This is a genomic window from Shewanella sp. MF05956 (assembly GCF_059758055.1).
Genome location: NZ_JCAYNV010000005.1, coordinates 115,344 through 173,014 on the forward strand (window position 1 = coordinate 115,344; position 57,671 = coordinate 173,014).

46 protein-coding genes and 8 tRNA genes (2 of these 54 cut by a window edge) are annotated in these 57,671 nt (G+C 42.0%); 26 read left to right on the forward strand and 28 right to left on the reverse strand.

The annotated features are described in order from the left end of the window. The 3 genes from AC19MX_RS07355 to msrA all read right to left on the reverse strand — a co-directional run. Positions 1-136, reverse strand: partial view of a GGDEF domain-containing protein gene (locus tag AC19MX_RS07355; protein WP_498297374.1) — the beginning only. It extends 701 nt beyond the left edge of the window; only the first 136 of its 837 coding nucleotides appear in the window; its start codon is at positions 134-136; the stop codon falls past the left edge of the window. A gap of 284 nt (positions 137-420) precedes the next feature. Then, positions 421-1,374 (reverse strand): thioredoxin-disulfide reductase, encoded by a 954-nt coding sequence (trxB, locus tag AC19MX_RS07360; protein WP_432402057.1) that lies wholly within the window; start codon positions 1,372-1,374, stop codon positions 421-423. Between the two features lie 201 nt (positions 1,375-1,575). Then, entirely contained in the window at positions 1,576-2,055 is a 480-nt protein-coding gene (gene msrA / locus AC19MX_RS07365) for a peptide-methionine (S)-S-oxide reductase MsrA (protein ID WP_432402055.1), read from the reverse strand. Positions 2,056-2,276: 221 nt separating this feature from the next. Here msrA and astE point away from each other — a divergent pair, with 221 nt between their 5' ends. The 5 genes from astE to nadA all read left to right on the forward strand — a co-directional run bounded on the left by astE (position 2,277) and on the right by nadA (position 8,428). Further along, positions 2,277-3,305, forward strand: a complete 1,029-nt coding sequence (gene astE, locus AC19MX_RS07370) for a succinylglutamate desuccinylase (RefSeq protein ID WP_498297376.1) — start codon at positions 2,277-2,279, stop codon at positions 3,303-3,305. Positions 3,306-3,472: 167 nt separating this feature from the next. After that, positions 3,473-4,651, forward strand: a complete 1,179-nt coding sequence (locus AC19MX_RS07375; protein WP_432402051.1) for a thiamine pyrophosphate-dependent dehydrogenase E1 component subunit alpha — start codon at positions 3,473-3,475, stop codon at positions 4,649-4,651. A 2-nt stretch (positions 4,652-4,653) separates the two neighbouring features. Next, on the forward strand, positions 4,654-5,631 hold the full coding sequence (locus AC19MX_RS07380) for an alpha-ketoacid dehydrogenase subunit beta (protein ID WP_432402049.1): 978 nt from the start codon (positions 4,654-4,656) through the stop codon (positions 5,629-5,631). A gap of 9 nt (positions 5,632-5,640) precedes the next feature. Next, a complete protein-coding gene (locus tag AC19MX_RS07385) occupies positions 5,641-7,236 on the forward strand; it encodes a dihydrolipoyllysine-residue acetyltransferase (RefSeq protein WP_498297378.1) in 1,596 nt (531 codons plus the stop codon). Positions 7,237-7,360: 124 nt separating this feature from the next. Further along, positions 7,361-8,428, forward strand: coding sequence for a quinolinate synthase NadA (nadA, locus tag AC19MX_RS07390; protein WP_498297380.1), 1,068 nt, complete (start codon positions 7,361-7,363; stop codon positions 8,426-8,428). 246 nt (positions 8,429-8,674) lie between these two features. Here nadA and gap read toward each other — a convergent pair whose 3' ends face one another. Then, on the reverse strand, positions 8,675-9,685 hold the full coding sequence (gene gap, locus AC19MX_RS07395; RefSeq protein ID WP_432402043.1) for a type I glyceraldehyde-3-phosphate dehydrogenase: 1,011 nt from the start codon (positions 9,683-9,685) through the stop codon (positions 8,675-8,677). A 230-nt stretch (positions 9,686-9,915) separates the two neighbouring features. Further along, positions 9,916-10,746, reverse strand: a complete 831-nt coding sequence (locus AC19MX_RS07400) for a DUF2989 domain-containing protein (protein ID WP_498297382.1) — start codon at positions 10,744-10,746, stop codon at positions 9,916-9,918. 202 nt (positions 10,747-10,948) lie between these two features. On the opposite strand from AC19MX_RS07400, the gene AC19MX_RS07405 reads away from it, so the two are divergent. The 4 genes from AC19MX_RS07405 (at position 10,949) to AC19MX_RS07420 (ending at position 13,096) form a co-directional block, all read left to right on the forward strand. Next, positions 10,949-12,385 carry a glyceraldehyde-3-phosphate dehydrogenase gene (locus tag AC19MX_RS07405; RefSeq protein ID WP_498297383.1) on the forward strand — a complete coding sequence of 479 codons (1,437 nt, stop codon included), beginning with the start codon at positions 10,949-10,951 and terminating at the stop codon, positions 12,383-12,385. Positions 12,386-12,771: 386 nt separating this feature from the next. Then, positions 12,772-12,847 (forward strand) — tRNA-Gly (locus tag AC19MX_RS07410). A 39-nt stretch (positions 12,848-12,886) separates the two neighbouring features. Beyond that, positions 12,887-12,960: transfer RNA gene (locus AC19MX_RS07415), tRNA-Cys, on the forward strand. A gap of 50 nt (positions 12,961-13,010) precedes the next feature. After that, a tRNA-Leu gene (locus AC19MX_RS07420) sits at positions 13,011-13,096 on the forward strand. Positions 13,097-13,963: 867 nt separating this feature from the next. Here AC19MX_RS07420 and AC19MX_RS07425 read toward each other — a convergent pair. Beyond that, on the reverse strand, positions 13,964-16,939 hold the full coding sequence (locus AC19MX_RS07425) for a tetratricopeptide repeat protein (RefSeq protein WP_498297385.1): 2,976 nt from the start codon (positions 16,937-16,939) through the stop codon (positions 13,964-13,966). Between the two features lie 1,048 nt (positions 16,940-17,987). Continuing rightward, on the reverse strand, positions 17,988-18,854 hold the full coding sequence (locus tag AC19MX_RS07430; protein ID WP_498297387.1) for a PA4780 family RIO1-like protein kinase: 867 nt from the start codon (positions 18,852-18,854) through the stop codon (positions 17,988-17,990). A gap of 229 nt (positions 18,855-19,083) precedes the next feature. Between AC19MX_RS07430 and AC19MX_RS07435 the strand changes: the two genes are divergently transcribed. Both AC19MX_RS07435 and AC19MX_RS07440 read left to right on the forward strand, forming a co-directional pair. Then, positions 19,084-19,557, forward strand: coding sequence for a YciI family protein (locus tag AC19MX_RS07435; RefSeq protein ID WP_498297389.1), 474 nt, complete (start codon positions 19,084-19,086; stop codon positions 19,555-19,557). A gap of 211 nt (positions 19,558-19,768) precedes the next feature. After that, positions 19,769-20,068 carry a 2OG-Fe(II) oxygenase gene (locus tag AC19MX_RS07440; RefSeq protein WP_498297521.1) on the forward strand — a complete coding sequence of 100 codons (300 nt, stop codon included), beginning with the start codon at positions 19,769-19,771 and terminating at the stop codon, positions 20,066-20,068. Positions 20,069-20,156: 88 nt separating this feature from the next. Here AC19MX_RS07440 and yfaE read toward each other — a convergent pair whose 3' ends face one another. The 5 genes from yfaE to ubiG all read right to left on the reverse strand — a co-directional run bounded on the left by yfaE (position 20,157) and on the right by ubiG (position 26,090). Then, positions 20,157-20,525: a class I ribonucleotide reductase maintenance protein YfaE gene (yfaE, locus tag AC19MX_RS07445; protein WP_498297391.1), complete on the reverse strand. Its 369-nt coding sequence runs from the start codon at positions 20,523-20,525 to the stop codon at positions 20,157-20,159. Then, positions 20,515-21,645 carry a class Ia ribonucleoside-diphosphate reductase subunit beta gene (gene nrdB / locus AC19MX_RS07450; RefSeq protein WP_498297392.1) on the reverse strand — a complete coding sequence of 377 codons (1,131 nt, stop codon included), beginning with the start codon at positions 21,643-21,645 and terminating at the stop codon, positions 20,515-20,517. The genes yfaE and nrdB overlap by 11 nt, the downstream gene beginning before the upstream one ends. 91 nt (positions 21,646-21,736) lie before the next feature. Further along, on the reverse strand, positions 21,737-24,025 hold the full coding sequence (gene nrdA, locus AC19MX_RS07455; RefSeq protein WP_432402023.1) for a class 1a ribonucleoside-diphosphate reductase subunit alpha: 2,289 nt from the start codon (positions 24,023-24,025) through the stop codon (positions 21,737-21,739). Between the two features lie 566 nt (positions 24,026-24,591). Further along, complete coding sequence (locus AC19MX_RS07460) at positions 24,592-25,254, reverse strand: HAD family hydrolase (protein WP_498297394.1); 663 nt, start codon at positions 25,252-25,254, stop codon at positions 24,592-24,594. 113 nt (positions 25,255-25,367) lie between these two features. Continuing rightward, positions 25,368-26,090 (reverse strand): bifunctional 2-polyprenyl-6-hydroxyphenol methylase/3-demethylubiquinol 3-O-methyltransferase UbiG, encoded by a 723-nt coding sequence (gene ubiG / locus AC19MX_RS07465; protein ID WP_432402019.1) that lies wholly within the window; start codon positions 26,088-26,090, stop codon positions 25,368-25,370. Positions 26,091-26,478: 388 nt separating this feature from the next. Here ubiG and gyrA point away from each other — a divergent pair, with 388 nt between their 5' ends. From gyrA to AC19MX_RS07485, 4 genes are all read left to right on the forward strand, one after another. Next, entirely contained in the window at positions 26,479-29,202 is a 2,724-nt protein-coding gene (gyrA, locus tag AC19MX_RS07470) for a DNA gyrase subunit A (RefSeq protein WP_498297396.1), read from the forward strand. Between the two features lie 223 nt (positions 29,203-29,425). After that, positions 29,426-30,517 (forward strand): 3-phosphoserine/phosphohydroxythreonine transaminase, encoded by a 1,092-nt coding sequence (gene serC / locus AC19MX_RS07475; RefSeq protein ID WP_498297398.1) that lies wholly within the window; start codon positions 29,426-29,428, stop codon positions 30,515-30,517. Between the two features lie 229 nt (positions 30,518-30,746). Continuing rightward, on the forward strand, positions 30,747-30,869 hold the full coding sequence (locus tag AC19MX_RS07480) for a hypothetical protein (protein WP_498297400.1): 123 nt from the start codon (positions 30,747-30,749) through the stop codon (positions 30,867-30,869). 39 nt (positions 30,870-30,908) lie between these two features. Next, the gene (locus AC19MX_RS07485) at positions 30,909-31,832 is read left to right on the forward strand and encodes a hypothetical protein (protein ID WP_498297402.1); all 924 of its coding nucleotides are present in this window, start codon (positions 30,909-30,911) and stop codon (positions 31,830-31,832) included. A gap of 96 nt (positions 31,833-31,928) precedes the next feature. Here AC19MX_RS07485 and AC19MX_RS07490 read toward each other — a convergent pair whose 3' ends face one another. Continuing rightward, positions 31,929-33,122: an amino acid aminotransferase gene (locus AC19MX_RS07490; RefSeq protein ID WP_498297404.1), complete on the reverse strand. Its 1,194-nt coding sequence runs from the start codon at positions 33,120-33,122 to the stop codon at positions 31,929-31,931. Positions 33,123-33,548: 426 nt separating this feature from the next. Here AC19MX_RS07490 and aroA point away from each other — a divergent pair, with 426 nt between their 5' ends. From aroA to AC19MX_RS07535, 9 genes are all read left to right on the forward strand, one after another. Next, a complete protein-coding gene (aroA, locus tag AC19MX_RS07495; RefSeq protein WP_432402007.1) occupies positions 33,549-34,829 on the forward strand; it encodes a 3-phosphoshikimate 1-carboxyvinyltransferase in 1,281 nt (426 codons plus the stop codon). 183 nt (positions 34,830-35,012) lie between these two features. Then, the gene (cmk, locus tag AC19MX_RS07500; protein ID WP_432402005.1) at positions 35,013-35,702 is read left to right on the forward strand and encodes a (d)CMP kinase; all 690 of its coding nucleotides are present in this window, start codon (positions 35,013-35,015) and stop codon (positions 35,700-35,702) included. Between the two features lie 116 nt (positions 35,703-35,818). Next, positions 35,819-37,486, forward strand: coding sequence for a 30S ribosomal protein S1 (rpsA, locus tag AC19MX_RS07505; protein ID WP_432402003.1), 1,668 nt, complete (start codon positions 35,819-35,821; stop codon positions 37,484-37,486). A gap of 77 nt (positions 37,487-37,563) precedes the next feature. Continuing rightward, positions 37,564-37,851 carry an integration host factor subunit beta gene (ihfB, locus tag AC19MX_RS07510; protein WP_432402001.1) on the forward strand — a complete coding sequence of 96 codons (288 nt, stop codon included), beginning with the start codon at positions 37,564-37,566 and terminating at the stop codon, positions 37,849-37,851. Between the two features lie 121 nt (positions 37,852-37,972). Further along, the gene (locus tag AC19MX_RS07515; protein ID WP_432401999.1) at positions 37,973-38,269 is read left to right on the forward strand and encodes a LapA family protein; all 297 of its coding nucleotides are present in this window, start codon (positions 37,973-37,975) and stop codon (positions 38,267-38,269) included. Position 38,270: 1 nt separating this feature from the next. Further along, positions 38,271-39,431 (forward strand): lipopolysaccharide assembly protein LapB, encoded by a 1,161-nt coding sequence (lapB, locus tag AC19MX_RS07520; protein ID WP_432401997.1) that lies wholly within the window; start codon positions 38,271-38,273, stop codon positions 39,429-39,431. Positions 39,432-39,486: 55 nt separating this feature from the next. Next, positions 39,487-40,185, forward strand: a complete 699-nt coding sequence (gene pyrF / locus AC19MX_RS07525) for an orotidine-5'-phosphate decarboxylase (protein WP_498297406.1) — start codon at positions 39,487-39,489, stop codon at positions 40,183-40,185. Between the two features lie 41 nt (positions 40,186-40,226). After that, complete coding sequence (locus AC19MX_RS07530; RefSeq protein ID WP_498297407.1) at positions 40,227-41,069, forward strand: SDR family oxidoreductase; 843 nt, start codon at positions 40,227-40,229, stop codon at positions 41,067-41,069. Between the two features lie 26 nt (positions 41,070-41,095). Continuing rightward, positions 41,096-41,647, forward strand: a complete 552-nt coding sequence (locus AC19MX_RS07535) for a DUF2058 domain-containing protein (protein WP_498297409.1) — start codon at positions 41,096-41,098, stop codon at positions 41,645-41,647. 117 nt (positions 41,648-41,764) lie between these two features. Here the strand turns inward: AC19MX_RS07535 and AC19MX_RS07540 are convergent, their stop codons facing one another. The 15 genes from AC19MX_RS07540 to AC19MX_RS07610 all read right to left on the reverse strand — a co-directional run bounded on the left by AC19MX_RS07540 (position 41,765) and on the right by AC19MX_RS07610 (position 53,554). Beyond that, positions 41,765-42,007, reverse strand: a complete 243-nt coding sequence (locus AC19MX_RS07540; RefSeq protein ID WP_498297411.1) for a transposase domain-containing protein — start codon at positions 42,005-42,007, stop codon at positions 41,765-41,767. A 767-nt stretch (positions 42,008-42,774) separates the two neighbouring features. Continuing rightward, the gene (gloA, locus tag AC19MX_RS07545; protein WP_432401987.1) at positions 42,775-43,185 is read right to left on the reverse strand and encodes a lactoylglutathione lyase; all 411 of its coding nucleotides are present in this window, start codon (positions 43,183-43,185) and stop codon (positions 42,775-42,777) included. 569 nt (positions 43,186-43,754) lie between these two features. Then, a complete protein-coding gene (gene nth / locus AC19MX_RS07550; RefSeq protein ID WP_498297413.1) occupies positions 43,755-44,396 on the reverse strand; it encodes an endonuclease III in 642 nt (213 codons plus the stop codon). A 10-nt stretch (positions 44,397-44,406) separates the two neighbouring features. Then, positions 44,407-45,102, reverse strand: a complete 696-nt coding sequence (locus AC19MX_RS07555) for an electron transport complex subunit E (protein ID WP_498297415.1) — start codon at positions 45,100-45,102, stop codon at positions 44,407-44,409. Continuing rightward, on the reverse strand, positions 45,095-45,739 hold the full coding sequence (rsxG, locus tag AC19MX_RS07560; protein WP_498297416.1) for an electron transport complex subunit RsxG: 645 nt from the start codon (positions 45,737-45,739) through the stop codon (positions 45,095-45,097). Before rsxG ends, AC19MX_RS07555 begins: the two co-directional genes overlap by 8 nt. Positions 45,740-45,741: 2 nt before the next feature. Then, complete coding sequence (rsxD, locus tag AC19MX_RS07565) at positions 45,742-46,794, reverse strand: electron transport complex subunit RsxD (RefSeq protein ID WP_498297418.1); 1,053 nt, start codon at positions 46,792-46,794, stop codon at positions 45,742-45,744. A gap of 2 nt (positions 46,795-46,796) precedes the next feature. Beyond that, positions 46,797-49,523 (reverse strand): electron transport complex subunit RsxC, encoded by a 2,727-nt coding sequence (rsxC, locus tag AC19MX_RS07570; RefSeq protein WP_498297420.1) that lies wholly within the window; start codon positions 49,521-49,523, stop codon positions 46,797-46,799. Beyond that, positions 49,517-50,095, reverse strand: coding sequence for an electron transport complex subunit RsxB (gene rsxB / locus AC19MX_RS07575; RefSeq protein WP_498297421.1), 579 nt, complete (start codon positions 50,093-50,095; stop codon positions 49,517-49,519). Before rsxB ends, rsxC begins: the two co-directional genes overlap by 7 nt. Position 50,096: 1 nt before the next feature. Further along, complete coding sequence (gene rsxA, locus AC19MX_RS07580; RefSeq protein ID WP_188916400.1) at positions 50,097-50,675, reverse strand: electron transport complex subunit RsxA; 579 nt, start codon at positions 50,673-50,675, stop codon at positions 50,097-50,099. A gap of 139 nt (positions 50,676-50,814) precedes the next feature. After that, positions 50,815-52,713: an EAL domain-containing protein gene (locus AC19MX_RS07585; protein WP_498297423.1), complete on the reverse strand. Its 1,899-nt coding sequence runs from the start codon at positions 52,711-52,713 to the stop codon at positions 50,815-50,817. 325 nt (positions 52,714-53,038) lie between these two features. Beyond that, positions 53,039-53,114 (reverse strand) — tRNA-Asn (locus AC19MX_RS07590). A gap of 51 nt (positions 53,115-53,165) precedes the next feature. Beyond that, a tRNA-Asn gene (locus tag AC19MX_RS07595) sits at positions 53,166-53,241 on the reverse strand. A gap of 29 nt (positions 53,242-53,270) precedes the next feature. Next, a tRNA-Asn gene (locus AC19MX_RS07600) sits at positions 53,271-53,346 on the reverse strand. Positions 53,347-53,369: 23 nt separating this feature from the next. Next, positions 53,370-53,445 (reverse strand) — tRNA-Asn (locus AC19MX_RS07605). A gap of 33 nt (positions 53,446-53,478) precedes the next feature. After that, positions 53,479-53,554: transfer RNA gene (locus AC19MX_RS07610), tRNA-Asn, on the reverse strand. A gap of 1,495 nt (positions 53,555-55,049) precedes the next feature. Between AC19MX_RS07610 and uvrB the strand changes: the two genes are divergently transcribed. Both uvrB and AC19MX_RS07620 read left to right on the forward strand, forming a co-directional pair. Further along, entirely contained in the window at positions 55,050-57,071 is a 2,022-nt protein-coding gene (gene uvrB, locus AC19MX_RS07615; RefSeq protein WP_498297425.1) for an excinuclease ABC subunit UvrB, read from the forward strand. Between the two features lie 95 nt (positions 57,072-57,166). Further along, on the forward strand, positions 57,167-57,671 hold the 5' portion of the coding sequence (locus tag AC19MX_RS07620) for an EAL domain-containing protein (RefSeq protein ID WP_498297426.1). 269 nt of this gene lie beyond the right edge of the window; only the first 505 of its 774 coding nucleotides appear in the window; its start codon is at positions 57,167-57,169; its stop codon lies beyond the right edge, outside the window.

Here is a 57,671-nt window from a genome sequence, read left to right on the forward strand (position 1 = left end):
AAACTCCCCAACTCTGCTGCAATTTTCCTGCCGGGAAAAGACGAATTATTTCCCATACCTTAGTCATCGCTATGACGAGTAATAATGTCCCTACTATAATTAATCCACTACCGAGAAGTGGTAAAATATCACTCATACGCTGCCTGTTATTAATGTTAACAAGAACTAAAACTTTTAAAAATAAACACTTACAAAGATAGTGCACCATAATAATGAGTTTTTGTAGTTTTTAGCATATCAGTTTCTATGAATTAAAGAGTGATTGAGTTCAATAATTCGTCTAATACTTGTAGAGTCATTAAGTAAAGGATATTGCAATAATAAAGGCGTTAATTACATTAACTCAAATCAAGAAATTTGACATAATAAAAAAGAGCAGAAAATCTGCTCTTTTTTTGTACTTGTGAGTAAGCGAATGAATTATTTTTTCGCGTCTAAGTAACGCTCAGCATCTAGTGCAGCCATACAACCTGTACCTGCAGAGGTGATTGCTTGACGGTAATGTTGATCCATTACGTCGCCACAAGCATAAACACCTTCGATGCTAGTTTGTGTCGCATTACCTTGAAGACCACTATTAACTTGTAAGTAACCGTGGTTCATTTCTAACTGGCCAGCAAAAATACCAGTATTTGGGCTGTGACCAATGGCTACGAATACGCCAGCAACCTCTAAATCGGTAATAGAACCGTCTTTAGTGCTCTTCTTTTTAAGACCCGTTACACCCATGTCGTTACCCGTCACTTCTTCAAGTGTTTGGTCTAGGTGTAAAATGATGTTGCCATTAGCCACTTTGTCCATTAAACGGTTGATCAGAATTTTTTCTGAACGGAAACTGTCACGACGGTGAATTAAGTGAACTTCAGAGGCAATGTTACTTAAGTAAAGCGCTTCTTCAACAGCAGTATTACCGCCGCCAATCACTGCCACTTTTTGGTTACGATAGAAGAAACCGTCACAGGTTGCACAGGCAGAAACACCGCGGCCCATAAACGCTTCTTCAGATGGCAGACCTAAATATTTAGCTGACGCACCAGTAGCGATAATCAATGCATCACATGTAAACTCGCCATTGTCGCCTTTTAAACGGAAAGGGCGTTCTGTTAACGTGACTTCATTGATGTGATCGAAAATAATTTCGGTATCAAACTTTTCAGCATGCTTTTGCATGCGCTCCATTAATGCAGGACCCGTTAGGTCTTCTGCATCGCCTGGCCAGTTTTCAACTTCAGTAGTCGTGGTTAATTGACCACCTTGCTGCATACCTGTGATCATCACAGGATTTAAATTTGCACGCGCAGCATAAACAGCAGCGGTATAGCCGGCAGGGCCAGAACCTAAAATTAGTAGGTTAACGTGACGAGCTTCACTCATGATTTTTTTCTCCGATAACATGCCTTAAGCAATTTGCATGGGATTGTATGGAATTTATATCGGCGGGTAAAGGGAAGTTAACGGTAGGAAATCGATTGCGCTAATCTATTGTGTAAATATTATTGTTCAAGCTGGGTAATGGTGATCATTAACCAGCTTGAAACCGCAATAAGTCTTGCTAGGCTTGGAACATTATTGTGATTAATAAACCAAGTGACAGGTTGGTAAATTATTTTTTTCTAAATAATTCTGATGGTATTCCTCAGCGATGTGGAATGTTTGTATCGGTACAATTTCAGTCACAATATGACGCTGTCCCCATTTACCACTGCGAGCTAATGCCAACTTCGAGCTTTCAGCTTGGGCTTTTTGCTCTTTATCATGGAAAAAAATCGTGCTGCGATATTGTGTACCAATGTCGCCGCCTTGCATGTTGAGCATGGTTGGGTTGTGGTTTTTCCAAAACGTGTCCAACAAGTCGTTGTAACTGACGACTTCTGGATCAAACTCAACTTGAACCACTTCAGCATGACCAGTAGAACCTGTTTTAACTTCTTTATAGGTGTTTGCACTGTCTTTGCCACCCATGTAGCCACAAGTTGCATTGCTTACACCGTCTATTTCACGGAAGAAATACTCAACACCCCAAAAACAACCTGCACCAAATGTTGCTAACGCCATGACATACCCTTAAAACAAATTATAGAAGTCTAGATGGCTGTAATTGTGTTGAATATTTTATGTTTTTGCAAGCAAACTTTGATTAATAAATAAATCTAACATATGCCATCATTAAACTCGCGTTCTCCTATGATAGAATCCGCGCCAATAGGCACAAAAGTTAATCCATTAAGTAACATGTCATTAACGATGCCATATAATAATGATACAAGGAGTTGATCGTGTTATCTGACCTAACCAACAACAACGATTTTTTAGCTTACACCTTAGCCAACCCCACTCACATACCTGCAGCATATGACTTTATGCTAGGTCAGCACACTCGTGTTGATGTATTAGATACTGGAGTGATTGTATTTACTCCAGCTCATGCCAGCAAAGATATTGTGTTGTCTTGCGCTGTGCATGGTAATGAAACCGCGCCGATTGAAATCTGTAATCAACTCATTAAAGATTTACTGACCCAGCGTATTATCGCAAAACAACGAGTGATGTTTTTAATCGGTAATCCTGCTGCTATTCTCAATAAAACCCGTTTTATTGACGAGAACATGAACCGCTTATTCAGCGGCGCGCATTCAAAAGGTGAGGGCTTAAGCCATCCTGAGCGTCATCGTGCCAAAGCGTTAGAGCAATATGTGGCAGACTTTTTCAATGCTAATGGTGACAATCAACGCATACATTACGACTTACATACTGCAATCCGTGCTTCAAAGCATGAGAAGTTTGCTATTTACCCATACCGTCCAGGCCGTGCTTTCAGCGGTGAACAAATTATGTTTTTGGCGGCATGTGGCGTTGATACGATGTTGTTCCACCATGAGCCCACAACCACGTTCAGCTATTATTCGTCAGAGCAATTTCAAGCAGATGCTTTTACTGTTGAATTAGGTAAAGTCATGCCATTTGGCCAAAACGATATGAGTCGCTTTACTCAAACTCATACTATGCTTGAAAAGTTGATTACTGAAACTGAGTTAGCCCCTGTTGAGTTTGATGCTAGCAAGGTCAATTTGTACAAAGTCTCTCGCTCGATTAATAAACATTTCGATGACTTTGCGTTTAGCTTTGCCGGTGATGCCAAAAACTTCAGTGCCTTTAATCAGGGGGAAGTGTTGGCCACCGAAGGCGGTATTGAAGTTAAAGTAGAACATCCGCAAGAAGCCATCGTGTTTCCTAATGCGAATGTCCCTATTGGTCAACGAACGGTGCTTTGCTTAGTGCCTGCGTTAAATGAAACGATTGTATAGATTAGGTATAGTCGTAAAGCAATATATACATGTTAATCGTGAGTAAAATGCGTTTACAGCGAGAGTAGGTATTGATAGGTAGTTTACGTTAACGTAATGTCTACTCGCATAGTATAAATAGAGCCATGTTTATATTGAACATGGCTCAACAATAACAAGAGCATAATATGAGCAACGCACCACTGACCAATGAAACAGTGCACCGTGTCAGCTTCTTAGACAAAGCGTCATTGCACATCCCCATTTTGCGTATTTTGCAAGCCGACGGCACCACGTATGAAAACGCGGTATTGCCTGTTATCGACAAGACTTTAGCCGAAAAAATCTTTGATACTTGTGTTTTTACACGCGTATTAGACGAGCGTATGTTGGGTGCGCAGCGTCAAGGACGTATTAGTTTTTATATGACCTGTACCGGTGAAGAAGCCTCTATTGTCGGCAGCACAGCAGCACTTGATAAAGACGACGTCATTTTGGCTCAATACCGTGAGCATGCCTCATTGCGTTATCGCGGTTTTAGTACTGAACAATTTATGAACCAGATGTTCAGTAACGAAAAAGATTTAGGTAAAGGGCGTCAAATGCCGATCCATTACGGCAGTCGCGAGCTCAATTACCAAACCATTTCGTCACCGCTTGCAACGCAAATCCCGCAGGCTACAGGTGTGGCTTATGGTATGAAATTACAAGGCAAGCGCAATGTCGCCATTTGTTATTTTGGTGAAGGCGCTGCTTCAGAAGGTGATTTCCACGCAGGTTTAAACATGGCTGCAGTATTGAAAGCACCGGTTATTTTCTTTTGTCGTAACAATGGTTATGCCATTTCGACCCCTACCGAAGAGCAATTTGCCGGTAACGGTATTGCGAGTCGCGGTGTCGGTTACGGTATGCACACTATTCGTGTGGACGGTAATGATATGCTTGCGGTACTTGCTGCCACGCAACAAGCTCGTGCCCACGCACTAGAACATAATGCACCCGTACTTATTGAGGCGATGACCTACCGTTTAGGCGCGCATTCTTCATCAGATGATCCATCGGGTTATCGTTCAAAAGAAGAAGAAGCCAAATGGCAACAACATGATCCGGTTAAGCGTTTCAAATTGTGGATGATTAACAAAGGCTGGACGACTGAAGCTGACGAAGCCACATTATTTGAACGTTATCGTGAAGAAGTATTAGCCGCTGTTAAAGTCGCTGAGAAACTGCCTGTTCCGAGACTAGACGAAATCATCGAAGATGTGCTTGATAAACCAACACCTGCATTAAAGAAGCAGCTTAAAGAGTTGAAAGAGCACATTGCTAAGTATCCGAAAGCCTATCCAAAAAGCGCAGGGAGACTCTAAACGTGGCTCAAATGAATATGTTACACGCCATCAATGAGGCGTTATCAATTGCCATGACTGCCGACGAGCGCATGGTGATTTTTGGTGAAGATGTAGGCCACTTTGGTGGTGTTTTCCGTGCAACCTCTGGTTTGCAAGAACAGTTTGGTCGCGACCGTTGTTTTAATACTCCGCTCACAGAGCAGGGTATTGCGGGTTTTGCTAACGGCTTAGCGTCATATGGTATGACTGCGGTTGCTGAAATTCAGTTCGCTGATTATATTTTCCCGGCGTTCGATCAAATCGTTAATGAATCAGCAAAATTTAGATACCGTAGTGGTAATCAATTTGATGTCGGCGGCTTAACGTTCCGCACGCCTTATGGTGGCGGAATAGCAGGTGGTCATTATCACTCACAATCACCAGAAGCCTATTTTACCCAAACGCCTGGCTTAAAAGTGGTTATCCCGCGTAATCCTGAGCAAGCCAAAGGTTTGCTATTGGCTGCAATTCGCGATCCAAACCCAGTGATTTTCTTTGAGCCTAAACGCTTGTATCGCGCCTCTGTAGGTGAAGTACCTGCCGGTGACTACGTCATCGAGTTAGGCAAAGCACAAGTGGTTAAGCAGGGCAGCGATATTACTGTACTGGCTTGGGGCGCGCAGATGGAAATCGTCGAAAAAGCCTGCGAACGTGCCGAAAAAGAAGGTATTTCATGCGAAATTATCGACTTACGCACCTTAGCACCTTGGGATGTTGACACTGTTGCTAAATCCGTGACAAAAACGGGCCGGTTATTGATTAACCACGAAGCGCCATTAACGGGTGGATTTGCGGGTGAAATAGCCGCAACCATTCAACAAGAATGTTTCTTATCGCTTGAATCACCAATCAGCCGTGTGTGTGGCTTAGATACTCCGTATCCGTTAATTCACGAAAAAGAATACATGCCTGACGAATTGAAGACCTTCGAAGCCATCAAGGCTACAGTAGCGTTTTAGGAGTAAGATATGATTAAAGATTTTATTTTACCCGACATCGGCGAAGGTGTAGTGGAATGCGAACTAGTGGATTGGTTAGTCAGCGAAGGTGACATCGTCACAGAAGACCAACCGATTGCCGATGTGATGACCGATAAAGCGCTAGTGCAAATTCCAGCGCCCCATGCTGGAAAAATTACTAAGCTTTACTACGCCAAAGGCGATATTGCGATTGTACATCAACCGCTCTATGCCGTTGAAATGGACAGTGATGATGCAGAACACGCTCAGACACCAACGGCAGAGGTGGTACCAGTCGTTGAAGCCGGATCAGCCGTTGCTGCTGCTGTTAGCCATTCAAACGTAGAAGACTTTTTATTACCCGACATTGGTGAAGGCATTGTTGAGTGTGAACTGGTTGATTGGCTTGTTGAAGAAGGCGATATCGTGGTCGAAGACCAACCGATTGCCGATGTCATGACCGATAAAGCGTTAGTGCAAATACCCGCGATGAAAGCCGGTAAAATTGTTAAATTGCATTACCGTAAAGGACAGTTAGCCAAAGTGCATTCGCCTTTATTCGCTATCGAAGTGGAAGCTGAAGAAGCGCCCATGACCTCAGCGCCACAACAGGTGGTTCAACAGGCCACAAGTCAAAGTGCTGCCGTTACTGGGGAACCCGTTGCGCAAGGTAAAGCACTAGCCAGTCCTGCGGTGCGCCGTATGGCTCGTTCACTTGATATCAATATTGCACTTGTTGCTGGCAGTGGTAAAAACGGCCGCGTTTATAAAGAAGATATTGAACGCCATCAACAAGGTGGTGTTGTTAAGTCTGCTGCGGCCTCGTCTTCAGCCACTTCTGTTTCTCATGCATCAACTCATGTTAGTACCACAGATGTCGCGATCATGAGTCAACCTGGCGCGGATCGTGTTGAACCGATCAAAGGCGTTAAAGCGGTGATGGCGAAGATGATGGTTGAGTCAGTATCGACTATCCCACACTTTACCTACTGTGAAGAGTTTGACCTTACTGAACTGGTTGCCTTGCGCGAAAGCATGAAGCAACGTTACTCAACCGATGAAGTCAAACTCACCATGATGCCGTTCTTTATGAAGGCCATGTCACTTGCCATGATTGAGTTCCCGATACTCAACAGCCAAATCAATGCAGATTGCACTGAGCTGACCTACAAATCACGTCATAACATTGGTATGGCCGTTGATTCAAAAGTGGGCTTATTAGTCCCCAATATTAAAGATGTGCAAAGCAAATCGATTTTAGATATTGCTGCCGATATTACTCGCTTAACCACCGCCGCGCGCAGTGGTCGAGTATCGCCTGCAGATTTAAAAGACGGTACGATTTCAATCTCTAATATCGGTGCATTAGGTGGTACGGTAGCGACGCCAATTATTAACAAACCTGAAGTGGCCATTGTCGCCTTAGGTAAGTTACAGGTATTGCCACGCTTTAATGCTAAAGGTGAAGTTGAAGCGCGTAAGATTATGCAAGTGAGCTGGTCTGGCGACCACCGTGTCATTGACGGTGGCACTATTGCTCGTTTCTGTAATCTGTGGAAACATTACCTAGAGCAGCCGCAAGAAATGCTCTTAGCCATGCGTTAAAGCTGCAATCGCTATGCAATAGTCTAAAAAAGACTAACTTAACCAAAAGGACGCTAAAGCGTCCTTTTGTTTTTATGCTCTTTTTCGTATAATACTCGAATATTGTCATTAGATTGGAACCTGTATGAGTCTGTCGGCACCTAAAATTGAAACGATTGAATATCCGTTTCCGCCAAAACCTGCCGTGTTGTCTGACGTTGAGAAAGCACAATATAAAGCACGAATTAAGCAATTATTAATTGATCAAAATGCGGTGTTGGTTGCCCATTATTATACCGATCCTGAAATTCAAGCTTTAGCAGAAGAGACGGGCGGCTGTGTCTCTGACTCGCTAGAAATGGCGCGTTTTGGTCGTGACCATCCAGCAAAAAAATTGATTGTTGCTGGGGTTAAGTTTATGGGCGAAACAGCCAAAATCTTAAGTCCAGAAAAAACCATTTTAATGCCAACACTTGAAGCAACCTGTTCGTTAGATTTGGGTTGTCCTATCGAAGAATTCAATGCATTTTGTGATGCTCACCCCGATCATACCGTCGTGGTTTACGCCAACACGTCTGCGGCAGTGAAAGCCCGTGCAGATTGGGTGGTGACCTCAAGCATTGCTTTAGAGATTGTTGAGCATCTTGATAGCCAAGATAAAAAAATTATTTGGGCACCAGACCGTCATTTAGGCTCATACATTAACAAGCAAACTGGCGCAGACATGTTGTTGTGGCAGGGCGAATGTATTGTACATGACGAGTTTCAAGCCAAAGCATTACGAGAGCTAAAAAAACAACACCCAACGGCAGCTATTTTGGTTCACCCAGAATCACCTGCCAGCGTGGTTGAGCTTGCTGATGCTGTAGGCTCTACCAGCCAGTTGATTAAAGCGGCGCAAACCATGGCTAATGATACGTTTATTGTGGCCACTGACCGCGGTATTTTTTATAAGATGCAACAAGCGGCGCCAGGTAAAACCTTACTCGAAGCGCCAACAGGCGGTAACGGCGCAACGTGTAAAAGCTGCGCCCACTGCCCATGGATGGCGATGAACGGTTTACAGGCCATTGAACAGTCATTGATCAATAGCGATAAAACCAATCACGAAATCTTTGTCGATGACGAACTGCGCATTAAAGCGCTTATTCCTCTAACACGCATGTTGGATTTTGCCAAAGAGTTAAACATGAAAGTGAAGGGCAATGCGTAAAGCATATTAAGCTTAAGTGTTAAATCAAAAGCCGACATCAAGTCGGCTTTTTTGTGCCTCGTTGCTTCGTTATATAGGCAACTCGGCTGCTTTATGATCACTGCGAGTGCAACATCGATAAAGAGATGATCAAAACGACACCTAACGAATACAACAAGATACAATCACATTCTCACAGGCAACAAAAAGCCCCACATAAATGCGAGGCTCTTAATCAAAAACTAACAATTTAATCTACAAGGTAGATTACTTCGCGTTCATTAGTGCAACAGCGTTGTCTAACATGCGGTTACTGAAACCCCATTCGTTATCATACCAAGACATCACTTTCACTAAACGACCATTAACACGAGTTTGTGTAGCGTCGAAATTTGAAGAGAAAGGATTATGGTTAAAGTCGATAGACACTAATGGCTCAACATTAATGGCTAATACTTCAGACATTGGAGCCTGCTGTGAAGCACGAGTAATGATGGCATTCACTTCTTCAACAGTCGTGTCGCGAGACGCTAAGAATGTTAAGTCAACTAGAGACACGTTAATGGTTGGTACACGTACCGCTAAACCATCAAATTTGCCTTGAAGCTCAGGAACCACTAAACCTACTGCAGCAGCTGCACCAGTTTGAGTTGGGATCATTGACATTGCCGCTGCGCGAGCACGACGTAAATCAGTGTGATACACATCAGATAAACGTTGGTCATTCGTGTAAGAGTGGATGGTGGTCATTAAACCAGACTCAATCCCCAACTCATCATTTAACGGCTTAGCAATAGGTGCTAAACAGTTAGTCGTACAAGAAGCATTTGAAACTACTGTCATATCAGCCGTTAATACTTCGTTGTTTACGCCGTAAACAACAGTGGCATCAACATTCTTACCTGGAGCAGAAATAAGCACTTTCTTCGCGCCAGCGATAAGGTGTGGCTGTACTGATTCTTTAGACGTGAAAATACCGGTACATTCGAACACGATATCAATTTTAAGCTCAGCCCAAGGTAACTTTGATGGGTCACGTTCTTGGAAGGTTAAAATTTTGTCGCCATTAACGTAGATAGCTTCATCGTCATGATCAACTTTAGCGTTGAAACGACCATGAACAGTATCGTACTTAGTTAAATGAGCATTAATTGACGCATCGCCTAAATCGTTTAACGCAACGATTTCGATTGGATAGTCTTTTTCGCTTTCGTACAGTGCACGTAGAACATTTCTTCCGATACGGCCATAGCCGTTAATTGCTACACGGATAGTCATCTCATATCCCTCAAGTTAAAATAATTTGGTGGCATGTAAATCGCCTGGTTGTAAAATTACCAAATTGGCCATAATAATCAAGCTAAATCACCCGAATAAGGCGAATTAAGGCAATAATTTTGTATTTTTTTTACATTAAGCACATTTTGAAGATAATTTAAGCACGGTTTTGTAAGTTGGCTTATTTTCAATACATACGGTTAAAGAGCACTTTCAAGTATAAATAGACTCTATTTCAATAACCTTTCACTGACGCTATTTGCAAATTGTTCATTTATTACAGCAGCAACTAATTCTTTGGCTTGGTTGTCTAAAGTTTGGGCCAATGGTTTATCGCCTTTAATGATAGCCAATAATTGAGTCTCATCTGCCTGGCTTTGACTGATGAGTAAATATGCCCGAGTCAATAAGTATTCTTTATCATGATCTTGTTGCTGTTTATAGATGGACGCCAGGGCTAAAAACCAATCTGGATTGATTAATGAAGCATCGGTCGTACCTAATAATTGAAGATAGAGCGCTTTGGCATCATTTGGTGCGAAGCGGACATAATGCGAAGCCAATTGGCCAATGATTTCAGGATCGTAAAGTTGCCCTTGTTGATAAGCTTGCTCAACAATCTCAAGACCCGCTTGCTCATTAAAACGTATCCAACGGTAATACGCTAAATAGAGGTCGTTGTTGTGTTGAGTCGATTCTTGCAATTCTGCTAGCGTTTGGGTGCTCACTGCAAACGCACGTTCTCGGTCGCGTGTTCTGTCTGTATTGAGTTTATGCTGAACACCAGCGGCGAGTTCGATGCACTTGCTGTATGTTTCTAGGTAAATAAGTTGCTGATACAGCTCTTTGCCTGTAGGCGAGGAATGTTGTTTTAGTAAGTAGCGATGACGAATGAGGTCAGCTTTTTCAAAGCGACACCAACTATCTTTATGTAAATCGCTACAAAGTTCAGGATTATTTTTACATATTAGGTTGCTATTACGGTCATTATCGCAGCCAAAAAGGCCAAAAAATGCTCCAATAATGGTAAATGATGTAATTAATACAAAATTTTGACTCAAATTGAGCTCCAAGAGGTAAATTGTCTAATAAAATTACATATTTACCGAAAATTTGTTACTGGCGAAATGAGCTGTATTTCATTACAATGTCGCCGACCAAGAGGGCAGAGCCCCATACAATAAACTTAATTATTGGTCTTTTCTTTTTGTTACTCAAACCTTTCTGTTAAAAAACTGGAAAAGTGAGATAAAGGATCCCTACATGAGCGCAGATAAACATTTACAAAGCTGGCAAGAACGTTTCGAAATGGCTGAAGCAATGCAACCATTGCTCGGTAAGTTGTATCGTAACCAAGGCGTTGAAGTGATGGTTTATGGTAAACCATTGTTAAACGCATCAACCATCGAAATCATTAAGTCACACCGTTTAGTTCGTCGTCATGTTGGTGAAAAGTTACGCCTTCGCGAAAGTTTCCCATTTGTTGAAGCACTAAGCAAATTGGCTGTGAAGCATTGTCGAGTTGATATCGGTAAATTAGCGATAAACTACTGGCGTGACAACAAGGATGCAAGCGGTATTGAAGCCTACATGGCAAAAGAATTAGCGCCTGCCATTAACCATGGTGATGATACACCTGCACGTGATGTAGTCCTTTATGGTTTTGGTCGTATTGGGCGTTTACTTGCTCGTTTATTGATTGAGCGCACGGGTAAAAGCAACAAAATGCGTTTACGTGCCATTGTATTACGTGATGGTAAAAAAGGTGACCTTGAGAAACGTGCAAGCTTGTTACGTCGTGATTCAGTGCACGGACCTTTTAATGGTTCAGTTGAAGTTGATGAAGAAAACAATGCCATCATTGCGAACGGTACCTATATTCAAATCATTTATGCTAATTCACCTGATCAAGTTGATTACACTAAATACGACATTAGCAATGCGTTAATCGTTGATAATACCGGTATTTGGAAAGATGAAGATGGATTAGGTTTACACTTAAAAAGTCCTGGCGCAACTAAAGTATTGTTAACAGCACCTGCTAAAGGCGCAATCAAGAACGTGGTTTACGGCGTTAATGAAAACGATATTTTAGACGAAGACATGATTGTGTCGGCTGCAAGTTGTACCACTAATGCGATTACACCGGTATTAAAAGCGGTTAACGATAAATACGGTATCGAAAATGGTCATGTTGAGACTATTCATTCATATACCAATGATCAAAACTTAATTGATAATTACCACAGTGCCGATCGCCGCGGCCGTAGTGCACCGTTAAACATGGTTATTACTGAAACGGGAGCGGCTAAAGCCGTTGCTAAAGCACTGCCAGTATTAGCAGGTAAGTTAACCGGTAATGCGATTCGCGTACCAACGCCAAATGTGTCAATGGCCATCATCAGCGTTAATTTAAACGCTGAGACGAATCGTGACGAGTTAAACGAATACTTAAAAGACGTGGCACTTCAGTCTGGTTTACAAAATCAAATTGACTATACAGATTCTACTGAAATTGTATCGAGTGACTTAGTGGGTTCACGTTATGCTGGTGTTGTTGATTCACAAGCAACGATTGCAGAAGGTAAGCGTGCCATTTTATATGTATGGTACGACAACGAGTTTGGTTATAGCTGCCAGGTTGTTGGCGTTATGCAAAAAATGTTGGGATTAACGACATTATCACTGCCTAACGTATAACTTCTAAAATCGTTTATACACTATTAATAACGTTTAGAATGAAAGCACCTCATCGAGGTGCTTTTTTATTTTGTTTGATAGAAAAGTGTGAAGAGCTCAAGAAAACCCTTAAGGGATTATCTTAATGTGATTGTTTGGCGAAAAATTGTCTCAAATTAGCAAATAATCACCACAATGATGATTTATGCATCAAACAGTCATTTTGTTGCAATAATCCTGACTTTATTGATTGACTATCCAGATCAAATCGGTAGAATGCCATTCCGCAGTCAGGGGAAACCTCCTTAGATTGTAATGATAAAAAATGTGACATTAGCTCAGTTGGATAGGTTGAAAGACGATACCTTTCTTGCAGATTTAATAAAGCGTTTATAAAGATTGAAAATGCGACATTAGCTCAGTTGGTAGAGCGATACCTTGCCAAGGTATAGGTCATCGGTTCGAACCCGATATGTCGCTCCAATTTCTTATCTTATCCGATGGATTCGAAGTTGGTAGCATGGCGCGATGGCAGAATGGCTATGCTGCGGATTGCAAATCCGCCGATCTCGGTTCGACTCCGGGTCGCGCCTCCACAAAATTGCGTTTAATGGTTACTGTAACGTAACGATTAAAACAACACTTTGCCCGAGTGGTGGAATCGGTAGACACAAGGGATTTAAAATCCCTCGCTGAATAAGCGTGCCGGTTCAAGTCCGGCCTCGGGTACCATTATAATCTCTAGTAATAGAGAGTGGTGTAAAAAAGCCTCAACATTAGTTGGGGCTTTTTTACGTCTGCAATTTAGATTTTATTGTTAAGGCAAAAGCAAAATCCCTCGCGCTCTGGTTGAAAATCAGGCGTGCCATTCTTTCGATAAAGAGCAGTCCGGCCTCGGGTACCATCCTTTACATACGTTAAGTATGGTGTGAAAAAGCCTCGACATTAGTCGGGGCTTTTTTACGTCTGTAATTTGATTGTTAAGGATTAAAGTCAAAAGCAAAATCTCTCGCGCTCGGGTTGAATATCAGGCGTGTCATTCTTGCGATAAAGAGCAGTCCAGCCTCGGGTACCATTGTCATCTCCAGCAATAGAATAACCTGCGGCCACTAACGTCGTGGTGCTTCGCCAACACCAGACCAAGAGGAAACCAACGGCTGTTCCCTCTTTCTTTTCTATAAAAGAATTGGCCCAGCCGACATATCAAAATTATCATTCTTTACTAAGCAATAGCAGCGATAATTTCGCGACGTTGTCAAATCTAGCTTTTGACCTCATTTGTAGCCAGCTTAGGCCACCTCTTTATGGTAAAGAATAAAAATGCTAACGCTTCAGATGGGGCGTCCCTTCCTCTCCAAAGCTAGCTGGCTCTGATAGGCAGGATGCCTGAATGCCTTGTAGCACATTGATGTGCGTGAAAGGCCATGTCAGTACTCACGTCATTTTCTTCAACGCCCTCAAGTTCAGAGTTGAATTTGAACATTTTAAATTAAGACAACTAACTCGTTTGTGCCCCTTTTCACGTTAGATCATTTATTCATTACCCCCTGTTAATATGAGTTTGCCTTACAAAAAGTTATCCATTCATTAATTTGTAGTCTAATCTCCGAACAAATCTAAAGTATCTTTAATATCATTGTTATAATTGTAAATGAATTGCTTTAGGCGATAAGGACTTACTTCTTTGAAATTTAGCCTCCTGATAAAATATGCAGAAAGCCAGTCAGTAACTTTTAAACTCTTATCGTCAAGTAAACCGTCAACTTCACAAACAAACTTTAAAAGTGTCGATATACCCTCAAATTCAAGGTCACTCCCCACTGCATTATCTACAATCGAAATCACGTACCCCAATTCAAGTACCACACTAAGAATCTGATAAGCAATTTCTTGGCTTTTACCAACTTGTCCTAACTCAATTTTATTTTTATATGGGATCAGTATCTTCTTGTTTAATTGTTCAACAACCTCTTCTAGTTTAGCTCCATGACCAATTAGACTTAACAGATAATATGAGCCCATTAATTTCCTAAAGCTGTAGAGGTAATTAGCACCATCAGAATTTAAGTTCATGACAAATGTACGAGTTGTATACTGTATTAAATCGGATAAAACTAAGTTGATGGAATCTTCTGAAAGATGTTTCCCAACCTCGGGAACATCTTTGACTAATAAGCTATACCCTAGCTCAGCGAATGAGTGACTAATATAGTCATTCATTCCGATGTACAAGAATATATCTAATGACATCAAAAAGTGCTTAACAGCGGACTCGTGGTTGCCGAGCTTACTGTGGCATTTACCTATCTGATGCAATGTTTGCCCTTTGTTAACACCAGATGAAGAACTGTCTTGAAGTTCAAGTGCACTATAATAGGCTTCAATCGCGATCTCTGGTCTACTTTGGTTTAAAAGTGACGTTCCAAGCAGACCTAGACAAGTAGATAAATCTTTATTTAGATCTAATTTGACGAATTCAATATCATCTGTCTGAATTTTTTTATCTTTAAGCATAGCTCTCAAACCATCGATAGCATCTTGAGCGTATTTTTGTGCTTCAGAATCACTTCTATTGGTGGAAGATGAGCTACCAGCAATTAAAGCCTTACTCATGGACAGCCCAGGAGAGGCATCACCTGTATCAAAAACTGCCTCAATATGCTTCAGATATAATTCAGCGTCTCTCAACAAAGCATCATCACCAGCTCGTTCAGCTAAGCAGATATACTGTTGCAGAAGAGCATTTGCCCTTTCGATATTATTTGTGGTTAAAGCTAGCTCCATAACTGATTTCAGAACTTTGGCCCCTACCTCTGGAGCTCCTAGAACAAAATAATATGGCATAATTGCAGATGCTAAATGGCCCGCAATCTCACAAAGTTTAGGATTACTTTCTCTAGCTAGCGCCAGTTCTATGATATTTAGTAAGTTTGGTAGCTCGGTTTCATAGCGACTCATTAATATAGGAGTATTCTCAGGATCGTTATAGTTCGTTTCGAGTACAGCTACAATGACCAATAACTCTTGAGCCAAATGCATAATGATTTGCTCGAACTGACCTGGATCTTCACTTATTGCTTTTTCAGCCACAAAGTTTCGTACTGGAGTTAACATTCTGGTTCGCGAGATCTTTTCATTGATCCTAATATCATCAATGAAATGCCACCTTTTCAAAGATGCGTAGGCCTCTTTAGTGCCTTCTATCTCAAGCCACTTGTCTTTTAAATATAATGTATATATACCTGCCGGGGTTTCTGACAATGCCCAAAGTAGCTTTTTCGAATCCTGAGACAAAAAGTTGTATGCTGTTCGAAGACAAACCTCAAGCGAGGTATGGCGGTTGTGGTGCAACCTTGCAGGTAAGCTGATAGCTTTAGTACGATTTTTATTTATCTCGCCCATTGCGCTTTCGGCATCGCCATAATACTTAGCTAATGTGCTAGCGAAAGTTATAGCCAAAGCATGCCCATCGCAAAACTCCAACAATTCGTTCACTCCTTTCTGTAAACTCCCTTCACTTTGGCGATGCGATTGTTCAAATAATTGTTTACTTTCGGGCTCAGAAAGCCCTTTTAAGTTAATGATTTTTTGACATGGAATGCTGTACAGCTCTACTTGGCTTGTGACAATAAATTGTGTGGCTGATGTTTCTGCGTACCATTGCTTGATGGTATCTTCTAATTCTTCTAGTTGCTCTAAGTTACTTTGTTCAATACCATCAAAAACAATAAGAGCTTTAGCTTGATCAAAATATTGAGTAAGATTATCTACGCTACGTTCTTCCTCTTTCGACATGAAAACATTAAGCAAAGCCAGTATTAACTCATCAACTGAGCGATACTTATCCACGCTACACCAAATCACATTTCTCTCTGTTCTACACTTTTCTATTGCCTGTAGTAACAACTCAGATTTGCCGATGCCACCTATTCCACAAATCTGTATTGACGGCTCAGTATGTAAAGACGTAACTAAATCTTCAAGCTCAAGCTCCCGGCCGAAGAAATTTTTGGTCGCTCTTGGAGGCTTCATTTGGTGTGATAGTTTGCAAACCTTTGATCCCGGGCCTTGATAAGCCCCTAGAACAGTAGACACTTCATAAATCTTACTAAATTCGGGGTAGTGCTTAGCAATGACATTGGGGTGCATTCCTAGTTCTCTTTGAATTTCATCCCAACTTTTTACTTCTACCGAAAATAAGTTTTCCTTTCGATGTTTTTCAGTTAAATCTCTTGCTACTTTTTGTATATTTGCGTCGTTCTGCGCTGTCGTAGCTAGAATGAACATTTTGAGAGCAGGAGTAAAACATTTTGCTTTTTCTACTTCATCAGTTAATTCTTTTTCCGTAACAGCATTACCATAACGGTCATCTTTTCCCTTACATTGAACACCAAACCATTCATCAGACATCCCTATATGCCCATAGACGTCCACTCCAAACTGACGTTGGCCTGTTCGCCCGTGCAATTGTGTATCTTTAGATTCATGGATAGCACTCCATAAATCAGCACATAACTCCTCAAACTCTTGCCAATGTTTAGGGGCTTTTATTAGTGATGAATGAAAAAGTGACATTTCCTTACCTAACGCTCTGACTTTTTTGATATAACTGCAATCTATCACAAAGTCACCTCTTAGGTATGTGGGGCTATAAAAACTTTTTTGACTACCATACATTTCCTAATCTTAAGAATCACGTTTAGACTCTTAGCTCTAACGTGTTTTTGTCCAAAAACGAGTTGTTCTTAGCTTTCAAATGCCCGAATTAAACGCTGAACTTGAGGGTGTTGAAGATTATTTATAAAAGAATACGTGATCTGAGCATGCCACTACAACATTTGTGGTTATAGGCCAAAATCACAAGGCATAAAGAAACACCTGGATCCCGGCTTAAAAGCACTGCCGGGATAATGAGAAGAGTGTTAACCAGTTTTGTCCAAAATGATTTGGTCTTAGCTTTCAATGCCCAAATTCAACTCTAAACTTGAGGCCGTTGAAGAAAATGACGTGAGTTAGCCATGGATGGCGTACTAGCTTTGGAGGGGAAGGGTCGTTCCTTGGCATCCATGCCACCACGACATTTGTGAATCCATTCACATCAGACTCCCATCTGAAGCGTTAGCATTTTCGAATAAGGCCGAGGCCGATTCCAAATAGAGTTAAAAGCTGGATAGATTTCCGTCGCAATTTTATCGCTGCTGTTGTTTGGTGAAAAAGCGAAAATGTTGCCGGAACGGCAGGGGTGATCCAAGAGGGGATTGCTGTTGATCCCCTTTTGGCCTGTGCAGGGTGGAACCTTGCGATCTTACTTCAAACGAAGTTTGAAAATTCTAGCTTGGCCGCAGGCAATGATATGTGGGTCTGTGGGTCAGTGGTCAGTGTAAACTTTAATTTATTACCGTACATTTCCTAATTTCACCGCTCATTTTTAGACCTTTTGCCACTGACAAACTTCTGTTCAATAACAAGTTAACCTTAGCCTCAAAATGCCAACATTCAACTCTGAACTAGAAGTCGTTGAAGACTTTTTACAAAAGAATACGTGAGCCTGTAAATAAAAAGGCAACCTAGTGGTTGCCTTAATTTATGCTTGTTGGTTGTTGTCACGCCTGGTTATAACGACTTAATCATCATAATGATCATTATCTATCGCCTGTTGGCGTTCGCGCTTAAACTGAGCGTCTTCATAAGCAGCGTTGATTTCTTCAAGTACCGAGTCAATATCGGCTGCATTGGTGTCGTCTTCAAACAAGCCAGTAAGTGCGGTATCTGGCTCGAGTTCGCCTTGTTCGTAAAGTGCCCACATTTCTTTAGCGTATTTTGTTTGCAGCAATTCTGGGGCAAATTGGCCGTAATATTCGGTCATGTTATTCACATCACGGTATAACATTGCTCTGGCATTATTGTTAGCGGATGCGTCTACTGCTTGTGGTAAGTCGATGATCACTGGTCCATTACTATCAACTAAGACATTAAATTCAGACAAGTCACCATGCACAATACCGGCACATAACATACGTACTATGTAGCCCATCATGGTGTGATGTTGCGACATGGCTTGCGCATGAGTTAAGTTAACGTCGTTTAAACGAGGAGCAACGTCGCCATTGGCGTCAGTGATTAACTCCATCAATAATACACCGTCAAAACACCCGTAAGGTACTGGAACGCGGATTTTAGCTGCAGCGCATTGATACAATGCTTCAACCTCGGCATTTTGCCAGGCTTTCTCTTGTTCTTCGCGGCCATATTTAGAGCCTTTTTCCATCGCGCGCCCACGACGGCTATTTTTAGTTTTTCGTCCTTCTTGGTACTGCGCGGCTTTTTTAAAGCTGCGCTTGGTCGCTTCTTTATAGACTTTGGCGCAGCGAATAGCATCGCCACACCGGATCATATAGACGGTGGCTTCTTTGCCACTCATCAGTTGGCTTATCACTTCATCAACGAGACCATCGTTAACCAGTGGCTGTAATCGTATTGGGGTTTTCATAGCGCTCGTTATACCTTAGTTGCGACTATGATGATATATCTTGGCAGACTTTTTTTACCTTGTTTTGACATCCGGTAAATTTTTGTACAGTTTATGTCATCAAAATAGTTTTTCTCCAAATGTTAGTTACGTCTTGCCAGCATACGTCATAGGTAAGCTTAACAATTTTGATGTCATCATTAACCACACATAACAACATCTTCACTGAAATGTGAAAATAGGAATACCCATGAATGTTTATGCCAGCACGTTAACCCGTTTTTTGCTTTTTTCCACGATGTTATCGACTCCGTTAATGGCCCAGACTGAGATTAATCCAATATATGATCAATCGCTGGCAGAAAAGGTGGGGGCGGATGAATATGGCATGAAGCGTTATGTGATGGCGTTTTTAAGTCGAGGGCCTAATCGAGAACGTCCCAAAGCAGAAGCTGATGAACTGCAACGGTTACACATGACCAATATTGAACGTTTAGCTGAAGAGGGTAAATTGGTATTGGCGGGGCCTTTTTTAACTGATGACGAACTCCGTGGTATTTATATTTTCGATGTAGAAACCATTGAACAGGCTCAACAATTAACTGCAACCGATCCAGCGATTAAAGCAGGCAGTTTGGTAATGGAATTAGTCCCCTGGTATGGCAGTGCTGCGTTAATGGAAGTCAATGCTATCCATAATACGCTAGCTAAAACGCTGATGTAATGCATCAAGGGTTTATGGTTTTTTATCATCAATAATGAAAGTATGATTGGCGTTTATCACTGTTGTTTTAAATCATCTTTTCGGCTTTGTTGTGGTATTACATATCAATAGCGGATGAAAACTTAATAACATATGCATAATTGAATGGTTTAGCGGCATCACTTGGCGATGATTAACCCGTACAATGTCGCTAAGTGAGTTGATTGGAGCCATTATGGCCAACGTGGTTAATAGATCAATATTTAGCAGTAGGGTATTTTCAGTTAATTTAGTCACTTATCATGAAAATCATCGTGTTATGAAACACGTTGATCCTGTGCAGCAAGGGCGATATTACAAGTTCAATATAGTGCTAAAACAACCTTTGCACGGAGGCGTATTTACGTGTGAGAAATACATCATGAATTTATGTCATAGGGTGTATTTGTTTCGCCCAGACTTATACGAACACAGCGTCACTAAGATTGAATCTGGCAAGCGGGTGCTATTGAGTGTGGCTATAAATATGTAAATTGTACCTGATTTGCAGGTATCAAGGCTAAACAGTAGCCATAATCGATAACGAGGTGAAATACGGCATGATAAGGTCTAAGGATCTATTAACCTTCGTGCGCGAGTTTGGTGAGCACTGGTGCAGGACTATGATTGGTGTTGTATTGACGTTTGGCGACGACTTCAACACCCTGGCAAGATAGCTTAAGGTTGAGGTCGGTTTCGGGCACACAACAGCAGGGTAGGCATTCATCTGCGTTAAGTTCTGCTAATGGCTGGGTAAGGTAACTGACTTCACCCGAAATCACCGTGGTTTTACAGGCACCGCAAAAACCATTGCGGCACTCTGAAAACACTTTTACTTTTTTAGACTCAAGCGCTTCTAATAAGCTTGAATGTTTACCGTCAAATAAAATCACCGGCTGACCTTTCAAGCTTACTATTGGGGCTTTTTTGAAATACTTCTTATAAGTCAAAGTCTAAAAACTCATCGCCATCGACAGAAGAATCAATTTGACCGACAAGATAAGATGATACTTCTACTTCTTGTGGGGCAACTTGCACAGCATCACTTTCTAACCAGTTTTTCATCCACGGCAGTGGATTCGATTGCTCATCGTAAGGTTGCGGTAAGTGAACTGACTTCATCCGTTGGTTAGTAATAAACTCAACATACTGGCATAAAATCTGTTCATTTAAGCCAATCATTGAGCCATCTTTGAATAAGTATTTAGCCCATTCTTTTTCTTGCTCCGCAGCTTTGACGAATAAATCATACGCTTCTTGCTTACACTCAGCAGCAATTTCGCCCATTTCTGGGTCGTCTTTACCGCCTTGCATTAGGCTTAATATATGTTGTGTGCTGTTAAGGTGTAATGCTTCATCACGCGCGATTAAGCGAATAATCTTAGCGTTACCTTCCATAACACGACGCTCGGCAAAGGCAAATGAACAAGCAAAACTGACATAGAAACGAATCGCTTCTAACGCATTGACTGACATCATGCACAAATATAATGACTTTTTGAGGATACGTGAATTAACGGTGATTTCTTTACCGTTAATGACGTGCGTTCCTTCACCTAACAAGTTATTAATTTGGGTAAGGTTAATCAAGTCATCGTAATAAGCGGCAATATCACCGGCACGCTTTAAGATTTCGTCATTTTGCACAATATCGTCAAACACCACTGATGGGTTGTTAACGATATTACGAATAATGTGCGTGTACGAACGCGAGTGAATGGTTTCAGAAAACGACCATGTTTCAATCCACGTTTCTAATTCTGGTAGCGATACCAAAGGCAAAAATGCCACATTTGGTGAGCGGCCTTGAATTGAATCAAGTAAGGTTTGGTATTTCAGATTAGATAAGAAAATATGCTGTTCGTGTTCAGGTAAGTTACCAAAATCAATTTTGTCACGGCTGACATCAACTTCTTCTGGACGCCAGAAAAACGATAATTGTTTTTCAATGAGTTTTTCGAAGACTTCATATTTCTGTTGATCGTAGCGTGCCACGTTAACCGATTGACCGAAAAACATCGGTTCTTTAGTCGAATCGTTAGGTGTTTGACAAAATGTTGAGTAAGCCATTATTTAGGTGTCCTGAAAACGCATTTTTCAAAAAGCGGGGAAGGCCCCCGCTAAATATACATAAAGTGATACTTTTATAAAAACTAAGGAGCTATATCTTACACGCACCGCCACCACAGCCATCGTCTTCTTCTTCGACGGCAATAATGTCGTCAAACTGATCCGAAGCACCGTCGCGAGTATTATGATAATACAATGTCTTAATGCCCAGTTTGTATACGCTAAGCAAGTCTTTTAACAAGGTTTGCATTGGTACACGACCGCCTTCAAAACGGCTTGGATCGTAGTTAGTGTTAGCCGAAATAGCCTGGTCAATAAATTTCTGCATTAACCCAACAAGTTGGATGTAACCATCATTGTTTGGCATGTTCCAAAGCAATTCGTACTTGTCTTTGAGGAGGTCAAAGTCAGGTACAACTTGTTTTAATTGTCCGTCTTTACTGGCCTTAACGCTAATTAATCCGCGTGGAGGCTCAATACCGTTAGTCGCATTTGAAATTTGCGATGAGGTTTCAGACGGCATTAATGCCGATAAGGTTGAGTTACGTAAACCGTATTGCTTAATGTCGCTACGTAATGTTTCCCAATCCATGTGTAATGGCTCGTCACAAATCTTATCTAAGTCGCGTTTGTAGGTGTCGATAGGTAAAATACCTTTCGAATAGGTTGTCTCGTGGAATAACGGACATGCACCTTGCTCTTTAGCTAAGTTCATTGAAGCTTTCAATAAGTAATACTGAATTGCTTCAAAGGTTTTGTGGGTCAGGTTGTTTGCTGAACCGTCTGAGTATTTCTTACCGTTTTTCGCTAAGTAGTTAGCAAAGTTAATCACGCCTATACCAAGAGTACGACGATTCATCGAACTCGTTTGCGCGGCAATAATTGGGTAATCTTGGTAATCCAATAAGTTATCTAGCGCACGTACTGCTAAATCGGCTAATGGCTCAAGTTCAGATAAATCTTCAATGGCACCTAAGTTAAGTGCAGACAGAGTACATAACGCAATTTCACCGTCTGGATCATTGATGTTATTCAATGGTTTCGTCGGTAATGCAATTTCTAAACATAAGTTAGATTGCTTAATTGGCGCTACTTTAGAATCAAACGGGCTGTGAGTATTACAGTGATCGACGTTTTGAATGTAAATACGGCCAGTTGAGGCACGCTCTTGCATCATTAACGAGAACAGTTCAACCGCTTTGATTTGTTTTTTGCGGACATTGCTGTCTTGCTCATACTGTAAGTACAAACGTTCAAACTCTACCTGGTCTTCAAAGAAAGCATCGTAAAGACCTGGCACGTCTGATGGGCTGAATAGACTGATGTATTCGCCTTTAATCAAACGCTGGTACATTAATTTGTTTAACTGCACACCGTAGTCAAGGTGACGAACACGGTTGTCGTCAACACCACGGTTGTTTTTAAGCACCAGTAGCGACTCGACTTCTAAATGCCATAACGGATAGAAAAGTGTTGCTGCACCGCCACGAACGCCGCCTTGAGAACACGACTTAACCGCAGTTTGGAAATACTTGTAAAAAGGTAAACAACCAGTGTGGAATGCTTCTCCGCCACGAATTGGGCTACCTAACGCACGGATACGACCAGCGTTAATACCAATACCAGCACGTTGGCTGACGTATTTAACGATAGACGATGCGGTCGCGTTGATTGAATCTAAGCTGTCATCACATTCAATTAATACACAAGAGCTGAACTGACGTGTTGGAGTGCGCACGCCAGACATGATAGGTGTAGGTAATGAAATTTTGAATAGAGACGTCGCGTCATAAAAGTCTTTAATGTACTTCAGACGAATTTCTTTTGGGTAACGCGCAAATAAGCACGCTGCCACTAAAATATACAAGAACTGAGCGCTTTCGTAGACTTCGTGAGTCACACGGTTTTGCACTAGGTATTTGCCTTCTAATTGCTTAACTGCAGCATAAGAGAAGTTCATATCGCGCCAGTGATCGATGTAGGTGTCTAATGTTTCAATTTCTTCGCGCGTGTAATCGGCCAAAATATGCTTATCATATTTGCCCATTTCCACTAGACGCGTCACATGGTCATATAACTTAGGTGGTTCAAATTGACCAAAGGCTTTTTTGCGTAAATGAAATACTGCTAAGCGAGCTGCTAAGAATTGATAATCTGGCGATTCTGGCGAGATTAAGTCGGCAGCGGCTTTAATAATGGTTTCATGAATGGCTTCTGTTGGAATGCCTTCAAAAAACTGCAGGTGAGATCGAAGTTCAACTTCAGATACAGAAACGTTTTTTAATCCCTTGGCTGCCCAAGTGATCACGCGGTGAATTTTATCTAAATCGATAGTTTCACGTTCGCCACTGCGTTTAGTGACTGTCATATTGCTTTTCATTGAAGAGAGGCCTTGGTTCGATATCCGGTCATGTGATCGCGTTCAGGATGCAGTGTTACTTTATTCGATCAGAACAAATCACAAAACAGTTCCATGTTAAAACAATCATCCTGAATGCCACTTACGGCAATGTACATCTACTGTACGTTCAGTAAACATCTACACTTTAATACCCACACAGCGTAGTGTTTTGATTGTCACCCACACACAAGATATGGTGTTATTTATAAACTGAGATACAAGATAGTGAGGTTTGAGCTGATTTGCAAGCCACAATTACATTAACTTCTTGTGGATAAGTTGAGGATAAAGAGCAGGGTTAGTAACGGCTAACCCTAGAGCCCAAATTTATATAGTGTTTTTCATGGTTGATGTTTTTTTATGCGATAGATTAGAAAATTTTGATCGCTAAAATAAGCAGCGATCAAAAAATTATGTCCATTTTTAGATTGATCTTTTGCTGTATTTGATCCGCAGATAAAAAAGTGGATGGTTGGCTACAACAAACTGACAAATTCATCTGTAACCATGTTCTCATGCGTTGATATGGCCTGATGATAAATGGGTTATTCGCTAAAAAATTGCCTCAAGGATGCACCATGTTCAAATTGATGCTTCGATGGCCATAAATCTGGCGTATCTGAGGCCGATAAGTAACCCCAAAGTGCTATGCCTCCAAGCATGTTTGCATTGTGCGCCGCGACGAGGTCACGCTCTGCATCACCTAAATACAAAATATGTTCAGGTGGCATGGCAATTTGTTGTGCAGCTAACAACATCGGTGCGGTGTGGGGTTTGGCATGGCGAGTGCTGTCGCCGCTGATCATGGCTTTTAACTGATAGGTTAACCCAAGCTTTTCGACCAATGGACGAGCAAACCGAGCAGGCTTATTGGTAACCACACCATAAGGAATGCCTTGCTGGTCTAATAATGTCAGTAGTTCAGGTAAGTTATCGAATAAACGGCTGTGATCGCCATTGATACGGCCATAATGCTGTAATAAACCTTGTTGAATACGCACTTGCAGTGCTTCATCGGCATCGGGTATTGCTGTTTTAACTAAAAACAAACTGCCGTGTGATGCGGCATGACGCATTTTATCCAGTGGCTGAGCACTAAACCCGGCATCATCTAAACTGAGATTAAGTGCATGGACTAAATCTGGTGCGGTATCGGCTAATGTGCCGTCAAGGTCAAATAACACCCCTTTAACATCGTGTTTATGCACTTTATTATTCCTTATATCAGCGTTGAACCGTCGCGAAGATGAACACAGAGAAGAGGCCGGTAACACATGGCGTTATCGGCTTTTTGTTGCGAAGCGTGTTGAGCTAAGCCAATTTAGTCGGTTTTCTGGGTGGCGATCATATAGTTTACATCAACACTGTTAGTGTATTTAAATACGCCAGACAGTGGGTTGTAAGTAATGCCCAATGCATCTTTACACAATAAGTCCGTGTTATCGACCAGTGCCATTAACTCAGATGGACGAATAAATTTACTGTGGTCGTGAGTGCCAATTGGCAACATTTTCAGTAAGTATTCGGCGCCAATAATGGTTTGCAGATAAGACATCATATTGCGGTTAATGGTTGAGAAAAAGACAAAACCATTGGGTTTGACCATGTCGCAGCACGCTTGGACCACCGATTGTGGGTCTGGTACATGCTCAAGCATTTCCATGCAGGTGACCACATCATAATATTCTCGGTGAGTGTCACGGTGATTTTCTGCGGTGGTTTTAAGGTAATTAACAGTCATACCTGCTTCTAAGGCATGCAACTTGGCGACTTCTAATGGCTCTGTGCCCATGTCGATACCATCAACATTCGCGCCAATACGCGCCATGCTTTCAGATAAAATACCGCCGCCGCAGCCCACATCTAGGACATTTTTACCAAACAGGCCACTCACGGTTTGGTCGATATAATTTAATCGCAGCGGATTAAGTAAATGCAATGGCTTGAACTCGCCATTAAGATCCCACCAAGTTTGTGCCATGGCTTCAAATTTTGCGATCTCATGCGGATCAACATTGGCTGTTGATTGTTCAGCGTCTGACATAAGTTAACCTAACTGTCTAATAAAGTATGGGCGTTATTATAACGATAACCTTCACGAATAGAAGTCAACATTGTGCTTTTGCGACTTAGCTTTGCTTATAAAATCACCGTTTAGAACCTGTATGAACATTTTTTATAATACAAAGCGCTTAAACCGTCAGCAATTTGGCCTTTATGTCGGCATAAAATTGTTCGTATATTAGAGTGTGATTAATCTAATCCAGCTGAAAATATTAGCTTTTTTATAATTTTTATACAGTAGTGGGCATTTGGCTAGTGTTTGCTCTGGCGACATTAAATATCTGTGTTAGAATGCCAAATCACGTTTTTAAGCTAGATAATAATATGGAAGATTTATTGTCAGCTCACTTTAGGGGAACGCGCAGTTTATGACTGATCTGGCATCATCTATTTCGCCAATTAATATCGAAGACGAACTTAAGAATTCTTACCTTGATTACGCCATGAGTGTAATTGTAGGTCGTGCATTACCTGACGTCCGTGACGGTTTAAAACCAGTTCACCGTCGCGTATTGTTCGCAATGAGCGAATTGAAAAACGATTGGAACAAACCATATAAAAAATCCGCTCGTGTCGTTGGTGACGTAATTGGTAAATATCACCCACATGGTGATACCGCTGTATACGATACAATTGTACGTATGGCACAGCCTTTCTCGCTACGCTATACACTGGTTGACGGACAAGGAAACTTTGGTTCGGTCGACGGTGACTCTGCAGCAGCAATGCGTTATACCGAAATCCGTATGAAGAAGTTGGCGCATTCACTGCTTGCCGACCTTGAAAAAGAAACCGTCGATTTCGTACCTAACTATGACGGCACCGAATTTATTCCTGCTGTTTTACCTACACGTGTACCTAACCTGTTAATTAACGGTTCATCAGGTATTGCGGTAGGTATGGCGACCAATATTCCACCACACAATTTAACTGAAGTGGTTAAAGGTTGTTTAGCATTAATTGATGACCCAAGCTTATCAATTGAGCAGTTAATGGAATATATCCCAGGTCCTGATTTCCCAACAGCTGCGTCAATCAATGGCCGTAAGGGCATTATCGATGCGTATAACACTGGCCGTGGTCGCGCAATTATGCGTTCGAAAGCGGAAGTAGAAACGGAAGATAACGGCCGCGAACGCATTATTGTTCACGAAATTCCTTATCAAGTTAACAAAGCACGTTTGATTGAAAAAATCGCTGAGCTTGTTAAAGATAAAAAATTAGAAGGCATTAGCGGATTACGTGATGAGTCTGATAAAGACGGCATGCGTATCGTGATTGAAATCAAACGCGGTGAAGTGGGTGAGGTTGTATTAAACAACTTATACGCTCAAACGCAAATGCAGTGTTCTTTTGGTATTAACATGGTGGCGTTGACCAACGGTCAGCCTAAATTGTTTAACCTTAAAGAAATGCTTGAGTGCTTTATTCTTCACCGTCGTGAAGTGGTTACGCGCCGTACTGTATTTGAATTACGTAAAGCCCGCGAACGTGCTCATATTCTTGAAGCATTAGCCATTGCACTGGCTAACATTGACCCAATCATTGCATTAATCAAAGCCTCTCCAACACCAGCAGAAGCTAAAGTTAAATTAGTGGCTGAAGGTTGGGAATTAGGTCATGTACAAGGCATGCTTGAAAAAGCAGGTGATGATGCAGCGCGCCCAGAATGGTTAGAGCCTGAGTACGGTATCCGTGACGGTAAATACTATTTAACTGAACAACAAGCGCAAGCAATCCTTGAATTACGTTTACACCGTTTAACCGGTTTAGAGCATGACAAGATTTTAGCTGAGTACGAAGAGCTATTAGTTGTTATTGCGGCATTGTTATTAATTCTTCGCAGTCCAGAACGTTTAATGGAAGTGATTAAAGAAGAGTTAGCCGAAATTCTTGAGCAATACGGTGATGAACGTCGCACAATTATCAACGCTAATGAAATTGACATGAGTCTTGAAGACTTAATCAATGAAGAAGACGTTGTCGTGACCTTATCGCACTTAGGTTACGCCAAGTACCAAGTATTGTCTGACTACCAAGCGCAGCGTCGTGGTGGTAAAGGCAAAGCGGCGACGAAAGTAAAAGACGAAGACTTCGTTGAAAAACTACTGGTTGCTAACACTCACGATACCATTTTGTGCTTCTCTGACTTTGGTAAAATGTACTGGTTAAAAGTGTACCAATTACCGCTTGCGAGCCGTACAGCTCGTGGTCGCCCAATTGTTAACTTGTTACCACTGTCTGACGGTGAACACATTACTGCAATCTTACCTGTTCGTGAGTATGCTGATGATAAATTTATCATCATGGCAACCGCACACGGCACCGTTAAGAAAACAGCATTAACGGCTTACAGTAACCCTCGTGCAAACGGCATTATTGCTGTAAACCTAAAAGACGGCGATCAATTGATTGGTGTTGATATTACTGAAGGTAGCGACGACATCATGTTGTTCTCTAACGAAGGTAAAGTGGTTCGCTTTAACGAAAAAGCCCGTGACTCAGTGACTGGTGAAGTGAAGATTGATGCTGAAACTGGCGAAGAAATCATTGCTCTACGTCCAATGGGCCGAACAGCAACGGGTGTTCGTGGTATTAAGCTTGAAGACGGTCAAAAAGTGGTTTCACTGATTGTTCCTAAAGGTGATGGCGCAATCTTAACGGTAACTGAAAACGGTTACGGTAAGCGTACTGAGCTAAGTGAATATCCAGCGAAGAGCCGTGGCACTAAAGGTGTGGTATCGATTAAAGTGAGCGAGCGTAACGGTTCAGTTGTCGGTGCGGTTCAAGTTGGTGATTTCGACGAAATCATGCTAATCAGTGACAAAGGCACATTGGTTCGTACACCTGCTGAAGGCGTATCAATTATTGGCCGTAACACACAAGGGGTGACCATCATTCGTACCGCAGATGACGAGAAAGTCGTTGGTTTGCAGCGTATTGATGAAATCCAAACAGAAGAGTTGTTAGATGAAGAAGGCAATGTCATCGTGCCTGCTGACATCATTGAAGGCGAAGTCGCCGAAGGTGAAACAGTTGAGTCTGCAAGTTCTGATGTAGAAGATGATGCAGAGGCTGACGAGCAGGAATAACCTGTCAGTTAACTTCAACACATCGATAACGGGCGCCTAATGGCGCTCGTTTTATTTTACGGAAAATTATTCATCAAAATAGGCAAATAAAGGCCTATTCAACTGCAAATAAAGTCCTTAGTATTAACCGCTAAACATAATGATACCAATCGTATGGATTATCTGAGCAGATCAGAGAGTAAATATGATTGCTATGAATACAAACTGAGTCAAGGAGTTGTCTGTGAGCGCGATTTATAATTTCTGTGCGGGTCCTGCGATGTTACCTCAAGCTGTGATGCAAAAAGCACAACAGGAATTAATTGATTGGAATGGCCTTGGCGTTTCCGTGATGGAAATTAGTCACCGTAGTAAGGAATTTATCGCGTTAACGGAGCAAGCGGAAGTGACCTTGCGCCAGTTAATGAACATTCCGACAAACTACCATGTGCTTTTTATGCACGGTGGTGGCCGCGCCCAGTTTTCAAATGTCGTTAACAACTTTTTAGGTGATAACGGTCGTGCCTTATATTTAGTCAGTGGCCAGTGGTCGTCTGCTGCGGTGACCGAAGCACACAAATTAGTTGGTGAAAGCCAAATAGATAGTATCAATATCGTTGAAAAAGTGGACGGATTAAATCAAGTTAACTTACCTGATCTCAATGCTATCGATAAAGACTACCGTTATGTGCATTACTGTTCAAATGAAACGGTTGATGGGATTGAAATCTTCGAAGAGTTAGACAGCCCATGGCCAGTGGTGGCCGATCTGTCATCAACCATCATGTCGCATGACATTGATGTCAGCAAATATGGGCTTATTTATGCGGGTGCGCAAAAGAACATTGGCCCATCAGGCTTATCGATTGTAATTGTGCGTGACGATATGTTGAAGTTACCCAGCCTACCACAGTCATCAATTATGGATTATCGTGTTGCGGTTGAGCATGGTTCAATGTTTAATACACCGCCAACGTTTGCATGGTATTTAGCATCAGAAGTGTTTGCCTGGTTAGCGGCAAATGGTGGCGTGAGTGCGATGGCTGACGTTAATCAACAAAAAGCGGCTTTATTATATGAGTGTATCGATTCAAATCCATTTTATAAAAATGGTGTCGCCCCGCACAATCGCTCGCGCATGAATGTCACCTTCCAATTGGTCAATGACACTCTTGACGGCGAGTTTTTAAAGCAAGCAGAGCAGGCGGGATTAGTTGCGCTAAAAGGTCATCGTATTGTTGGCGGCATGCGCGCCAGTATTTACAATGCTATGCCATTAGCCGGTGTGCAAAAACTGGTTAACTTTATGAATCAATTTGCCACTCAACACGCTTAACGGTTACTGCCATTGTTAACACCTCAACTGAGGCGTTAAACCCCAAAAAGATCCCGAGAGGATCTTTTTTGTTATGTATAGGGCCTGTTGATCTTTCAAGGTTGTTTTTGCAGCGAATTGTTGGCCATTATTCACATTTACAACTGCGCGGCAGAGACTTCGAGGTGTAGTTATTCTACATAAAAAGTCGATTTTTCCGGTATGTGATTTAACCCATGACGGTACGATTATGGCCTATAAAATTGGTGCTAAAGTCACCGGTAAAGAATGGAATGATGGGCATCCTGGTTCGGCTAAAAACTCAGGTTCAAGTTATGATAATTGGCATGGACAAATAGAAGAAAAGCCGTAGATTACCTCTGCGCAAATTAATCATCATTTGGGTGTCGATATGAATTATCAAGCATACACTCAAGGTGCGCCCGTTTTGATGATGCCACCAAGGCCACAACGCCCAGGTGAAGCGGTTAAGCAGCAAACGGTTAGTCAAACCAATATCTTTCCCGCGGGACCGTTTGTGCCAGAAGCCTTTAAACAATCTGGTCCTCCACCTAAACCACCAGAAGCTGGTTTTTTTCGTAGCCTGGTGTCAAGTAAAGGCCATTCTGGCCCAACTGGTATGGGCAGCGAGCAAGTCGGCGGTTCGAGTGCCGGGATGGCAATCCATAAGTCAGAAGGTCTGGTGCCAACCAATGCCCAAGGGTTGTCGACGATTCCTGGTTTATATGCAGCAGGTGATGCGCTAGGGTCTTATATGTCGGGTGGTATTTATACCCAAATCGGTTCATCGTTGGCGGGCTCTGCTGTACAAGGGGCCATCGCTGGGACTGCTACGGCAAATGAAAGTCTCGGAATGGCCAGTAAGTTGGATGTGTCTGAACAATATTTGGCATTGGTTAACCAACAAATTTTAGCGCCATTAAAGCGTCAACGTGGTTATAGCCCAGCCTGGGTGACTCAGGTGTTACAGGGCGTGATGATCCCTAACTTTGTGCTTTACATTAAAAAAGAGCGCATGATTCAAGCGGCGTTAGCGTATGTTGAGGAGCTATATGAGCACCATGTCCCGATGTTAATGGCGGACGATTTACATGCACTTCGCTTGGCGCACGAAACTGAGAATATGATTATCACCGCAGAAATGAAGCTCAAAGCATCCATTATGCGTAAAGAAAGTCGCTGCAGTCATTACCGTTTAGACTGTCCCGATATTGATTATGAAAACTGGCAGGCGTGGATAAACATCTCTAAAGATGAAAAAGGCAACATGGTATTAGAAAAGCAACCTTTTGATAGTTGGCCAAATGTTACTTAGCACATTATAGAAAGTCTAATGAGACAAACTATAATGAAACAATAAAGCCGACATAAAGTAGTCGGCTTTATTGTTTGTGCAATGACATAACTCGGGTTATTTGATTACCGCAGCAATTGATTTTGCCAAATAATCAACGTTCGCTTCACTAATACCGGCAATGCTAATGCGGCTTGAACCGACCATATACACACTGTATTGCTGTTTAAGCGTTGCAACTTGCTCTGGGTTAACCCCTAAAAATGAGAACATGCCTTTTTGACGAGCAATAAAGCTAAAGTCGCGGTCAACACCATTAGTAATAAGCTGATTAACTAGCATTTCACGGTTACCGTTAATGCGGTCACGCATTTCTTTAAGCTCGAGTAACCATTGCTGTTTAAGGGCCGGGGTGCCTAAAATAGTTTCTACAATGGCTGCACCATGTGCTGGCGGCATTGAGTAGATACAGCGAATGACATACAGCAAGACCGATTGAGCGATATCCGCGGTAGCACTGTCTTTAGCCACAATTGAGCAAGCGCCAATACGTTCACGGTATAAGCCAAAGTTTTTAGAGCATGAGCTGCATAAAATCATGCTTTCTACCGCAGCTGCCATTTGACGTACGCCGTAAGCATCTTCATCAACACCATCACCAAAGCCTTGATAGGCCATGTCTATAAGTGGTGTAAAGCCTTGTTTAACGGTGACCTTAACGACTTCATCCCATTGCTGTGTGCTTAAATCCATGCCGCTAGGGTTGTGACAACAAGCGTGTAATAACACCACATCGTCTTTACCTATGGTATTTAAGGTTGCCAGCATTTGCTGGAACTTAAGGCTCTTGGTGTCGTAATCGTAATATGGGTAGGTTTTTACCGTAATACCCGCCGCTTCAAATAACCCCGTGTGGTTGGCCCAGGTTGGGTCGCTCACCCACAATACTGCATTAGGATTACAGCGCTTAATAAAGTCAGCAGCCACTCTTAGTGCGCCTGTTCCACCGGGTGTCGATACCGTTCTAACACGATTCGTAATCAAGGCACTGTGACTTGCGCCAAAGGCTAATTCGCCCATTAATTGGTTAAAGGGCGCAGAACCGGTCGGACCTATGTATACCTTGGTCGTTTCGGTGTCTAAACGAATTTTTTCAGCCGCTTTAACACAATCTAAAATAGGCGTGTGACCCACAGGATCTTTATAAACACCCACACCTAAGTCAACTTTATTTGCGTGGCTGTCTTCGCGGTATTGTGTCAGTAGACCCAAAATTGGATCGGCAGGTAGGGCTTTTAGGGTATCGAACATGAATAGAACCTTGTATTTGCTATTTGTACTAAGCATAACGTGCTTTAAACACAGAGTTAAAGTGATTATTGTCGGTTAGGATGATTAATTGCGCCTTGAGATTTTTTCATTTGGAAAGTTAATTGAACAGACAAATAATACTGTCATATCGAGAGATTATCTGGTGTAATGGCTGGCCATTACATTGTTTTGAATTTATCTTAAGTCAATCGTGAGTATTGGCGGCGTAAATAATCCAATTTATGCTTGATATTACTGCCGTAATCCGTATTTTTGTAACGTTGAAATCGTCATCAAATGACGTCGATAGGTTTGTACCTATTAATATGAATTTGTGCCACTTGATTTACGCTGTTTGGCAATAACTGAGTGATGTTTACCACCAAGATTAACGTGAACTTAATCTGTAGCAAAAGAAGAAAGCAAATGAAGCAACTGCGTCTTGATCCAATTACCTGCATAAACGGCGAAATTAATATCCCTGGCTCTAAAAGCATTTCCAATCGTGCATTATTGTTAGCCACACTTGCCAAGGGCAGCACGACTCTGACTAATTTGCTTGACTCAGATGACATCCGATATATGTTGGCATCACTCAAGCAATTAGGTATTCAATACAGGTTAAGTGACGATAAAACCGTTTGTGTCGTTGAAGGTAATGCTGGCCCAATATCATCTACCACAGTACAGAGCTTATTTTTAGGGAATGCTGGCACGGCAATGCGTCCATTATGTGCAGCATTAACACTCGGTCAGGGAGAGTTTACCCTTACTGGTGAGCCTCGCATGGAAGAGCGTCCTATCGGCGATTTAGTTGATGCATTACGTCAATTAGGTGCTGATGTGACTTACCTTAAAAATGACGGCTTTCCGCCATTAACCATTAACGCTACCGGCCTTAATGGTGGTGATGTGGACATTGCTGGAGATTTATCCAGTCAGTTTTTAACGGCTTTATTGATGGTTGCGCCATTAACTAAAGACAGCGTTAACATCAAAATCAAAGGCGAATTAGTTTCAAAACCTTATATCGATATTACGATTGCGCTAATGAAACAGTTTGGTGTTGAGGTTATTAACCACCAATATCAACGATTTGAAATTAAAGCCGGTCAACAGTATGTGTCACCAGGTAAAGTATTAGTAGAAGGCGATGCATCATCGGCATCGTACTTTTTAGCCGCCGGTGCGATACAAGGTGGTGAAGTTAAAGTTACTGGCGTAGGGCGATTAAGCATTCAAGGCGATGTTAAGTTTGCTGACGCTTTAGCTAAAATGGGCGCCGATATAGAGTGGGGCGATGATTACATTATTGCCCGTAAATCGTCGTTAACGGCCATCGAAATGGACATGAACCATATTCCTGATGCGGCCATGACCATTGCTACGGCTGCGTTATTTGCCAAAGGCACTACCAAACTGACTAATATTTACAACTGGCGCATTAAAGAAACCGATCGCTTAGCTGCAATGGCGACAGAACTGCGTAAAGTAGGGGCGATTGTTGATGAAGGACATGATTACATCACCATTACACCACCTGCTCAGTTAAACACGGCTGATATTGATACGTATAATGATCACCGTATGGCGATGTGTTTTTCATTAATGGCCTTCGCTGATTGTGGCATTACCATTAACGATCCAGATTGTACGTCTAAAACATTCCCCGACTATTTTGCCCAGTTTAGTCGTTTAGCTAAATAAGCAGATATCATCTGTTTACCTGTCGCCCTTTTGTGTTTCTTTACAATGCAAAAGGGCGATCTTGGTTTAAATAACTAAAAATTCATCAGTAATTAACATTTATTTGTTATACAATGCGCGCGCTCAATTTTGGCGAAACCCTTTTTTATTATCAGGGAAGATAGATTATTTTCGGAGGAAATTATGTCTGAACGGTCTCCAGTGATCACAGTTGATGGCCCTAGCGGTGCAGGGAAAGGGACAATCTGTCAATTATTGGCACAGCATTTAGGCTGGCACTTATTAGACAGTGGTGCAATTTATCGTGTATTAGCGTTAGCCGCTATTCATCATGATGTAGAACTTGAAAACGAAGAAGCATTAACACTGCTGGCTGCCCACCTTGATGTGCAGTTTCTTACTGGCACAGAGCAAGATGCCATTAAAGTGATTTTAGAAGGTGAAGACGTCACGACGACTATCCGCACCCAAGAATGCTCCAATGCCGCCTCAAAAGTGGCCGCATTACCCCGCGTACGTGAAGCATTATTGCGTCGTCAACGTGCTTTTAGTACCGCCCCAGGGTTAGTGGCCGATGGTCGTGATATGGGCACAGTGGTTTTTTCTAAAGCACCAGTAAAAATATTTTTAACGGCGTCCGCTGAAGAACGGGCGCAAAGACGCTATAATCAGTTGCAGGACAAGGGCTTCGATGTTAAAATCGACCGCCTTTTAGCAGAAATTATTGAACGAGATGACCGTGATATTAATCGCGCCGCCTCGCCGCTAGTGCCTGCTAAAGATGCACTTGTTATTGATACAAGCGGCATAGGCATTAACGATGTATTGAAGCAAGTGCTTGAATATGTTGAACAAAAAATTACTGTAGCCTAATCGAATTCCCGATTAACGCGCACAGTAGGTATTCGTGTTAAGGATGATACGAATAATATTACTAGACTCCACATCTAGGATGGATGGTGGTTTATTTAATGAAAGTAACCTAAAACATGACTGAATCTTTTGCTGATCTATTTGAACAATCCCTTCAAACTCTTGAGTTCCGTCCAGGTTCTATCGTTCGTGGTACAGTTGTTGCCATCGAAAACGGTATGGTACTTGTAGACGCTGGTCTTAAGTCTGAAAGCCCAATCAACGCTGACGAATTCAAAAACGCACAAGGCGTTCTAGAAATTCAAGTTGGTGATGAAGTTGACGTAGCCCTTGACTCTGTTGAAGATGGCTTCGGTGAGACTCAATTGTCTCGCGAAAAAGCTAAGCGTCATGAAGCTTGGATCGTTCTAGAAAAAGCGTACGAAGATGCTGAAACTGTAATCGGTATCATCAATGGTAAAGTTAAAGGTGGTTTCACTGTTGAATTAAACGGTATCCGTGCCTTCTTACCAGGTTCTCTAGTTGACGTGCGCCCAGTTCGCGACACAGCTCACTTAGAGTACAAAGAATTAGAATTCAAAGTTATCAAGCTTGACCAGAAGCGCAACAACGTTGTTGTTTCTCGTCGTGCAGTTATCGAATCTGAAAGCAGTGCTGAGCGTGATGCACTTCTTGAAAATCTACAAGAAGGCCAAGCAGTTAAAGGTATCGTTAAGAACCTTACTGATTACGGTGCATTCGTAGATTTAGGTGGCGTTGACGGTCTATTACATATCACTGATATGGCGTGGAAACGTGTTAAGCACCCATCTGAAATCGTTAATGTTGGTGACGAAATCAACGTTAAAGTTCTTAAGTATGACCGTGAGCGTACTCGCGTATCACTAGGTCTTAAGCAACTTGGCGAAGATCCATGGTTAGAAATCAGCAAGCGTTACCCAGAAAGCACTAAGCTTACTGGTCGCGTAACTAACCTTACTGACTACGGCTGCTTCGTAGAAATCGAAGAAGGCGTTGAAGGTTTAGTACACGTTTCTGAAATGGATTGGACTAACAAAAACATTCACCCATCTAAAGTTGTTAACTTAGGTGATGAAGTTGAAGTGTTAGTACTAGACATCGATGAAGAACGTCGTCGTATTTCTCTAGGCCTTAAACAGTGTAAAGTTAACCCATGGGATGACTTCGCTACTAAGTTTAACAAAGGCGACAAAGTATCTGGTAAGATCAAGTCAATCACTGACTTCGGTATCTTTATCGGTCTTGACGGTGGAATCGATGGTCTTGTTCACTTATCTGACATTTCTTGGAACGGTACTGGCGAAGACGCAGTTTCTGAATACAAGAAAGGCGACGAAATCCACGCAGTGGTTCTATCTGTAGACCCAGAGCGTGAGCGCATCAGCTTAGGTGTTAAGCAAACTGAAGATGATCCATTCAACGCATACTTAGCTGACAAGAAGAAAGGCACCGTAGTTAACGGTACTGTTTCTGCTGTTGATGCTAAAGGTGTTACAGTTGAATTAGCAGACACTGTTGAAGGTTACATCCGTGTAGCTGACATTTCTGCAGAGCGCATCGAAGATGCATCTACTGTTTACTCAGTAGGTGACGCAATCGAAGCTAAGTTCATGGGTGTAGATCGTAAGAACCGTTCTATCAGCTTATCTATCAAAGCGAAAGATGAAGCTGAACAGAAAGAAGCGATTGCTACTCTGAACAAGCAAGATGACGTTGTAATGAGCAGCGCGATGGCTGAAGCCTTCAAAGCGGCTCGTAAGTAATCGAAAATCGCCTGTTGTATGGGGACGTCGTCCCCATTAGGCGACTGTGTTTGGCTTGATAATATAGGATAGCTAAGATGACAAAATCTGAACTGATCGAAAAACTCGCCACTAGGCAGTCGCAATTGTCGGCGAAAGAAGTGGAAAGTGTAATCAAAGAAATGTTGGAGCAAATGGCGACAACATTAGAAGGCGGTGATCGTATAGAAATCCGTGGCTTTGGTAGTTTTTCTCTTCACTATCGTGCACCTCGTACTGGTCGTAACCCAAAAACAGGCACATCTGTTGATTTGGAAGGCAAGTATGTACCGCACTTTAAGCCAGGCAAAGAACTGCGCGAACGTGTCGATGCTGTTAATGTTTGATTAACGCTTTAAAAAAAGCCTCCTTTTGGGGGCTTTTTTGTATCTAATGACAGTCAACGCTGGTCAGCTCAGTAAATTTCTTGGATAATCATTATATTGATGCGTATACATGGAGAATAGCGTGAGATCTTTTATTGTTATTGTACTAATTGGATTACTCTTTGTTTTAGCTTTACTATTTGGAGCTAAAAACGAACAAGTCGTAACGTTGAGTTACTTTATCGCAGAAGGTGAATACCGCTTGCCGGTTGTACTTGCTACCGTGTTTTTTAGCGGGTTTATTCTTAGTTGGGTATTTGCAAGTTATCACATTATCAAGCTCAAAATGGCGTTACGTAAGAGTAATAAAGCCTTGAAAAAATTCACTGCAGTCGATGCGATAAACATTGACGTAACCCCAAAGGATCAAGCTGTCTAGTATGCTAGAAATCTTGTTCTTGTTATTGCCCATTGCTGCCGGATACGGTTGGTATATGGGGCGACGCAGTATTCGCCATAGCGATAGCCAACAAAGTAAAAAATTAAGCCGGGATTATTTTACCGGGCTTAATTTTTTACTGTCTAATGAGTCTGATAAAGCTGTAGACCTGTTTATTAGTATGCTAGATGTCGATGATGAAACCATTGATACCCATTTATCATTAGGGTCGTTGTTTCGTAAACGCGGCGAAGTTGACCGTTCGATCCGCATTCATCAAAATTTGATTGCCCGTCCAAGTCTCACCAACGAACAGCGCGATATTGCGATGATGGAATTGGGCAAAGATTACATGGCTGCGGGGTTTTACGACCGTGCAGAAGAGATATTCCTCAATCTGGTTAGTCAGGACGATCACAGTGAAGAAGCTGAAACTCAGCTTATCTTGATTTATCAGGTGACCAAAGAATGGCAAAATGCCATTGATATCACCAAACGTTTACCGCGCAAACGTCAGCAAGTGCTTAAATGCACCACCGCCCATTTTTATTGCCAACTGGCAGATGAAGCCAGCAACGACGCTGATAAAATAAAAAAACTGCAGCAAGCCATTAAACAAGACAACAAATGCGGTCGTGCTTGGTTAACGCTAGCAAAAATTTACCTCGATGCAGGCCAACATGATTTATGCAAGCAGGCAATATCTGAGTTAAAAGTTGCTGATATTGATTTGTTCGCCGATGTAGTGGCCATCGCTAAACAAGTTTACCGAGACACTCAAGATCCTGACGGTTTTCACGAATTATTAGCGAAAGCGATTGCCGATGGTGCAGGGGCCAGTGTGGTCGTGGCGTTAGCCGAGCATAAAATCAGTGTTAATCAACATCAAAGTGCTGAAACCATGATGCTCGATAATTTATATCGCCATCCGACCATGAAAGGTTTTCAGCATTTAATGAAGTTACACATTAAACAAGCAGAAGATGGCCAAGCGAAACAAAGCTTATCAATGCTAGAGCAGCTTGTAGAACAGCAAATTAAATTCCGTCCAAGCTACCGTTGTACTGCCTGTGGGTTTCCATCTCACAGTTTATATTGGCATTGTCCGTCATGTAAGCAATGGGGCAGTATAAAACGGATCAAAGGCCTTGACGGTGAGTAACCCTTCAAAAAACATTCTATAATAATTAACAAAAGCTATTGCCGCTGGAGTCCAAATGACTGATAAACCCATTGTAGTTGCCCTCGACTATGACAATAAAGCCGATGCCCTGACTTTTATTGATAAACTCGATCCAACCATGTGTCGTTTAAAAATCGGCAAAGAAATGTTTACCTTATTTGGCCCCCAATTAGTCAAAGACATTCACAGTCGTGATTTTGATTTATTCCTCGATTTAAAATTCCATGACATTCCTAATACTGTCGCTAAAGCGGTCGCCGCCGCAGCTGATTTAGGTGTGTGGATGACAAACGTGCATGCCAGTGGTGGCTTAGCCATGATGCAAGCGGCGAAAAATGCGTTAGTGCCGTTTGGTAAAGATGCACCCTTACTGATTGCAGTGACTGTATTAACGTCAATGTCGGATGAGGATTTAGCGTTGCTTGGCATTAATGTGCCCGCATTCGAACATGTATTGCGTCTCGCTAAACTGACTCATCAAGCTGGTCTTGATGGTGTGGTGTGTTCTGCTCAAGAAGCGAAACTGCTTAAATCATCTTTCGGCCAGGATTTTACCCTCGTCACACCAGGGATCCGTCCCGCAGGCAGCGATGCCGGCGATCAACATCGGGTCATGACGCCACCGCAAGCCATTGCAGCAGGTTCGGATTATTTGGTGATTGGCCGTCCTATTACACAAGCTGCAGATCCGCTAGCTGCGCTAAAAGCGATACATCAATCGCTTCAAGTATAAACATTTTAACGTCAATCAAAACAAACCAATAAGGGATGACAATGGTTACTAGCACAGGGTTTACTGACAACGGTTTTAGTTACGTAGGCAAGAATGTGGTTGTGGTTGGTGGCACATCAGGTATCAACCTGCAAGTTGCGATAGCATTTGCCAAAGCCGGTGCCAATGTGGCGGTTGCCAGTCGCAGCATCGATAAAGTCAATGCTGCAGTAGAGCAGCTTAAGCAAGCCAATCCCCAAGCGCAGCATATCGGTGTTAGTTTTGATGTGCGCGACAATGAAGCGCTAACCGTTGGTTTTAGCACTATTGCTGATGCATTTGGAACAATCGATGTGTTGGTCAGTGGCGCAGCAGGTAATTTCCCTGCAAGCGCCGCAAAATTGTCTAATAACGGTTTTAAGTCTGTCATTGATATTGATTTGATTGGCAGTTTTCAGGTGCTTAAACAAGCTTATCCGTTATTGGTGCGCCCAGGCGCGAGCATTATTCAAATTTCAGCGCCACAAGCTTATATTGCGATGCCACTGCAAGTTCATGTGTGTGCCGCAAAAGCGGGTGTTGATATGTTAACCCGCACCTTAGCGCTAGAGTGGGGCATTGAAGGGGTTCGAATTAATTCTATTGTGCCAGGTCCAATTGCCGACACAGAGGGCTTTAACCGTTTAGCGCCCAGTGATGAATTACAACAACGTGTGGCTAATAGCGTGCCATTAAAGCGTAACGGCAAAGGGCAAGATATTGCTAACGCAGCATTATTTCTTGCATCCGACATGGCATCGTACATTACCGGTGTGGTATTGCCCGTTGATGGCGGTTGGTCATTAGGTGGCGCCAGTATTGCGATGACCGAATTAGGCGACATTGCCGCCAAACATGGCTTATAAACATTATTATTTAAAGGTAACAAATCATGGCAAATGCATTACAAGATCAATTACTCAAAGCCGGTCTTGCCAGCAAGCAAAAAGTACGCGATGTGAAGACCCAACAACGTCGTAATAAAAAAGCCAAAGTCGATGATGGCAGTTCAGAGCTTAAGCAACAAATTGCCGAGCAGAAATTAGAACAGGCTAAAAAAGACAAAGCCTTAAATGAACAACGCTTTGCTGAGGCGTCTGAAAAAGGTCAAGTACGCGGCTTAATTACTGAGTTTTCTCAATTTGCCATCAATATCTCTAAAGATGCTGAGCTTAAGTTTAACTACACCTTAGAAAACAAAATTTATTCGTTGTACATTACCGATAAAATTCAAGCCGAGTTGCTTAATGGCACTTTAGGAATTGTACGCCACGAAGACAAAAGCTACCTGGTGCCACATAAACTCGCTGAGCGCGTGAAGTTATTAGTTCCTCAGTGGTGTGGCTATTTGTGGGACAAAGCAGCGAAAGATGCCGTTGCGCAAGTCAGTGATGCTAATGACCCGTATGCAGATTACGCTATTCCAGATGATTTAATGTGGTAACGATTACCCTAAAAAGCCTCTTCAACGAGGCTTTTTTTTGACCTTTTATTCGTTAACTTGATCTTGGTTTGCTGTGCGCGCCAAATCTACGCTATTTTCTTTCGTTTCAGGAGTTCGCTATACCACGCCATCAACGCCAAAAATATTCAAATCACACCAATCAGGATGCTCAGCTCGTTGATGCCAAGTGACGGCTGAGCGATGGAATATATCGCGAACCACATGACTTCCCAACATTTTGCTGCCCTGTGTTGCAGTACTTCTCGAAACGTAATCAACTTTTTGTGATAACACAATATCAAGCTTCTTAATCAATTGATGAACGGGTTCATTGCGAAATACATACCTATAACAGCTCAAACCATAGCGTCCATGGGGAGTTTCGCCGTCTTATACCATTTCCATTAATTATGTGACCAATCAGAGCCACTCAGACTTTTCAGTTTGAGGCGCATTGTTGAAAGAATGGTTATACCATTTCCATTAATTATGTGACCAATCAGAGTCACTCAGATTGTTCAGTTTGAGGCGCATTGTTGAAATAATGGTTATTCCCTTCTAAGACAATACAACAAAGAAATGGACAGTCTGAGTGCCTCCAGCAAGGCGGGTTTCTGTGCCTTCTATGCTGCTTAATAGCATTTTGACGTAGAGCAACTATGTCTTCAATCCTATTACTTGCCTAGAAGACACAGAATTCCCGCTGAATGACCAGATAATTAGTGGAATTGGTATTATTCCCTTTTAAGGCGATGCAACAAAGAAATGGAAAGTCTGAGTGTCTCCTACAATCCTATTACTTGCCTAGAAGACACTGAATTCCCGCTGAATGACTAGATAATTGCAGGAATTGGTATTAATGTGGCTCTAGACAAGATTGAATAATAGCGGGTTCATGGACATCAGGAAGGCATGAGAATTCGATCTGGTCGTTAATTGAAGTACGGGCAAGCGCTTCTGAAACTTTCATAAAAAAAATCCGATAATCAAGATCATCGGATTTTGGCAGACTGAAAAGATCGGTCAAGAGATCTTTTTATGTTGTATAGCTTCAGTTATTAACTGATCGGTATTAAGCTAATTGCTGGTTTTATTATACTTAATGATAAAATGTATATGCGAACCGTTTAGCCTAAAGCCGAAGTCGCTGACTTTTTCTGAATTAATTCAATTTTATAGCCATCAGGATCTTCAACAAAAGCGATTTCAGTCGTGCCGCCTGCTACAGGACCTGGCTTGCGAGTCACTTTACCGCCTGCGGCAGTGATAGCGTCACAACGGGCATAAATATCTTCTTCACCTATGGCTAAATGGCCAAAACCGTTACCTAAGTCGTAGCTGTCTACGCCCCAATTATACGTTAATTCAATAACAGCTTGGCCAGTGGTTTCTTCACCAAAACCCACGAAGGCGAGGGTATACTTGTATTCAGCATTTTCAGACTTACGCAGTAGTTTCATACCCATTACGTCAGTGTAAAAGGTGATGCTGCGATCTAAATCGCCAACGCGGATCATAGTGTGAAGTAATTGCGACATAATGTTCTCTCTTAAATAAAAATATACCTGACTGTATCAAGCTCAGATGACAATGAAAAGATGAGTGTCTGTTGATCTGTAACAATTTATATTTTATCAGACTCAACAGAGCGCTATTAAAAACTCGGTATTAAATCTCATTATTCAACAAAAAAACGGGATAATCCGACCCAGTAAATAACAGCATTAAAATGAATACCGTTATTTTTTTGCTTTAGCTCACATTTGTGATGATATTTTTTTGGTTCATAAGCAAAAGGCGTTATTCTTCTTTTATACCTACATGGAGGCAAGACAATGACAACAGAATTAAAAATGGCCTTAGGCACTACCGTTGTAATCGCAATTTGTTTTAGCGCATTTTTTGTGGCGATGTTTTAAATCAGTATTAAACAGTGCTACAGATTAAGCGACAAAGATTCAATGATAAATCACTTGGGATGTAATCAATAGATTCAATCCTTGTGACTAAAACGCTAGTTTATTGCATGTTAGTTGATGAGTTAACATACAATGAATTATAAAAAAATGACCAAAACACATTATGTGTATTGGTCATTTTTTTGCGGCTATTCTTCAGGGTAAATCTTTTCAGAGAACTCACAAAGGTCTTCGATAATACAAGAGCCACAACGTGGTTTGCGGGCAATACAAGTATAACGGCCATGCAAAATAAACCAATGATGTACATCCACCTTAAACTCGCTTGGGACTACTTTTAGCAATTTTTGCTCGACCTGGTCGACATTTTTACCGGGTGCAAACTTCGTGCGATTTGCCATTCGAAATATATGGGTATCTACTGCTATCGTAGGCCAGCCAAAGGCAGTGTTGAGGACCACATTAGCCGTTTTACGGCCAACACCGGGTAATGCTTCTAACGCCTCACGATTTTCGGGGACTTCGCCGCCGTGTAAATCGATTAACATTTTACATGCGTTAATCACGTTGATGGCTTTATTGTTATATAAACCAATGGTTTTGATATATTGCTTGAGCCCATCGACACCTAAGTCATAAATCGATTGAGCGGTATTCGCTACCGGGAATAACTTATCCGTTGCCTTGTTTACGCTAACATCTGTTGCTTGTGCTGATAATGTCACTGCCACTAATGATTCAAATGGGCTGGAAAAATTCAACTCAGTTTCTGGTTTTGGATTGTTATCTCGTAGTCGCGTTAATATCTGAATGCGTTTTTCTTTATTCATAATAATGTAGTTAACTTACCTTAGTGATCCGAGCGCGAGTCACTCCAACAGACTCCACTTTAGGCTGCCTAGCTTTAATTCTGCTGTCGATAACATTTTTAAGGGCAATGAGTAAGCCCATGCCGATAAATGCGCCTGGTGGCAACATGGCGAGTAAGAATGGGGTATCAACTTGCCAGACGTGTATTGTCAGTATACTGGCCCATTCACCTAATAATAAATCGGCTCCATCAAATAACGTGCCTTGGCCTAATAGCTCACGGCTTGCGCCTAATACGACTAATACTGCTGTAAAGCCTAAGCCCATCATTAAGCCGTCAAAAGCTGAATGCGCTAGTGAGTTACGCGATGCAAATGCTTCTGCCCGACCAATAATGACGCAGTTTGTGACGATGAGCGGTAAGAAAATTCCTAATGAAATATACAAATTATAAGCATAAGCATTAATTAATAATTGCACACAGGTCACTAAGGCAGCAATGATCATGACAAACACCGGAATACGGATTTCTTTTGGTACATAATCACGTACTAATGATACTAAGATGTTGGATCCCATTAATACCAATAGTGTCGCAACCCCTAAACCCAATGCGTTCGTGATGGTTGCGGTGACAGCCAGTAATGGACATAAACCAAGTAACTGGACAAGTCCTGGGTTATTTTTCCACAAACCTTGGCTCGCTATTTCGCGATAATTACTCATGGTTGCCCTCACACTTCACATGGCTTTTATACAAATCTTGACGATGAAGCTCTACAAAACTTAACGCTTTACTGATGGCTTTGACATAGGCGCGTGGCGTAATAGTGGCGCCAGTGAATTGATCAAATTGACCACCGTCTTTTTTCACTTTCCACAAGTCCGTATTATCTTTAAACAGTTTGCCACTAAAGTGAGTCACCCAATCTGATTTACGTAATTCAATTTTATCACCAAGACCAGGTGTTTCTTGATGCGATAGCGTGCGCACTCCCAATACTTGGCCGTCATTATCAATACCGATAATCAGCTTGATTTCACCGTTATAACCATCGGGGGCAATAGCTTCAATGGCAATCGCAACAGCTTGTTGATTCTTATAAGCTAAGTAAGCGGGTAAGGCATTTTTACTGCCCAGTAACTCTGGTGAGTGTACTAAAATACATTGCTCAAATAACACATTGTCATGTAAGTGAGTTGGAATGACTTGAGTTAAGGTTTCGGTTAGCTGCTTTTGTTGCTGTAGTGCGATAGTGTCGTGGGTGAGGGCATTAACGATCGCCACTAAACCCGTGCAACACAATGCAAACAGGGCTAACAATAAGCCATTTTTAATCATCGGATTATCATTAATAGACATGGTTAATTTCCTGTGCGATGACCGTAGCTACGTGGGCGGACATAGTAGTCAATAAATGGCGCGCACATATTGGCGAGCAATACCGCAAATGCCACCGCATCTGGGTAACCACCAAAAGTACGAATAAGGTAAATCAATACACCAATCATGGCGCCAAATATTAATCGACCTCGTGGACTGGTTGCCGCAGTCACCGGATCCGTAGCGATAAAAAAAGCCGCTATCATAGTGCCACCACTAAATAGGTGCATTAACGGACTGACAAAGGTATCGGGACTGATTAAAAAGCCGAAACTGGCACATACAAACACACTGGCAATGATAGCGCCGCTAATATGCCAGCGTATCACTTTGAGTTTTAACATGATAAGCCCACCAGCAAGGTATGCCATATTAACCCAAAACCACCCTTCAGCAGCCATTCCAGAGAATATAGGTTTTGCTAAACTTTCCGTGGTGGTTAATCCCATGGATAAATCGGTTTTGAGCGTATCTAAAGGCGTAGCCATGGTTATGCCGTCTATACCTAAACGAAAATACTCAGGCGCAAAAGAGTGATTGATTTCAAAAATAGTTTGCACACTGGTCAGCAAAGAAACGTGATTCATTGCAATGGTTTGCGGTGCAACCCATGAGGTCATTTGAACGGGAAATGAAATAAGCAGTAATACATATGCAGCCATTGCCGGGTTAAATACATTATTGCCTAAACCACCATAAAGTTGTTTTACGATGACGATGGCAAAAAGGGTCCCGATAACAATTAACCACCAAGGCGCTAATGGTGGAATGGCAACAGCAAGTAATGACGCCGTAACCAGTGCACTGTTATCGCTAAGGGTGGCTTTAATGCGTTTGTTACGTAACTTCATTACCGCAGCTTCAGCGAGGTATGCCACGCTCACTGCCAAGAGTAATTGAATTAAGGTTCCCAAACCAAAATAATAGCTTTGAATAGCAATACCCGGAATAAGGCATAAGGCCACCCGTTTCATCACGGTATTGGTGTGTAAACTGGTGCTCACATGGGGTGACGAGGCAATTTTAAATGCCATGATTATTGTTCCTCTTGCTCAGCACTTTTAGCGAGCTTTTTCGCTTTTGCTTTGGCAACAGCTGCCGCGACTTTGGCTTTTTTGATTTGTTCAGGGGTTAACTCAACAGCATCGTCATTGTTAATGACTGAAGTGGTATTGCTAACAGATACTGTCTCATGTTCAAACGTTGGTGTCGTTTCAGTGTGCAAGCTAGCCACGTTATCATCTGTTATTGCTTGAGATATTGCAGGTATAGCCTCTAATAATGATTCATTTTTTAATGGTTCATTATTTATTGATTCATTTTCTGTTGATTCAAGAGGGGTAACGGTTATATCCGTTTGGCTGGCTTGAGCAAGCTTTTTAGCTTTTGCTTTAGCGACGGCCGCTGCGACACGGGCTTTTTTATCATCAATGACATCTATTGGTGATTCAATATTAACCGTTGATTCAATTTCAGTTGCTGGGACAGATCCTGTTGCCGTCACGTCCGTTTGTCCGGCTTGAGCAAGTTTTTTAGCTTTTGCTTTGGCGACGGCCGCTGCGACACGGGCTTTTTTATCATCAATGGCATCTATTGGTGATTCAATATTAACCGTTGATTCAATTTCGGATGTTGGTACAGATGCTGCTGATGTGACGTCAGTTTGACTTTCTTGAGCAAGTTTTTTAGCTTTTGCTTTGGCAACAGCCGCTGCGACACGGGCTTTTTTATCATCAATGGCATCTATTGGTGATTCAATATTAACCGTTGATTCAATTTCAGATGTTGGTACAGATGCTGCTGATGTGACGTCAGTTTGACTTTCTTGAGCAAGTTTTTTAGCTTTTGCTTTGGCAACAGCCGCTGCGACACGGGCTTTTTTATCATCAATGGCATCTGTTGATGATTCAATACTAATTGTTGATTGAGTTTCAGTTGCTGGCTCAGAACCTGCTGCAGTCGCGTCGGTTTGACTGGCTTGAGCTGCTTTCTTGGCTTTGGCGCGTGCAACCGCGGCGGCAATCTTAGCTTGCTTGTCATCGACGACAACGTCAGTGTCGTGTGTTGTGTTATTCGATTCACTGCTTAAAGCTGTTGCTTGGGCCGCTTTTTTGGCTTTAGCGCGCTCAATGGCTGCATTAACTGCGGCTTTTTTAGGATCGACTGCTGTTAGCGGAGCTGGTGTTGTTGTTTCAACTGACGCAGTTGTTGAAGATATTGCCGCATCTTGCGCTTTTTTAGCCGCAATGCGTGCCATGGCGGCCGCAACGGCGTCTTTATCTGTTGACTTCATGCTTGCTTGACGTTTAGCTGCCGCTTCTTTGGCTTTCGCTTCACGCGCATTCTTTTCATCTTCTAAGCGCTGCAAGCGTGTCTCGAAACGGATTTTAGCTTGTTCAGCTTGACGTTTCTCTTCCGCTTCTATTTTTAATGCCGATTTAGCAACGCGATAATATTCAACTAACGGAATATCACTTGGGCATACATAACTGCAACAACCACACTCAATACAGTCTTTTAAGTTAAAACTGGCCGCTTTATCGTACTCTTCGGCTTTTGCATGCCAAAAAAGTTGTTGTGGTAATAACAATGCAGGACAGGCCACTGCGCACTCACCACAACGTATGCAGGCTTTTTCATCAACAACAGGAGCCATTTCATTTTGGCTTGGTATTAACAAGCAGTTAGTGCCTTTTAAAATAGGCACATCTAACTCAGCTAGGGCGTAACCCATCATCGGGCCACCGACAATGACTTTCTGCTCGGCAGATTCGATAAAATGAACCGACTGCAATGCATCGGCCACTGTAGTACCAATGGGTAACCAATAATTACCCGGTTGGCCAATGTGTTCGCCGGTTAAGGTGACAACGCGCTCAATAAGCGGTTTACCCTGATATATCGCCTCTTGAATAGCATAGGCGGTACCAACGTTGTGAACCACAATACCGAGTTGAGCAGGTATAGAGCCACTGGGCACTTCTTTGCCGGTAATAATTTGGATTAATTGCTTTTCACCGCCAGAAGGATACTTTGTCGGAATGACCGTGACACGAACGACGCCTTTAGGCAAATCGCTTCGATTAACCGCTGCTTGCATCGCTTGCGCTGCTTCAGGCTTATTGTCTTCAATGGCAATAATGATCCGCTGAGGGTTAAGTAAATGGTTAATCACCCCTACGCCAGACAAGATTTCATCACTGTGGTCGCGCATTAATCGATCATCTGAGGTGATATAGGGTTCGCACTCAATACCATTGATGATGACTAAGTTGATTTCACTGGCAGGATTGAGTTTGACATGGCTTGGAAATGCCGCGCCGCCCATGCCTGCAATACCTGCTAGTTTGATTTTATCTAATATTTGCGCTTTAGACAGTTGCTCAAGACTATTAGGGGTTAAATCACACCAGGTGTCTTGCCCGTCGGCTTCAATAATACAACTCAATGTTGGAAGCGAAGAAGGGTGGTTAGTTGCGTGTTGCTCTACGGCAATAATTTGCCCTGACGTAGGCGCATGAACCGGCAAATAAGTAAAGCCAGCACCTTCTGTGAGTGCCTGACCTTTTAACACTTTATCGCCCACTGCCACGGTCAACGTAGCTTGCTCACCGACTAACGGTACCGGTACGACAAAACGCTTAGCAAGGGGTAAGCGCGCAATCGCAGATTGATTAGAAAGTGTTTTTAATTGAGGAGGATGGATCCCACCAGGAGATTGCCACAACGACCCTTTATCAAGTTGTTCTAATAACGTTAGCACGCTTGTTCCTCTTGCTCAGAATGAATCACCTTGACTGGGATTGTGTTTAATTTCCAATCCCAATTTTGCAGAGTAGTTTCAACAGGGATCATGTCGATACAATCAACAGGGCAAGGTTCTACGCATAAATCACAACCCGTACAATCTTTGGCGATGACGGTGTGCATGAGTTTACCCGCGCCTAAAATGGCATCTACTGGGCAAGCTTGAATACATTTGGTGCAACCAATACATTCGTCTTCACGGATGTAAGCCACTTTTTTTATTGTAGATTGGGCTTCGGCATTTAAAGGTTCTTGATCAACCCCCATCAATTCGGCAATTTTCTCCATGGTCGCAGTACCGCCAGGAGGACACTTATTGATATGGTCACCATTGGCAATCGCTTCAGCGTATGGACGACAACCAGGGTATCCGCATTGGCCGCATTGCGTTTGCGGTAGCAAGGCTTCGACTTGATCGATAACCGGATTACCTTCGACTTTAAATTTCTTCGAGGCAAAACCTAAAATAACACCAAACACTAATGCCAATAAACTCAGCACCGCAACGGCAATAAATATACTTGTCATGTTAGTTAACCAGCCCCGCAAACCCCATAAACGCTAACGACATTAGTCCAGCGGTGATCATCGCTATTGCGCCGCCTTTAAAGGGGACGGGCACATCGGCAGCCGCTAAGCGTTCACGCATAGCCGAAAATAAAATCAACACTAATGAAAAGCCAACCGCAGCCCCAAAACCATAAATAGCAGATTGAATAAAGTTATGGTCTTCATTTACATTGAGTAAAGCCACACCTAATACTGCACAGTTAGTGGTAATAAGCGGTAAATAGATACCCAAAGCACGATGCAGTGATGCACTGGTTTTTTGTACGACCATTTCAGTAAATTGGACTACAACGGCAATCACCAGAATAAAGCTCATGGTACGTAAGTAACTGAGGTCGAAAGGCTGTAATAAAAATTCATTGGTGAGATAGCTTAAAATTGAGGCGAGGGTTAATACAAACGTGGTCGCCATTGACATACCAATCGCAGACGCCAATTTGCTCGACACCCCCATAAAAGGGCATAGACCTAAGAATTTAACTAGGACGAAGTTATTAACCAGTACTGTGCCGATTAATAGAAGAAGGTACTCTGTCATTGCTACATTTTTTTGACCAATAGATCTTAGTATTATCTAAGGTTTAGCGTTGAGAAACAACGGATAAAAAACAAGGTTAAACATAAAATGCTTAACCTTGTAATAAAATGCTCAATTTTACCTTTTTATAACACAATAATTACTGTTTTTTGACCAGTAATTCAGGTTTTGCAATGTAATATCCTTGTAGGCCGTCAACGAGTAATTTTTCTAAAGTTAGTTTTTCGTCTTGTTTTTCAACACCGGTAGCAATTACCCGAATACTGATACGCTTAGCGATATCGACAATCATACGAACAAAAAACTTATTGTTGTTATCTTGCTCAATATTATCACTATAACTACTGTCTAATTTGATAAAGTCTGGGCGCACTTCTCGGAAAAATTTAAACGAGGTAAATCCTAAACCAAAACGCTCAATAGCCACTTTAGCACCGACTTTATGCATTTCGCTGACAAATTGATGACTGGAAATTAAATTGGCTTGCATACCAGACTCATTAAGTTCGAATATAATCCGAGATGCAATTTGACGATGCTTGGTTAATAGGTCTTTTAACCAGGTGGTAAAGCCATCTTGTAACGCCGATAATGCGCTAATGTTGACCCCCATGTTGCCGATAACACTTGGGTTTTCACTTAACACTTTAATGGTTTGTATCACAATCATTTTATCAAGTTCGACATTCAAGCCGTAACGCTCAGCCATCGCAATCACTGTGGTCGTAGGCAGGTGTTTACCTTCAGCGTTATAAAAACGTGCTAACAGCTCACGATAGAGGTCTGTTTGATTATTACAAGGCTGAATAGGTTGTTGATAAAAGTTAATGCTGCGGCGATTAATTAAGTCATCAATGGTAATTTTCCAATGGTCATCACCTAATTGCTCATCACCAGAGAGCTTCTCAAGTTGATAATATCGGTTAGGCCCTAATGTTTGTGCAATGCTAACTGCAGTGTCCGCTAATGCCATTAACGTTAAAGGTTCACACCCTTCTTTATAAGGCACCATGCCTGCATGGGCAATGGAATCACTACGAGTACTTTGAGCATACTCATCGAGATGACGTTTAAGACTCTCTAAACATTTTTCACCTTCTTTAAGTGTTAAGCCATCGATAAAGACTGCAAAGTCACCACTGGAGACTCTAAAACATTCATTTACCCCTAATGATGAAACCGCTTTACGAATACAATTAGCCAATTTAGCTAAATAATCATCACCCGCGGCTCGTCCATGTAGTTGGTTAATGCTCGCAAGCTCTGCGGCTTTTACCATGATCAAGACGCCATATTGCTGTTTATTTGATTTGCTTAAGTCTTCTAAAAATTGAGTAAAACGTTGCCGAGTAGAAAAACCACTGACGGGGTCTTGGTAAGCGGCTTTAGTGAGTAATTCGTTTTCTTTTCTGACGCTGTCTAGGCTAAGTTTCAATTGGCTACGGCAAGTTTCAAGGGCATTGCCTAATGGGCGTAAAACCCCAGGGAAACGAGAACGTTCTAGTGCTAAAAAAGACAAATCAGGAATATGTGTAATGTACTCCGCTGCATACCGAATGCGTTTTTTATGTAATTGTACTAATGCTGCAAACAACAACATTAACAGAATATATGCACCAATTAATAAGGTGGCGGTTTGTTCAAGATCGGCAATATTCGCTGAAAGTACGCTTGATGTGTCTAGTCGAACTTGCAAGCGTGCTTGGGGAAAAGAGTCAATGTGACCCAGCTCAATATCGAAAATTTTGCTGGCAAAGTCATCACTTGGACGTTGTAAGCTACCGTGAGTGAAGTTTAGATTACTGTCAGTATTATGAATAAATTGGAAGAATTGAAAAGTGAATGTACTCGACATTTGCTGATATAGGGCTTCGCCGTCACCATCCCAGTTACGATATGTTTGCACATATTGCAAATAACTTGCGCGCGCGATTTCACCTTGTTCTTGAACTTCATTATTTTCAACCGAGTAAATACGGAAAACCAATAGGCCGAAAACAATTAACAGAACCAGCTGAAAGGATTTTGATAAGCCCATAAAACATCCATTCCTTACGAGTTGCCAATTTATGCCATTCAGCCAAATGCTGTCGTTAATAACAGTGTCATCTGGATGGGCATGATGATAAATGTGTTGTCACAATAGTGTATATAATAACCAATAATATTATAGCAGGTGTAGTATTAAATTATTATTAACCTAAAGCACTATAATCACAGGAAAAAACAGGTAAATTAGATGAGTAGAATGACGGTGCAGAAGACATTAAGTTAGCGACATTATCAATCAATAAAGTTTCAAATGAAAGTGAGAGTATAAAGTAAAAGAGAATTTTTTCGAGGAATGAAGCTGATGTTAATAATGGCTCCCCAGACTGGACTCGAACCAGTGACATACGGATTAACAGTCCGCCGTTCTACCAACTGAACTACTGGGGAAGCGTATTATTACGATTGAACTATTTACTATCGAACTATTTTGACTTGAAATGGCTCCCCAGACTGGACTCGAACCAGTGACATACGGATTAACAGTCCGCCGTTCTACCAACTGAACTACTGGGGAAGCGTATTATTTCAAATGCATTATCTCGATGGCTCCCCAAACTGGACTCGAACCAGTGACATACGGATTAACAGTCCGCCGTTCTACCAACTGAACTATTGGGGAATTATTTCGATAATTATAAACGTTGGCTCCCCAAACTGGACTCGAACCAGTGACATACGGATTAACAGTCCGCCGTTCTACCAACTGAACTATTGGGGAATTACGCTTATATTCTAAACTTACATACTAAATTGGCTCCCCAGACTGGACTCGAACCAGTGACATACGGATTAACAGTCCGCCGTTCTACCAACTGAACTACTGGGGAAACGTTTTTAGCAATGTATTGCTGAGAACGGAGCGCATAGTAAAACGCTCTGGTAACTGAGTCAACTCGAGTTATAAAAAAAAACGCATTTATGTGACTAATTGGTTATCAAATACACATCGTGCACGACTTTTGGGCGTTTATGTCGATTTTTAAACAATGAATAGAAAATGAAACACTTATATATTCAATTCAGATCTTTGTTGATCTTGTGCTCATTAAAGAAGAGTTAAATCAAAAGTGCAGTAGGGTGCTCATTACTTAGGTGTCATTTTGATTCCAGTCGTAACTCGAGGTAATTTACTCCTGGGAAGGCCACTATTGGGTCACGCTATGGATAAGTACTAAAGTGAGTCTGTGCTTTGAACGTACAAAAGTTTTTAAAAGACAGTAGCGATGAGCGCATTTACCTATTTTATGAGTGGCTTTGGCAGCCTAGATTGTTTCTCTACTGGGGTTAGCACTCATGCATTGAAGCTGTGAGTTTTCGGTTACATCCATTTTTCGGTTACATTCATTGCACATATAAGGGTATGACCAATACCATTAACGATTTAAAGGACCTACCGCGTTGTGTTAATTGATATTGCTTTTGATCAAACCCTTTAACGTCGTTTGTGGGCACTCTTACATTAGGAAATAATGAACCGATTGTCTTGCTGTTTCGTATTGCATATCAAATGTAATTAAATTTCATCAAAACATTCTTACGTTTTTATGAACCTTGCCATCGCGCTATCCCGCAGCCACATTGGTGTTTAGTGAGTTATCCACTAAATCTGTGGATAAACATGTGGACTTCTTCTATAAATGCTCTTCAATCCCTTACTGAGCAAGGCTTGGACTTAAAATGCACTTATTCATTAGCGATAAATTAACTTGATTAAATTCAAATGAATACAAAAATCAACTGTTTTGTTTTTTCACTGTTCTGTGGATTGCAAAATTGTAATCCGTTTGCATTGTAGATTGTGTATTAAATTGCAGTTTAGTTTAGTTTTTCACCGATTTACACGCGGTATTTAACACCAAACGGCTTGTGTCGATAACGTCTATATAAGGATCGCATCGTTGTCATCATCAATGTTTGTATGGCGGTAAACGATCGTAATCGTCCTGCAAATACAGACATTACGCTAACGAGTACGCTTGTGCTTGAGTGGGTTTAATTTATAGTTCAACGATTCCGCGCTGTACATTGTTCAATTATATTGAAGAGATATCAATCTGATAAAAGTACCACCCAAATAGATCACTTTAGTTACCATAGCGTCAATTCCCGTAACCAGTAATGCTCAGCTTTTGAAATCGCTTATTTATCGGTATTTATTTTTCGTTATTTATTTTTCGTTATTTATTGGTATCGCCTATTTGTCATGGCTAGGTTGGCAATGCAGCACTGCAGTGCTGCATCAAGGCATATCAATATTTACAGTCGCAACCCATTAGCGTTTAGGTATATCATAAACAGTTCAATTATTAAGGAAGTCATGCAGTGTCAGAGTCAGTTTTCACCTTAGAGTCCAAATTTGAGCCCGCCGGCGATCAGCCCACCGCAATCAATCAATTAGTTGAGGGTCTGCACTCAGGCATTGCCAGCCAAACCTTATTAGGCGTGACAGGCTCAGGTAAAACTTACACCATTGCTAATGTGATTAAGCAAATGGGGCGTCCAACCATTATCATGGCGCCTAACAAAACGCTTGCGGCTCAGCTTTATGGCGAAATGAAAGAATTTTTTCCACACAATGCCGTTGAGTATTTTGTGTCTTACTACGACTACTATCAACCAGAAGCGTATGTACCCGCCTCAAATACCTTTATTGAAAAAGATGCATCGGTTAACGCCCATATTGAGCAAATGCGTTTATCGGCGACCAAAGCATTATTAGAGCGCAAAGATGTGGTACTTATTGCTTCTGTGTCTGCGATTTATGGCCTGGGTGATCCTGAGTCATACATGAAAATGTTACTGCACCTCCGTCAGGGTGACTTTATGGGGCAACGTGACATTCTTATTCGCCTCAGTGAATTACAATACAAGCGCAATGATATCGAACTGCAGCGTGGCACTTATCGTGTGCGTGGTGAAGTGATTGACATATTCCCCGCAGAATCGGAACGTGAAGCCATCCGCATTGAATTGTTTGACGATGAAATAGAACGTTTGAGCGAATTTGATCCACTGACAGGACAAATAAATAAGCGCATCGTGCGGACCACTATTTATCCTAAAACGCACTATGTCACTCCACGTGAAAAAATATTAGCGGCAACAGAAGACATTAAAGAAGAATTGCGTGATCGCCGGCAATTCTTGCTCGACAACAACAAACTTATCGAAGCGCAACGGATCACGGAAAGAGTGCAATACGACGTCGAAATGATGGTTGAATTAGGTTATTGCTCAGGTATCGAAAACTACTCACGTTATTTGTCGGGGCGGGGCACCGGTGAAGGACCTCCGACGCTTCTGGATTATTTACCTGCAGACGGTTTGTTGATTATTGACGAATCGCACGTGACGGTGCCACAAATAGGCGCCATGTACAAAGGCGATCGTAGCCGTAAAATGAATCTAGTCGAGTATGGATTTAGATTACCCTCAGCACTCGACAACCGCCCGTTAATGTTCGAAGAGTTCGAGCGTTTAATGCCGCAAACTATTTTTGTTTCGGCCACACCTAGCCAGTATGAGCTGGATAAAAGTGATGGCGAAATTGCTGAGCAACTCGTTCGTCCAACCGGGTTACTTGATCCGGTACTTGAGGTTCGCCCTGTTGGGATCCAAGTAGACGATTTATTATCTGAAATTCATAAACGCGTGGCGGTTAATGAGCGGGTATTAGTGACAACGTTAACTAAACGTATGTCAGAAGACTTAACAGAATACCTCGACGAACATGGTGTTAAAGTACGTTACTTACACTCAGATATTGACACGGTTGAGCGAATTGAAATTATTCGCGATCTTCGCTTAGGTCATTTTGATGTGTTAGTCGGGATTAACTTATTACGTGAAGGCCTGGATTTACCCGAAGTATCGTTAGTGTGTATTCTCGATGCTGATAAAGAAGGCTTTTTACGCTCTGAACGTTCGCTTATTCAGACAATTGGCCGCGCTGCACGTAACGTTAACGGTAAAGTGATTCTCTATGCCGACAGAATCACCAACTCAATGGCAAAAGCCATGGGTGAAACTGAACGTCGACGTGAAAAACAACATCAGCACAATTTAAAGCTTGGGATTGTACCTCGCGGCGTCGTGAAGAGTATCACCGACGTAATGGATGTAGGCGATCCTAAAAAAGCCAAAGGTCAGCACAAACAACAAGGCAAATATGCACAAGTGGCAGACAATCGAGCAACGTACACCAGTGTTGCTGATTTGAGCCATCAAATCGATGCACTTGAAAAGCAAATGCACGAATTTGCCAGAAACTTAGAATTTGAACAAGCCGCAGCGCTTCGCGATGAAGTTAAACAACTACGTGAGCAAATTATTTTAAACAGCTAGCCAATCTGAGTAGACTACACTTTATGTAAAGTGCTTTAATTGAATTGCTTATGACGCATTGATGCGCAAACGACAGAGAATGAACTGGTATAAATATGACATCAGACGATATAAATTGCGATAAAGTAGTGTGTAATCATTGTATCGATGATAATGAGCTCGGCTTTGATTTTACCATGGCATTCCAACCGATTATCAATTGCCAAACCATGGACGTTTTTGGTTATGAGGCGCTAGTGCGCGGCGTCAATAATGAATCGGCTTATTCCATTATCGCTAAGGTTAACGACGATAACCGCTACTTGTTCGATCAACTTTGTCGCATCAAAGCAATCGCTTTAGCTGCAAAGTTGCAGATCGATTCCATGTTAAGCATTAACTTTTTACCTAATGCGATTTATAAACCCGAGCGCTGTATTCGCACCACGCTTGAGGCGGCTAAAAAATATCAGTTCCCGACTGAACGGATTATGTTTGAGTTTACTGAAGTTGAAAAGATTGAAGACAGCGAACACATCAAAAAAATTGTTAATTATTATCAAGCGTTAGGATTTAAAACCGCGACCGATGACTTTGGTTCTGGTTTTTCTGGATTGAATT

What these genes read in the sequence shown, in the direction of transcription:
- ubiG (WP_432402019.1), bottom strand. Translation starts at nt 26,090, where the DNA reads ATGTCAGACGCTGAACAATCAACAGCCAATGTTGATCCGCATGAGATC.
- AC19MX_RS07405 (WP_498297383.1), top strand. Translation starts at nt 10,949, where the DNA reads ATGAGCGCAGATAAACATTTACAAAGCTGGCAAGAACGTTTCGAAATG.
- nrdB (WP_498297392.1), bottom strand. Translation starts at nt 21,645, where the DNA reads ATGGCTTACTCAACATTTTGTCAAACACCTAACGATTCGACTAAAGAA.
- AC19MX_RS07425 (WP_498297385.1), bottom strand. Translation starts at nt 16,939, where the DNA reads ATGTCACTTTTTCATTCATCACTAATAAAAGCCCCTAAACATTGGCAA.
- AC19MX_RS07375 (WP_432402051.1), top strand. Translation starts at nt 3,473, where the DNA reads ATGAGCAACGCACCACTGACCAATGAAACAGTGCACCGTGTCAGCTTC.
- AC19MX_RS07480 (WP_498297400.1), top strand. Translation starts at nt 30,747, where the DNA reads ATGGCCTATAAAATTGGTGCTAAAGTCACCGGTAAAGAATGGAATGAT.
- lapB (WP_432401997.1), top strand. Translation starts at nt 38,271, where the DNA reads ATGCTAGAAATCTTGTTCTTGTTATTGCCCATTGCTGCCGGATACGGT.
- gyrA (WP_498297396.1), top strand. Translation starts at nt 26,479, where the DNA reads ATGACTGATCTGGCATCATCTATTTCGCCAATTAATATCGAAGACGAA.
- nadA (WP_498297380.1), top strand. Translation starts at nt 7,361, where the DNA reads ATGAGTCTGTCGGCACCTAAAATTGAAACGATTGAATATCCGTTTCCG.
- AC19MX_RS07585 (WP_498297423.1), bottom strand. Translation starts at nt 52,713, where the DNA reads ATGGGCTTATCAAAATCCTTTCAGCTGGTTCTGTTAATTGTTTTCGGC.
- msrA (WP_432402055.1), bottom strand. Translation starts at nt 2,055, where the DNA reads ATGGCGTTAGCAACATTTGGTGCAGGTTGTTTTTGGGGTGTTGAGTAT.
- aroA (WP_432402007.1), top strand. Translation starts at nt 33,549, where the DNA reads ATGAAGCAACTGCGTCTTGATCCAATTACCTGCATAAACGGCGAAATT.
- nth (WP_498297413.1), bottom strand. Translation starts at nt 44,396, where the DNA reads ATGAATAAAGAAAAACGCATTCAGATATTAACGCGACTACGAGATAAC.
- AC19MX_RS07535 (WP_498297409.1), top strand. Translation starts at nt 41,096, where the DNA reads ATGGCAAATGCATTACAAGATCAATTACTCAAAGCCGGTCTTGCCAGC.
- AC19MX_RS07530 (WP_498297407.1), top strand. Translation starts at nt 40,227, where the DNA reads ATGGTTACTAGCACAGGGTTTACTGACAACGGTTTTAGTTACGTAGGC.
- rpsA (WP_432402003.1), top strand. Translation starts at nt 35,819, where the DNA reads ATGACTGAATCTTTTGCTGATCTATTTGAACAATCCCTTCAAACTCTT.
- gap (WP_432402043.1), bottom strand. Translation starts at nt 9,685, where the DNA reads ATGACTATCCGTGTAGCAATTAACGGCTATGGCCGTATCGGAAGAAAT.
- rsxA (WP_188916400.1), bottom strand. Translation starts at nt 50,675, where the DNA reads ATGACAGAGTACCTTCTTCTATTAATCGGCACAGTACTGGTTAATAAC.
- cmk (WP_432402005.1), top strand. Translation starts at nt 35,013, where the DNA reads ATGTCTGAACGGTCTCCAGTGATCACAGTTGATGGCCCTAGCGGTGCA.
- ihfB (WP_432402001.1), top strand. Translation starts at nt 37,564, where the DNA reads ATGACAAAATCTGAACTGATCGAAAAACTCGCCACTAGGCAGTCGCAA.
- AC19MX_RS07485 (WP_498297402.1), top strand. Translation starts at nt 30,909, where the DNA reads ATGAATTATCAAGCATACACTCAAGGTGCGCCCGTTTTGATGATGCCA.
- AC19MX_RS07385 (WP_498297378.1), top strand. Translation starts at nt 5,641, where the DNA reads ATGATTAAAGATTTTATTTTACCCGACATCGGCGAAGGTGTAGTGGAA.
- AC19MX_RS07490 (WP_498297404.1), bottom strand. Translation starts at nt 33,122, where the DNA reads ATGTTCGATACCCTAAAAGCCCTACCTGCCGATCCAATTTTGGGTCTA.
- rsxB (WP_498297421.1), bottom strand. Translation starts at nt 50,095, where the DNA reads ATGACAAGTATATTTATTGCCGTTGCGGTGCTGAGTTTATTGGCATTA.
- gloA (WP_432401987.1), bottom strand. Translation starts at nt 43,185, where the DNA reads ATGTCGCAATTACTTCACACTATGATCCGCGTTGGCGATTTAGATCGC.
- AC19MX_RS07430 (WP_498297387.1), bottom strand. Translation starts at nt 18,854, where the DNA reads ATGAAAACCCCAATACGATTACAGCCACTGGTTAACGATGGTCTCGTT.
- AC19MX_RS07435 (WP_498297389.1), top strand. Translation starts at nt 19,084, where the DNA reads ATGAATGTTTATGCCAGCACGTTAACCCGTTTTTTGCTTTTTTCCACG.
- rsxG (WP_498297416.1), bottom strand. Translation starts at nt 45,739, where the DNA reads ATGTCTATTAATGATAATCCGATGATTAAAAATGGCTTATTGTTAGCC.
- rsxD (WP_498297418.1), bottom strand. Translation starts at nt 46,794, where the DNA reads ATGGCATTTAAAATTGCCTCGTCACCCCATGTGAGCACCAGTTTACAC.
- trxB (WP_432402057.1), bottom strand. Translation starts at nt 1,374, where the DNA reads ATGAGTGAAGCTCGTCACGTTAACCTACTAATTTTAGGTTCTGGCCCT.
- AC19MX_RS07555 (WP_498297415.1), bottom strand. Translation starts at nt 45,102, where the DNA reads ATGAGTAATTATCGCGAAATAGCGAGCCAAGGTTTGTGGAAAAATAAC.
- pyrF (WP_498297406.1), top strand. Translation starts at nt 39,487, where the DNA reads ATGACTGATAAACCCATTGTAGTTGCCCTCGACTATGACAATAAAGCC.
- nrdA (WP_432402023.1), bottom strand. Translation starts at nt 24,025, where the DNA reads ATGAAAAGCAATATGACAGTCACTAAACGCAGTGGCGAACGTGAAACT.